Raw genomic sequence first — 56,388 nt, forward strand, 5'->3', positions numbered from 1 at the left:
CCGATGCCCGCGGTTGCGTTGATCTCCTCGGCGGCGATGAGGGCGATCACGCTGAGCGTCATGGACAGGCGCAGTCCGGCGAGGAGCGACGGCAGGGCGCCGGGCAGGACGACCTCCCGCACGACGGCGAGCCGGCTCATCCCGAAGCTGCGCATGGCCTCGACGAGCTTGGGATCGGTGTTGCGTACGCCGCTCGACGTGGACACGTACATCGGGAAAGTGGTGGCGACGGCGATGAGCAGGATCTTGGCGGTCTCGTTGATCCCGAACCAGACCATGAACAGCGGAACCAGTGCGAGGAAGGGGATGGTGCGCAGGGTCTGGAGCGAGGAGTCGAGGAGCTCGTCGCCGAGCCGGGTGAATCCGGTGGTGATGCCGAGAACCAGTCCGGCGGCGAGCCCGATGAGCAGGCCGATCCCGGACCGGGTCAGGGAGGTGGTGAGGGCGTCGGGCAGCTGCCCGTTCCCCCACAGCTCCCCCACGGCCCGCAGCACTTCCGCGGGCGACGCCAGCACGTCGGGGGTGAGCAGCCCGGTGGCCGAGGCCGCCCACCACAGGACGAGCAGGGCCACGGGTCCCAGCGCGCGGACGGTCAGGGCGAAGGAACGGCTGCGCGGGGTACGGAGCTGGGGCCGCGGGGTGACCAGGCCCTCGGTGGCCGCCTCGGAGACCGCGCTCATGTCAGCTTCTCGACGTCGAGGAGGTGCGCGGCGACATCGACCTGTTCCTTCGTGACCTTCTGCTCCGCGTAGAAGGCGGCGACGGCTTCGAAGCGTTCGATGTCCTCGGGGCCGATCGGGTCGACGGTGCCGCCCTTGGCGATGATCTCGGTCTGCACCTCCGCGGCCTTGCCGGTGACGGCGGTGGGGCCGACGTCGGTGAAGACGTTCAGATAGGCGGCGGGATTCTTCTTCTGGCGGGCGCTGGCGTCGTGGAGGTACGCGTAGAGCGCCTTGACGACCTCGGGGTGCTTCTCGGCGAAGCCCGTACGCACCGCGTTCAGGCTGTAGTTGTCGGAGCCGATGGCCGCGCCGTCGGCGACGAAGTGGGCCTTGCCGCTGCCGATCTCGGCCACCGCGTACGTGGCCCAGACGGCCCAGGCGTCGACCTTGCCCGCGTTGAAGACGGCGGCGGTCTGGTCGGGGCGCAGATAGACCCGGTCCACGTCGCCCGCCGGGATGCCGGCCTTGGCGAGTGCCTTGAGCAGCAGGTACTCCCCTGTGCCGCCCTGGTTGACGGCGACCTTCCTCCCCACGAGATCGGCGACGGAGTCGATGCCCGAGCCGTCGCGGACGAGGATTCCCTCGCCCGTCGCGTCCGGGTCGACGGCGGTGAAGAACTTGAAGCCGGGGCGCTGGGCGAGGGAGGTGACGCCCGAGGTGATGGAGCCGGTGGCGAAGTCGAGCTGGTCGGCGTTCATGGCCTGGGCGGCGGGGGCGAAGGGGCCCGCACTGCCGGTCCACTCCGCCTTGGCGCCGGCTTTGCCGAGGGCCTTGTCGAGGCTGCCGTCCCTCTTGCCGACGGCGAGGACTCCGGAGTTGCCGGGGTCGGGGATGCGTACGGTGACGGTGCTCGCGGCGCCGGATCCGCTGTCGGCCCCGGACGTTCCGCAGGCGGCGAGGGCCAGGAGCGCGGTGACCGTGAGGAGTGCGGGGGCGAGGGCGGTACGGCCCGGTCGGTGCGGGTTCATGGTGACTGTGGTCCTCGGGGTTCGGGGATGGACGTGGGGACGGGGTGGAGCCGGGCGAGAGCCGCGGCCCGGCGCAGCGGCTCGGGGTCGGCCCACGCCGCGATGTCCACGGGCTCCGGGAGGAAACCGTGGGCGCGCAGCGCGGTCTCCTGCGCGGCGAGCAGGCCGAGCCGCTCGGCCGACAGGTCGGGGTGCAGGCTGAGGTGGGTGCCGGGGCGGTAGGCGCCCACGACCCCCTCGGCCCCTGCTCCGGTCTCGGCGCCGAGGATGCGGTCGACCTCGGCGGGTTGTCCGGTGGCCCAGTCGGCCGCACGGAGCAGGACGGCGAGGAAGCGGTCGACGAGTCCGGGGTGGTCGTCGAGCAGCTGCTGGTGGACGGTGATGGGGCGGGGGGTTCCGTTGTTGACGCGGAACCGGCGGTCGGGCAGCTCGTCGAGTTCCACGGCGACCTCGGCCCCGGCCCGGCGGGCCGCCTCGACGGCGAGCGCGCCCTTGACGTACACCACGTCCACGTCGCCGCGCCGCAGTGCGTCGAGTTCGGCCGCCCACTGGCCGTCGTACGCGCCGGCGGGCACGTCGACGAGTGCGGCGTCGTCCAGGGTCAGTCCTGCGGAGCCGAGGACGCCCTCGAATCCGCGTAGCGCCATGGCCCGCCAGAAGTCGATGGCGAGGGGGTGCGAGGGCACGGCGAGCCGCAGTCCGCGCAGGGCTTCGGCGCCCCGGGTCCCGGATCCGGGGGCGACCAGCACGGCCTGGCGTTCCTCGATCCAGGTCAGACCGACCAACCGGGTCCGCCCGCCCCGCGAACGGGCCCACAGGGCAGGTACGTTGCCTCCCTCGCGGAACAGCCCCGGCAGGGCGTGGGTGTAGTGGGCGGCACGGTCGGCGTCGGGGCCGGCGTCCTGGAGGGAGCGCACGGCGATGCCGTCGGGGGCGAACTCCTCGCTGAGCCAGTGCCGGTCCGCGGCGATGCCGGTCGCGGTGGGTACGGGACAGCGGGTGAACCAGAGGGTGCTGGGCAGGACGGCGGAACGCGTCATGGATTCTTCCCGGGGATCGGCGAAGCGGGGGGTCGGCTGAGCAGGAAGGGCGGCCAGGCAGGAGGTTTCGGCGAGACGGGGGGTCGGCCAGGCAGGGGGTCGGCCAGGCGGGAGGGCTCGGCGCGCGGGCACCGCATCCGGTATCGGCACGGTCACCGTGCGCCGCGGGACACGCTCCGGAAGGAGCGGCGGGGCGGGTGAACGGCCGGCCCCGGTCCACGGGGAGCGTCGGCGAAGAGAGAACCGCGGAGCTTCGGGAGCTCAGCGACAGGCGGCGCTGGAGACGCGCGCCAGGTCGATGTGACGGCGCAGCGTGAGGGTGAGCGGGACCGGAGCGGTGGTGCCCTGGGTCGTGGCGCGGGGGCCTGCCATGGCACTGCTCCTTCCCGTTCGCCGGTGGTGAGGGCTGCAGCCTGCCACGGGGGCGCCCTCACTCACAACTGTCTTCCCATGATGTGGGATCGACTGTGAACAGAGTGTTTCACGAGTGCGCTCGACGCCTTTTCAGCTCCCGTAATGTGGCAACCATGGGGGCCTCTTCCCCCTCACGAGCGGAAAGCGGGTCACCATGACGGAGGCCGCGGCGGTGCGCGCACCCGGCGGAGCCCAGGCCGTGCTGCGCGCACTGGACGTCCTGCACTGCTTCCACGACAACGGCCCCGACCTGAGCGCCTCCGACCTCGCCCGCCGACTGGAGCTCTCGGTCTCCACGGCCCACCGGCTGGCCCGCACCCTCCTCGGGGCGGGCTTCCTGGAACAGGACGCGCGCACCTCGCGCTACCGGCTCGGGCCCGCGGTGACGGAGCTGGGCCGGCTCTCGTACCACCAGCGCGGGCTCCATCTGGCGGCCCCGGAGCTGACGGACCTGGCCGAGCGCACGGGGGCGACGGCCGACCTGGCGCTGCGCAGCGGCCCGCACGCGGTGATCGTCGCGGGCGGCTCGGTCACCCCGCGCACGGGACTGCGCCGACCGCTGCACTCGACGGCGCTGGGCAAGGTCCTGCTGGCCTGGGCACGGCCGGGCGAGGGCGGACCGGCCGCGCTCCCGCCCCTGCGCGCCTTCACCGACCGTACGATCGTCGAACCGGCCCTGTTGCAGGCCGAGTTGGCGCGTGTGCGGGCCGCGGCGTACGCGCTCAACGACGGCGAGTCGGCGCTCGGGGTGCGCACCCTGGCCGTCCCTGTGCTGGACGGTGCCGGCCACGCGCGCTTCGCGCTCGCCGTGCGCGCCACCCCGTCCGTGATCACCGACGAACGAACGGACTGGTTCCTCGACGAGGCCCGGTCCTGTGCGCGTGCCCTGGAGGTACTGCTGCTGACCCCGGCCGAGCGCAGGGCGCCCGCCCGGTGAGGGACCGCCACCCACGTGCCCGTGGCACGATGGGGCGCGCCCGGGAAGGCGGCGGGCGGCCGGTCACGGAGGGGCCGCGGGACAGAAGGACGTACATGACACAGGCAGGACCCACGGGCCCGGACGTGCCCTCGGGAAGAGCCGCCCGTGAGCTGCTCCAGGACGCGGACCGGCTCGTCACCACGGCCCGCGCGGTACTGGACGACCACGCGGGGGCGGTCGGTGCCGCGCGCACCGCGCTGGCGCCCCTCCTCGACGACCTGGTGGACCGGGAGCTGGCCGGCATCCCCCTCGCCCGGCTCGGGGACGTCACGGAGGGCCGGTTGCGCCTCGGCGCGCTGGAACAGGCCGGTTATCTGACGGTGGGCCGGGTGCACGGCACCGGGCGGTACGAGCTGCGGCAGATCCCCGGTGTCGGGGCGCGGACCGCGGACCGCGCGCTGGCGGCCGCCCGGCAGATCGCACACGCGGTCCGGGACACGGTCGCCGTGCGGATAGACGCGCAGACGCCGGACGCGGCCACGACCGCGCTGGTCATCGCCCTGCACCGGCTGGTCGACGCGGGTCCGGACGCGCCCCGGGCCGCGACCGCCGCCCGGCGTCTCCTCACCGGGCTGGAGCCGGGGCTCGCGGCGGCCGAGCCCGCCCGGAGACGGCTGCGGATGCTGTTCACGGGGCGGGGTGCCCGTGCGGAGGCGCTGGCCGCGGTCGCCTCCGTACGGGCGGCGGTGGCGGAGGCCGCCGCCCGCGAACTGCCCCTGCTGTTCGGGCAGGTGTCGGTGGACCTGCTGCGCGGGCCGGCGTCGGAGGCCGAGGCGTGGGTCGACTTCGAGCTGCGGTCCGCCGAGTACTACAGCCTGCTCGCCGAACTGTCCGGTGCCGGTCCGGACCGGGACGCCGCCGAGGGGTTCCTGCCCGCCGGGATCGCGGACCGGGTGCGCGGGCTGCGGCTCGACGACACGCATCTGCGGGTGTCACTGCGCGGGTACCAGTCCTTCGGCGCCCGCTTCGCGCTCGCCCAGAAGCGGGTGATCCTCGGGGACGAGATGGGGCTCGGCAAGACGGTGCAGGCCATCGCCGCCCTCGCTCATCTTTCCGCACGGGGGGAGACCCACTTCCTGGTGGTGTGCCCGGCGAGCGTACTGATCAACTGGGGGCGGGAGATCCGCGCCCGCTCCACCCTGCCGGCCGTGCCGGTGCACGGGCCGGAACGCGACGACGCCTTCGCACAGTGGCGGGCGAACGGCGGGGTGGCGGTGACCACCTTCGACGCGCTGGCCGCCCTGCCCGAGGGACCGGCCTGCGGGATTCGGCCCGGCATGGTCGTCGTGGACGAGGCCCACTTCGTGAAGAACCCCGCCACCCGGCGCTCCCGCGCGGTGACCGGCTGGACGCGGCACACCGACCGGGTGCTGTTCCTGACCGGCACCCCGATGGAGAACCGCGTGGAGGAGTTCCGCAGCCTGGTACGCCAGTTGCGCCCCGAGCTGGTTTTGTCCGTCACCGCCACGCACGGGGTCGCGGGATCGCACGCCTTCCGCAGGGCCGTCGCCCCCGCCTATCTGCGGCGCAACCAGGACGACGTCCTGGCGGAACTCCCCGCGCTCGTCCAGGCCGACGAGTGGGAGGAGTTCTCCGCCGCCGACCTGACGGTGTACCGCGAGGCGGTGGACGCCGGGCACTTCATGCGGATGCGCCGCGCCGCGTACGCCCGCCCCGAGACGTCCGCGAAGCTGAACCGGCTGCGCGAGCTGGTGACGGAGGCCGAGGAGAACGGGCTCAAGGTCGTCGTGTTCTCGTACTTCCGCGAGGTGCTCCGCACGGTCCGGGAGGCCCTGGGCGACGGGGTGTTCGGGCCGCTCTCGGGGAGCGTGCCGGCCGCGCGCCGGCAGGGGCTGGTCGACGCGTTCGGCGCGGCGGACGGGCACGCTGTGCTGCTGAGCCAGATCCAGGCGGGCGGTCTCGGGCTCAACATCCAGGCGGCCTCGGTGGTGATCCTGTGCGAGCCGCAGATCAAGCCCACGATGGAGCACCAGGCGGTGGCCCGTACCCACCGCATGGGGCAGATACGGACGGTCCAGGTGCACCGGCTGCTCGTGGCGGACAGCGTCGACCAACGGATGCTGGACATCCTGGCGCGCAAGGACCGGCTCTTCGACGCGTACGCCCGGCGCAGCGATGTCGCCGAGGCGACGCCCGACGCCGTCGACGTGTCGGACGGGGCGCTCGCCCGGCTCGTCGTCGAGGAGGAGCAGCGGCGGATGGCGGCCGGGGACTGACTCAGTGCTCGTGGGCCCCGTCCGCATCGTCCGCACCATCCGCATCGGACGCACCGGACGCACCGGACGCACCGGCGGCGTGGTGCGGCGGGTCGTAGCCGGGGACCGTGCCGTCCGGTTTGGCGACCAGTAGCAGCCCGGCCATCCCCATGTCGGAGTGGCTCTGGACGTGGCAGTGGTACATCCAGGCGCCCGCGCCCACGTGTTCACCCGCGATGATCTGGAAGCCGAACGAGTCGGCGGGCCCGCAGATCTTCGTGTCGACGACCCGGCTGGGATCGTCGGGGCCGGTGAGCAGCCCGGTCCTGTTGTCCGCCCAGCGGTGTCCGTGGATGTGGAACGTGTGGTAGTACTCCCCGTGCGTGATCATCACGACCTCGACCCGGTCGCCCACCGTGGCCTCGAAGTCGGGGCTCTCGTGCGCGGCCTTGTTGTTGATCGTCATGTCGTTGAAGACGATCGTGAGCGTCTTGTCGGGCAGGACGTCTCCCTTGCGCCGGACGACGAGGGGCCCGTAGAGCCCCTTGCGGATGCCGCCCGTGCCGTGGTCCGTGCCGACGACGTGGTCGTGGTAGTGCCAGTAGCCCGCGCTGCCCGCCCGCCAGGTGCCGTCCTTCCGGCGGCCCGGGGTGTGGGTGCGCCAGGTGTAGGTGCGGGTGCCGCCGGGTTCGACATGGCTCCGGTTCATCCGGGTGCCGTCGCTCGCGATGTCGTAGTCGACGCCGTGGACGTGGAGGCTGGCGTCGACGTCCGTGGTGTTCTCGAACTCGATGTGCAGGGTGTCGCCCTCGGTGATCTCGATGAGGGGCCCGGGGACCGACGCCTCGCCCTTCTCGAAGCCGTACCCCAGCTGACCGCCCGCCAGCTTCTCCGCGTACAGCTTGAGGTGCTTGACGGCGCCTCCCGCCGGGGCGGTCTTCGCCGGGTTCTCCGCCGAAGTCGCCTGGACCGCGCCGAGTGACATCGATGTCACCCCGGTCGCCGCCGCCACGCCGCCACCCACCAGCATCCGCCGGTTGAAGGTCCTACGGTCCATGCCGAACTCCCCACTGCGCTACGGAAACTGACGGGCCTCTCCCTCGGAACGGCCACACCGTAGCCGGGGGATCAGCGTTTATCCACACTCAGGACAAAGTTCGTTTGATTACTGCCACACCTATTGGCGATGCACGAAAAGAGGTCTAGCTTCGTGCGCTGTCGCAGTGACCACGCAGGTGCAGTGACCAGAGAAGTGACCAGAGAGGGGTGGGTGACCACATGCAGCGCACACCACATCACAGGTCCAGATCGCGACGGGGCCTCGCGGCGACGGTGGCAGTCGGCGCACTGACCGCGTCCCTGCTGGGCGGTAACGCCGCCAGTGCCAGTCCCTACCCGGATCCGGGGCTGAAGGAACGGATCGCGACAACGTTGTCCCTTCCTTCGCCTCCAGGCGGGGCGAACGTCAGGGTCCTGGTCTTCCACGCCTCGGCGGGCGAGGAGTCCCCGACCGTGGACGCGGGGATCGCCGCCATCGAGAAGATCGGGCTCAGCGGTCCGGAGGCCGGGCGCTTCAGGACCGTCGCCACCGACGACGCCGGGGTCTTCACCAACGGCAGGCAGCTCGGCAGGTACAACGCCGTCGTCTTCCTGACCGGCGGCGGCGACGTCCTCGACCCGGAGCAGGAGGCGGGTCTCGAGGCGTACATGGAGGCGGGGGGCGGTTTCCTCGGCATCCATGACGCGGCGCGCACCGAGCCGTACTCCGACTGGTTCACCGGCCTGGTCGGCGCCCGTCCGGCGGCCGGCGGCCCGGCGACCGTCCAGCGCGCCACGGTGGAGATCGGCGACCGGCAGCACCCGGCGACGAAGAACCTCCCGCCGGAGTGGAAGCGCCCCGACAAGTGGCTGAACTGGAAGGACAACCCCTCCGGGGACGTCCACACCGTGGCCCGCGTCCGGGAGATCACGTACGCGCCCGGCACGAGCGCCAACGGCTGGGACCACCCGGTCTCCTGGTGCCGCGACTACGACGGCGGACGGTCCTTCTACACCGGCATGGGCGGTACGGTGAGCAGCTTCGCCGAGACCGACTTCCGGGACCATCTGCGCGGCGCGCTGGCCTGGACGAGCCGGCTCTCGCAGGCCGACTGCAAGGCCACGATCGACTCCCACTACACCGCTGAGCGTCTCACCCAGCCCAACCAGCCGGGGCAGAACGACCAGATCGGTGAGCCGCACGGCCTGGTCACCGCGAAGGACGGCCGGGTCTTCTACATCGGGCGCGGCGGCGCCGACGGTGACCAGCCGGTCGTCACGGACTGGAACAACCCGGACATCGGCAAGGGCAACGGCGAGATCCACGTCTACGACCCGGCGACCGGGAAGGTCACCCTCGCGGGCCGACTGAGCGTCTTCGGCAACAAGGGCGGCGGCGACGAGCTGGTCAAGGTCGAGGAGGGCCTGCTCGGCATCGAGCTGGACCCGGACTTCGCGTCCAACGGCTGGGTGTACCTGCACTACACGCCGCACGCGAAGATCGACCGCGACAAGCGGATGGCGACCCGTCAGGTCTCGCGTTTCACCTTCGACAGTGCCACGGACAAGCTGGACCTGGCGTCCGAGAAGGTGCTGCTGAGCTGGCCGGTCCAAATCCACAGCTGCTGCCACGCGGGCGGCGGTCTGGCCTGGGACTCGAAGGACAACCTCTACATCGCCACCGGTGACAACAACTCCTCCGGTTTCAGCGGCGGTTACTCCGGCAACAACCCCCAGCCGAACTACAAGGGCGTCTCGTTCGCCGACGCCCGCCGCACCGCGGGCAACACCAACAACCTCAACGGGAAGATCCTGCGGATCCACCCTGAGGACGACGGCACGTACACCCTGCCCGCCGGCAACCTCTTCACCGGCGAGGAGCCGGACGAGGGCGGCGGCAAGACCCGTGGCGAGATCTATGTGATGGGCGTGCGCAACCCGGCCCGGATCTCCGTCGACACGGCGACCGACACCCTGTACGCGGGCTGGGTCGGCCCGGACGCAGGCGCCCCCAGCACCACCTGGGGTCCCGCCAAGTACGACACGTTCGCCGCGATCACCCAGGCCGGCAACCACGGCTGGCCGTACTGCATGGGCAACAATCAGCCCTACCGCGACCGTAATCTGCCGGACCCCACCAAGCCGCTGGGCTGGTACGACTGCGACCACCCGAAGAACGAGTCCCCGAACAACGACGGCCTGGTCAACCTGCCGCCGGTCACCTCGAACACCATCTGGTACTCGCCCCAGGGCGGCGGCGTGGACTACCCGCGCGACGCCGACGGTGTCCCGAGCTACGAGGTGGAGGATCAGAAGCAGCTCCTGCCCTGGCTCAAGGGCGGCGGCCAGGCCACCATGAACGGCCCGGTCTACCGCTACGACGCGTCGAGCACGAGCGAGGCCAAGTGGCCTTCGTACTGGGACGGCAAGTGGTTCGTCGGCGACTTCTACGACGACACCCAGCCCCGGCACGCGGTGATCACCGACCCGAAGACCGTCGGCAAGGGCGGCCTGCCCACGCACGCCGAGTCCCTGAAGAAGATCATTCCGGTCGGTGCCGACGGCATCCGCAACCTGATGGACTGGAAGTTCGCCCCGGACGGTTCGCTCTACGTCCTGGACTACGGGCGCGGCTTCTTCACCTCCGACTCGAAGTCCGCGCTGTGGCGCGTGACGTACAAGGGCGGCGGCCCGACCCCGGTCGCCGCGGACCTGGCCAGGAAGGCGGCAGCGCAGTGAGACACCGTTCACTCCTCGCGCGACAGCGGTACGGACCCGCACGGGTGTGGCTCGCCCTGCTCGGCTCGTTCCTGATGGTCCTCGGGCTGACGTCGACGGCCGCGTACGGCCGGGAGGACAACCGTCCGGCGACCGCCGCCGACCAGGTCCTCACCTGGACGGCGGGCGACCCCATCGACCACTACCTGTCGGCCCCCAGGACCGCGGTCGCGGGCCCGGCGACGATCGTCTTCGAGAACAGCACGGCCACCGGCAACACCACGGGCATGCCGCACACGCTGACCTTCAGCGTCTCGGACGTGGAGTTCAACAACGACGTCCCGCTGAACATCCTGGCCAACCCCAGTGACAGCGAGGGCGGTAAGCACAGCGTCGAGGTCACCCTCACGCCCGGCCGGTACTTCTACCACTGCACCATTCCCGGCCACGGGTCCATGCAGGGCATCCTCACCGTGACCGAGGGGGGCGGCGGCGAGGACACCACCGCCCCCGAGACCTCGGCGACGGTGGACGGCGACAGGAACACCGACGGCGCGTACATCGGCCAGGCCACCGTCACCGTGGCGGCGACCGACGCGGATTCGGGCGTGGACACCGTCGAGTACGCGGTCGGGGCCGACGGCGCCTGGCAGCCGTACACCACGCCCGTCGTGGTGAACGAGGTCGGCGCGCACACCGTGCGCTACCGCGCCACCGACAGGTCGGGCAACGTCGCGGCGGAGAAGTCGGTCGACTTCGCGGTCGCGGCACCGCCCTCGGACGACGGGACACCGCCGGAGACCTCGGCGACCGTCTCGGGCGAGAAGGACGAGGGCGGCGCCTACCTGGGCATGGCCACGGTCACCGTGACCGCGTCCGACACCGAATCCGGGGTCAACACCATCGAGTACGCGATCGGGGCCGACGGCGCCTGGCAGGCGTACACCGCTCCCGTGATGGTGCACGAGGTGGGCACCCACACCGTGCGCTACCGCGCCACCGACAGGTCCGGCAACGTCGCGGCGGAGAAGTCCGTCGACTTCACCGTCGTCGAACCGCCCTCGCAGGACAGGACGCCGCCGGAGACCTCCGTGGCGGTGACGGGCGACAAGAACTCGGACGGCGCCTTCATCACGAGCGCCAGGGCCACGGTGACCGCCACCGACGCCGACTCGGGCGTGGAGAGGACCGAGTACTCCCTGGACGGGGGCCCGTACCTCGCGTACACCGCGCCCGTCATCGTGGACCGCGTCGGCCACCACACGTTCGCCCACCGGGCGACGGACAAGGCCGGCAACACCTCGGAGGCGAAGCGGGTGTCGTTCACCGTCGCGGAGAGCGGCGGCGTCCCGGCGCCCAACTGCCCGGAGTTCGACGAGCGGCTCACCGTCATCGTCGGCACGGTCGACACCGGTGTCCCCAACCGGATCACCGGCAACCGCTGCACGATCAACGAGCTGATCGAGGACGAGAAGGACTGGTCCTCGCACGCGCTGTTCCTCAAGCACGTCGACAAGGTCCTCGACAAGCTGCTCACCGCCGGGGCGATCGACGCCCGGGAGCACAGGAAGATCTACCGGGCGGCCAAGCAGTCCGGCATCGGCAAGCCGGGTCAGGACGAGGGCTACCGCAAGCTCTTCGACGGCACGGCGGAGTCCCTCACCAAGTGGCAGCAGGTGGGCGGCGGACGGTTCGGGCTGAACGCCGAGGAAGGCTCGATCACCAGCTCCACCACCGTGGACGGCATGGGCATGCTGTGGTTCCCGGGCAGGCAGTACGGGGACTTCTCGCTGAAGCTCCAGTGGCGCGACGACGCCCCGGGCACGGGCAACGCCAACGCGGGAGTGTTCGTCCGCTTCCCCGACGTCCACGACCACCCGGAGGAGTCCCGTCCGGAGTGGGTCGCCATCAAGTACGGCCATGAGATCCAGATCAACGACCGTCCCGACGGCGACATGTACAAGACGGGGTCCGTCTACGGCTTCGACCGGGTGGGTCTCGGCGGCGCCGGGGTCACTCCCAAGGGCACCTGGAACGACTACGAGATCCGGGTCGTGGACCAGCACTACTCGGTCTACCGCAACGGTGTCCTGGTGAACGAGTTCGACAACAACGGCGGTCAGGCCTTCACACCGCCGCGCGGCGACGACCCGGGTACCGACGGCCGGCGGTTCGCCTCCGGTTACGTCGGCCTCCAGGTCCACGGCACCACGGACGTGGTCTCGTACCGCGACATCCGTATCAAGGAGCTGTAGCCGGCGGGAACCCTCAGGTGGCCGCGGCCGCATGCTCCGGCATGTGGTCGCGGCCTCCCGGGTGCCGGTGGCGCCACACCCAGAAGACCGTGCCGGCGACCAGCGACCAGACCGCCAGCACGAGGTACGGGAAGACGTACTGGTGGCCCTGGTAGTAGACCGCCGTGTGCTGGGCGTTGACCGAGGCTCCCGGCGGCAGCCAGCGGCCGATGTGCCCGAGCACCGAGGGCAGCAGCGGCCAGGACACCGCGCCGCCGGACGACGGATTGCCGAGCAGCACCATGACGCCCCAGGTGGGGATCATCGCCCAGCGCCCCATCAGGGTGTTGAACATGGTGAAGACCATGCCCGACGTGAACATCGTGAACGCCAGGATCAGCCAGGACTCGGCGAACGGCAGGTCCACCGCGCCGAGCAGCCAGTCCACGACGGCCGCGATGGCGAAGCCGCCGAGGAGGGCGTAGCCGACGGTGAAGACGATCCTCTCCATCGGGTTCAGCTCCTTGGCGTTCACGCTGAGCTGGATCGATCCGACGAAGCCGATGATGACGGCTGCGAGCGAGATGTAGAACAGCGCGAGGCCGCGCGGATCGCCCTTCTGCTGCGGCTTGACGTCCGTGACCGCGAGCGGGACGTCGACGCGCCGGGCGACCTCGACACCGGACTCGCCCAGCAGCTGGGCGACGGTGGCGCCGGACGCCGCCGCGACGTCCAGGGCCACCCCGCCCCGCCCGAGGGGCCGCACGATCGCGAAGACCTTCTGCTCCTCCAGCGCCTCACGGGCGTCGGCCCGGGTGGTGTACCGGTGGAGTTCGAGGGAGGCGTCGAGCGTCTCCTGCATCCCGTCGACGAACCGGTCGACGCCGGGGGCGGCGGGGCCCCCGGTGACCAGGGCGGCCGGGATGCGGTGCGGGGTCGGATTGGCGAGGGCGTAGGTGTACGAGCCGGCGAAGAGCCCGGCCGCCGCCGCGATGATGAGGGTCAGCACCACCGCCGGGAAGTACGGCGACCGCTTGTACTGCTGCCACTTCTCACGCCGGGTCAGGGTCCTGCCGTGCGCTCCGTGCGCTCCGTGCGCACCGCGCGCTCCCTGCGTTCCGTGCTCCGCGGAGCTGCCCGGGCCGCTGGGGCTGTCGGGGCTGCGGGAGCTGTCCGGGCCGCTGGGGCTGTCGGGGCTGTCGGGGCTGCGGGGGCTCACTCCTTGCCGTCCTCGCCGTGCCGGGCGCGGCTGGGCTGGACCCGTTTCGGTTCGCCGGGCATCTTCGGGTACTCCGGCGGGTAGGGCAGGTCGCCGAGCTCGTGCTCGTGCTCGTCCCGGTGCGCGAGCTCCAGCAGCCGGTCGAGCCGGAAGGCGTGGTCGTCCATGTCCGCGTGCAGATCGCCCACCTCCGCGTACCGCACGGGCATGGTCCGGATGTCGAAGTCGCGGGGTTCGGCGTCGTCGATCTCCTCCCAGCGCAGCGGTGCGGAGACCGGGGCGTGCGGGAACGGGCGTACGGAGTAGGCGGAGGCGATGGTGCGGTCACGGGCCGTCTGGTTGTAGTCGACGAAGATCCGTTCGCCGCGTTCCTCCTTCCACCACGCGGTGGTCACCCGGCCCGGCATGCGGCGTTCGAGTTCCCGGCCCACCGCGATGGCGGAACGCCTGACCTGGGTGAAGGTCCACTCGGGCACGATGGGTACGAAGACGTGGATGCCGCGCCCGCCGGAGGTCTTGGGCCAGCCGCGCAGCCCGTGGTCGTCCAGCACGGACCGCAGCTCGTGGGCGGCCCTCACCGCGTCGGAGTAGTCGGTGCCCGGCTGCGGGTCGAGGTCGATGCGCAGCTCGTCGGGGTGGTCGGTGTCGGCCCTGCGCACCGGCCACGGGTGGAAGGTGAGGGTGCCGAGATTGGCCGCCCAGAGGACGGCGCCGAGCTCGGTGGGGCACATCTCGTCGGCGTGCCGGCCGCTGGGGAATTCGATCCGGGCGGTGGGCGTCCAGTCGGGGAGGTTCTTCGGGGCGCGCTTCTGGTAGAAGAAGTCACCCTCGACGCCGTCCACGAAGCGCTGGAGGGTGGTCGGCCGCTCACGCAGGGCGCGGAGGATCCCCGGCCCCACGGCCAGGAAGTACTCGGCCACGTCCCTCTTCGTGTAGCCCTTCCCGGGGAAGTACACCTTGTCCGGGTTGGACAGCCGCACGGGCCGCCCGTCCGCGTCCAGCTCCACCGCTGCTCCCATGTCGGCCACCGTAGACCGGGCCCACATATGCCGCATATCGGGAGACATGCTCTCCGGGGCGGTCCAGAATCGGGCCATGGACCTGCCGGTGATGCCCCCTGTGAAACCCATGCTCGCCAAGTCCGTGTCCGCGATCCCGCCGGGTATGCAGTACGAGGCGAAGTGGGACGGCTTCCGCGTGATCGTGCACCGGGACGGCGACGAGGTGGTCCTCGGCAGCCGGACCGGGAAGCCGCTCACCCGCTACTTCCCCGAGGTGGTCACGGCGGTGCGGGAGAATCTGCCGCCGCGCTGTGTGATCGACGGGGAGATCGTGGTCGCCCACGAGGGGCGGCTGGACTTCGACCGGCTGAGCGAGCGCATCCACCCGGCCGACTCGCGGGTGCGGCTGCTGGCCGAGCGGACGCCTGCCGGGCTGGTGGCCTTCGACATTCTCGCGCTGGACGACGAGTCCCTGCTCGACGCCCCGCTGACCGAGCGGCGGACGGCGCTGGAGCGGGCCCTGACCGCCGCGTCGGCGCCCGTCCACCTCGCCCCGGCCACCACGGACCTGGCCCTCGCCCAGGAGTGGTTCGAGCGGTACGAGGGGGCGGGGCTCGACGGGGTCGTCGCCAAACCGCTCGCTCTGCCGTACCGGCCGGACGTACGCGCGATGTACAAGATCAAGCACGAGCGGACCGCGGACTGCGTGGTGGCGGGCTACCGGTTCCACAAGAGCGGACCGGTGGTCGGCTCGCTGCTGCTCGGCCTGTACGACGCCGAGGGCGCGCTCCAGCACGTCGGGGTGTGCGCGGCCTTCACCATGAAGCGGCGCGCCGAGCTGGTCGAGGAGCTGGACCCGCTGCGGATCGAGCCCGCCGCACACCCGTGGGCCGCGTGGGCCGACGCGGCGGCACACGAGGGTGCGCGGCTGCCGGGCGCGCCGAGCCGCTGGTCGGGCAAGAAGGACCTGTCCTGGGTGGCGATCGGCCCCGAGCGGGTCTGCGAGGTGGCGTACGACCACATGGAGGGTGACCGCTTCCGCCACACCACCCGGTTCCGGCGGTGGAGGCCGGACCGCACCCCCACCGGCTGCACCTACGCGCAGCTGGAGGAAGTGGTGCGGTACGACCTGTCCGAGGTGCTGCGTCCGGGATGACGGTCAGGCGGGCGGCGCACAGGGGTCCTCCGTCACCGCGTCCGTGGTGGACGGGTCGGGGTCCGGCGAGCCGGTGGGGCAGCCCGGGTCGGAGGTGCTGGGCTCCGGGTCGGGCGTGGCCGTGGGGTCGGGCGTCGTGGTCGGGTCCGGCGAGGTGGTGGGGTCGGGGGTCGTCGTCGGGTCCGGGGAGCCGGTGTCGGTCGGGTCGGGGCCCGGGCCGGTCGGGCTCGGGGATCCGGTGGGGTCCGGGCTGCCGGAATCCGTGGGCGAGGGCGTCGGTGTGGCGGTGGGCGACGTGGAGGGGCGGGGCGTGCTGCTGGGCTGCGGACCGACGACGATGCCGCCGCCGTTGCCCTTGCCCGGGCTTCCGGGGCCGCCGACCGGGGCCTTCGGCTCGGTGGGGCCGCCCGCACCGGGGCTCTGCGGGATCACGCCCCTGCCGTCGGTGACGGGGTGGGCTCCCTCGCGGTAGAACTCCAGCCAGGACAGCACCGTACGCAGGTAGGTGTCCGAGTGGTTGTAGCTGAGGATCGCCCGGTCGAGGTCGCCGCGCAGGGACAGGTCGCGGGTCCCGGCGCAGAGGTAGTGGCCCGCCGCGAGGGCCGCGTCGACGATGTTGTTGGGGTCCTCGCGTCCGTCGCCGTTGCCGTCCTGCCCCCAGTGAGCCCAGGTGGAGGGGATGAACTGCATGGGGCCGACGGCCCGGTCGTAGCGGGTGTCCCCGTCGTACGCCCCGTCGTCGGTGTCAGGAATGTTGGCGAATCCGGCGCCGTTGAGGACCGGGCCGAGGATCGGGGTGAGGGTGGTGCCCGCCGCGTTGACGCGTCCCCCGCGCGCGTGGCCCGACTCCACCTTGCCGATCGCCGCGAGTAACTGCCACGGCAGTCGGCAGCCCGGGTCGGTGCGCCCGAGGGCCGTCTGTGCCTTCCGGTAGGCGGCGAGGACGGTGGTGGGGATGCCGGCCTCGGCCCAGGCCCGGGTGACGGCCGCGCCGGGCTTCGTCACGTCCTTCTTCGGCGGCTCGGGCGACTTCAGCGGTGGCAGCTCCGTGTGGTAGCTGTCGTCGTTGGGCGCCTGGGTCCAGACGACGTCGTCGGCCGCGACGTTCTTCATGTCGTCCGCGGCACCGATGTCGGTGAGCCCGGGGGCCTGGGACGCGGTGAGCGCCGCCATGGCGGCGACCGCGGTGGCCGTGCCGCTGAGTCCGCGGCGCATGGTGCCGTTGAACCTCATGTGTCTCCCTCTCCCCGGGTCATCGGGTGAACGTGTCGATGGCCGCGATCCGCCAGGTGTCCCCGCGGTGGACGGCGTCCACAGCGAACATGGCCGCCGCGTAGGTGGTCTCCTCCCCCTTGCCCGTACGGGTGTTGCTCTGGTCGGCGTAGATCAGCAGCCGGGCGCGGTCGCCGTCCAGGAACTCGACGCCGCTCTCGGTGACGGTCGTGGTGAGCACGAGTTTCTGCTTCGGTGCCTGCGCGCGGACCTCGGCGAGCATGTCCTCGTGCTGCTGCACCGCGGCGCCGACCAGATGGCGTTCGGCCGCCCGGTCGGACTTCTCGGGCGAGGCGTAGGTGTACGAGAACACGGCACCCACGGCCTCGGTGATCTGGCCCTTCACCTCGCTGGTCCGGCTGATGTCGGTGAGCGCGGTGTTCTGCCGGACGGGGTCGTCGCGCAGGGTCGCGGCGGAGGTGAACGACCAGACGGCGAAGGCGCCGAGGAGCACGGTCGCCGCGCAGAGGACGGCGGGCAGCCGGACGCGGAGGCGGGGCAGTCGCCTGCGGGGCGGCCCGGGCGGGTCGTCCGCGCTCTCCTCCGCTCTCTCTGCTTCCCTGGTCCTCTCCGTTTTCTCGCCTTCCTCGGTCTCCTCGACAACGGCCGCGCCGTCGGCGGGCGTGTCCTCCTGGGCCGTGGCGTGCGGGGCGGGTTCGTCGGCGGGGCGGGTGCGTTCCGGTGCGGTCGTCGCGGCGACGGTGGCCAGCCGTCGGCGGCGGTTCACGAGGTGTCGGGTGGTCGACATGGCGGAGGTCCTCTCGGAAGGGGGTGAGGGCGGCGGGTCAGCCGGCGGCGTTGCCGACGGGTGCCTGGCCGAGGGCGCTGAGCTTCCACCCTTCGGAGGTGCGGGTGAGCTGCCCGAGCATCCGGCTCTCCTTCACCGCGGGCTTCCCCTCCGGCGCGGTCACGGTGACCCGCAGCGCCACCATCACCCCGGCCCGGCCCGCCCGGTCGTCCAGTTCGGTCACCGCTCCCGACAGGACCTCGGCCGTGCTGACCGTCCTGGCCGCCTCGATCTGCTCGACGAACGCGTCGCGCCCGTCGACGAGTTGCTTGTGCAGATCACCGGTGGTCGAGTCCTCCCAGCTGTCGAGTCCCTCGTCGAGCTCGTGGTGGTCGAGCGTGTTCATGTTCTGCACGGCCTGCTCCCCCGCGGCCAGCGCGTCGTCGCGGGCCTGCGCGTAGGCCGCCGAGTCGTCGTGCGCGGCGTCGTAGCGGGACCAGCCGCCCCAGCCCGCCGCGCCGGCCGCCGCGACCGTCAGCACGATCGCTGCCGCCACCAGCGGATTCCTCGTCGTCCGTACCCGTGCCATCGGTGCCTCTTCCCTACCTGGAGGTGATGTCGACGATTCTCCAGCGTCCGTCCCGCAGCCGGGCGGTGACGGACAGCTGGGCCGCCGCCGTGGTGGCGGCCTTCCCCTCGCGCTCGTACACCTGGTCGAGGAAGACGAGCAGGTGGGCGTTGTCGCCGCTGAGCCGGGTGACTCCGGCGCGTACGACGTGCGTGGTGAGCGTCAGCTTCTGGTCCGCGGCCTGCTTCTCGACCTGGCCGAACAGGGCCGCGTACTGCTGGAGCGCCTTGCCCGCCAGGAGTTGCTTCGCCGACTCCTTGGTGACGGCGGTGGCCTGCGGGCTGTACGAGAAGACCTTGCCCAACGCGTTGCTGACATCGCCCGCGACCCGGGTGGTCGCCTCGCTGTCGGTCAGCGCGCGGTTCGACGTGGCGGGGGTGTCGCGGAGCTGCCGGCCCTCGACGAAGAGGGCGCCGCCGGTGACCAGGAGGGCCACGGCCAGGACGGCGGCGACGGTACGGGGCCACCGCACGCGGCCGGGCGCGGGGTCCTCGGTGGCCTCTGCCACCGTCTCCGTGTCCGCCTCCTGGACGGGTCCGCTGCCGGTGCCTGGTCCCGTGCCGGTGCCAGGTCCGGTGCCTGGTCCGGTGCCGGTGCCCGGTCCGGTGCTCACGGTCGTGGTCCCTCCGGTGTGCTTCATGTGCCGCTCCCGACCGGTATCGCGTCAAGTGCCTTGATCTTCCAGCCCTCCCCGGTCCGCGCGAGGGTCGCCTCGAAGCGCTTGCGCTCGGTACCGGCCTTGCCGGTGCGCGGGGTGACGGCGACGTCGACGGTCGCGATCAGCGCCGCCGTCCCGGCCCGGTCGTCGAGTGCGGTGAGCGCCGCGTCGGTGACCTTGCCGTGCGCCGTGGCGCCCGCCTCGACCAGTTCGCCCGCGTCCTGCTTCCGGGTGCTCCGCAGCCGGTCCCGCAGGGGCCCGGTCGAGGCGGCCAGCCAGGCCTCCAGTCCCGCCTCGACGCTCGTGGCGTTCTTGCCGTCCATGGTGGTGAGCCGGGCCAGGTGCCGTTTCCCGTCGGCGAGTGCGGCGTCGCGGCTCTTGGCGTACGCCAGGGTCTCGTCGCCCCGCGCCTCGGTGTACGACCAGCCGCCGAGTGCGCAGACCAGGACGGCGGCGAGCAGGGCGGCCCAGCCGCTGAGACTCCTCGTACGGGCCGTCACGCGCCGCCTCCCAGGCCCAGCAGCCCGGCGATGCCGGCGGCCGGCCTGCCGGTGTCGCCCGTGGTGCCGAGCGCGCCCGGGAGTGCGGATCCGCCGTTGCCCAGGAGCAGCGAGCCGGGCCGGGCCGGTTCGGGCACGGGGCCGCCCCTGGGTGCGTTCGCGCTGCCCCGGACGTTGATCCCGGTGCCGGGCGGGGAGGTGCAGCGGGCCTTGCTGTTGACTGCGGGGGCGGGTGAGAGGTCGGTGCCGGGGCGGTAGGTGGTCGAGCCGTATCCGGCGGTGCAGGGCAGGGGTTCGAAGAAGGTGACCGACAGTCCGAACCGCGCCCCGTCCTCGTCGACGACGCTGGCGCCGGCCGCCGCGACCGCGGGTATCTTCACCAGGAGTTCCTCCAGTCCGCGCTGCCGGGTGACGGCGATCTCGGACGTGGTGAGGAGGTTGGCGACGACGACTCCGAAGCTGGGATCGAGGTCGCGGAGCAGGCCGCTGATCTGTTCGGTGGCGTCGGGGGCGGCGGCGATCAGCCTGCGCAGGTCGGTGTCGGATCCCTTGAGTTCAGCGGCCAGTTCCTTGGCCCCGGAGGCGAATCCCCTGAGCGCGTCGCCCTGTTCGGCCTGCGTGCGCAGCACGGTCTCGCCGTCGGCCATCAGTTTGGTGGTGGTCGGCAGGGACTCGTCGGCCGCCTGGACGAACTCGCTGCTGGTGTCCAGGAGTACCTGGAGGTCGTCGCCACGCCCGTCGAACGCGGCCCCGAATTCGTCGACGACGGTGCGCAGGGCCTCCGCGTCGACGGAGGCGGTCAGGTCGTTGACGCTGGTGAGGACGTCGGTGACGGGTGCGGGGATGGTGGTGTCGGCCTGGTCGATGACCGAGCCGTTCTCCAGGAAGGGGCCGTCCGGGCGGGTGGGCCGCAGGTCGATGTACTGCTCGCCGACCGCGGAGAGGTTGGCGACGACGGCCCGCAGGCTGTCCGGGATGCGTGGTGCGTCGTTCTCGATGCGCAGCTCTGCCTCGACGCCGTCGTCGGTGAGCTCGATCGGCCCGACCGTGCCGACGGACACGCCCCGGTAGGTCACGTCGGAGTGGGTGTAGAGGCCGCCGGTCTGCGGCAGTTGGACCTTGACGGAGTAGTAGCTGCGCACGCCGACGTAGTGGCCGAGGTCGGCGTACCGCACGCCGAGGTAGCCGAGCACGAGCACGGCGACGACGAGGAAGGCCACGTTCTTGAGGCGGACGCCTGGTGTGATCATCGGCGGGTGCCCTCCGGTTCCGGAGCGGTGGCGGACGTGTCGCCCGGAGCGGTGGCGGACGTGTCGCCCGGTGTGGCTCCGGACGTCGCCGGGGTCGTCCCGCCGCCGGGTGTCGCGCTCGGGGCCGTACCGGATGTGGTGACCGAGGGCAGGGGCAGCGGGAGGGCCGAGGTCCTGCCGGCGGGCGTGGCCGGAGGGGCGTCGGGGTCGAGGGCGGGGATGAGCTGGGTGCCCGGCATGGCCGTCACGTCCAGGTAGACGTTGAGGTAGTCGCCTTTCACCCCGCGCAGGACCTCGTCCGTGAACGGGTAGGTGAGCAGCACCTGGAGGGAGTCCGGCAGGTCGTCGCCGGAGTCGGCGAGCGCCCTGAGGGTGGGGGCGAGGGCCTTGAGGTCGGCGATCATGTCGGCCTTGCTCCGGTTGATCGTGTCGACGGCGACGGTGGAGAGCGTGTCGAGCGCGCGCAGCATGGTCAGGAGCGAACCGCGCTGTTTCTCCAGGACCTTCAGGCCGGGGCTGAGCCCGGTGAGGACCCTGCCGACGTCCTGTTTGCGGGTGGCGAGGGTGGCGGCGAGGCGGTTGACGCCGTCGAGTGCGTCGGTGATGTCCTCCTTGTGGTCGTCCAGATCGGTGACCAGCGTGTCGACGCGGCTCAGCATCGAGCGGATCTGGGGTTCCTGTCCCGCGAGTGCCTTGTTGAGTTCGGTGGTGATGGTCTTCAGCTGGGCGACGCCGCCGCCGTTGAGGAGCATCGACAGGGCGCCGAAGACCTCTTCGACCTCGGGGTTGCGGTTGGTGCGGGCGAGGGGGATCCGGTCGCCGTCCGCGAGGGCGCCGCGGGCGGTGCCGGCCGCGGGCGGCGAGAGCTGGACGTACTTCTCGCCGAGGAGGCTGGACTGTTCGAGGTGGGCGTAGGCGTTGGCGGGCATCTTGATGTTCCCGTTGACGCGCATGGTGACCTTGGCGGTCCAGCTGCCGGGGGTGAGGGAGATCTTGGTGACCCGTCCGACAGCGACGTCGTTGACCTTCACGGAGGACTGCGGGGCGAGGCTGAGGACGTCCCCGAATTCGGCGGTGATCTCGTACGGATGGTCGCCGAGGTCCGCGCCCCCGGGCAGCGGCACCTGGTCGATGCCGGTGAACGTCGGCATGTCGACACTGCTGACGACGAGTGCGCAGCCGACGCCGACGGCGAGCAGGGCGGCGAGGCCCGTGGTCGCGCGGGGACCCGGTCTGCGCAGGGCGCGGCTCATCGGTTCGCCCCTCTCTCCTTCGCTGCGGTCTTCTCCGGGGTGCCGTAGACGGTGCCGACGGCGGGGAGCGGAAGTGCGGGCAGCGACTTCTGCCGGGTGGCGTCGACCGGTGACAGCCCGTTCAGGCCGGGGGCCTCGGCCTCGGTGAGCGGCCCTCCCATGGACAGTTCGTTGAGGTTCGTACGTCCGTTGAGCGTGCGGTTCACCGGGTCGTAGGCGTTGAGTACGTTGCCCGCGGCGAGCGGCAGGGTGTCGAGGGACTCGGCGAGCGAGGCGCGCTGGTCGACGAGTGTCTGGGTGAGCGGCACCAGGAGGTCCACGTTCTCCTTGAGGGCGCCGCGGTTCTTCTGGATGAAGCCCTTGACCTTCCCGAGCGCGGTGCCGAGTTCCTTCAGGGCGGCGCTGAGGTTCTCCTTGTCGTCGGCGAGGAAGCCGGTGACGGAGTTGAGTTGCTGTTCGGCCGCGCGTACGTCGCCGTCGTTCTCCTTCAGCATCGTGGTGAAGGTCTGCAGGTAGGCCAGCGTGTCGAAGAGGTTGCCGCTGCTCCTGTCGAGGGTCTTCGTCGCCTTGCCGAACTGCTCGATGGAGTCCCCGATGGCCTTTCCGTTCCCGTCGAGGTTCTTCGCCCCGGTGTCGAGGAGTTCCGCGAGCGCCCCGTCCGCGTTGGCCCCGTCCGGGCCGAGTGCCGTGGAGAGTTCGGTGATCGAGGCGTACAGCTGGTCGACCTCGACGGGGGTGGCGTTCCGCGCGGCGGGCAGGACCGCCTCGTCCTGGATCAGTGCTCCGCCGGTGTAGGCGGGGGCGAGCTGGATGTACCGGTCGGCGACGAGGCTGGGCGCGACGACGACGGCGTGTGCCTCCTCGGGGACCTTGACCCCCTTGTCGAGGCGCAGGGTGACCCTGACCTCCTCGCCGCGCGGGTTCACGGACTCGACGGTGCCGACCTTCACGCCGAGGACGCGCAGGTCCGAACCGGCGTACACGCCGGTGGCCTGGTCGAAGTAGGCGGTGATCGTCGTCGTTCCCTCCTCGTCCATGGCCATCACGCCCGAGGTGGCGGCGACGGCCACGACGGCGAGTCCGGCGCCGATGCCGATGATGCGGGTGCGTCTCATGTCAGCGGCCCCCTTGTTCCGGCGGCATGCAGTCGTCCTGGGGGGGCGTTCCGGCGGGCAGGTAGCTCTTCGGGACGACTCCGCAGACGTAGTTGTCGAACCAGCGGCCGTTGCCCAGGGTGTTGCCGACGAGCCGGTTGTAGGAGCCGGCCAGCGAGAGGACCTTGTCGAGGCTCTTGCGGTTCTTCACCAGGACGGCGGTGACCCGGCCGAGCGAGTCGAGGGTGGGTTTCAGCTGCTTGTCGTTGTCCGTGACGAGTCCGGTGAGCTGGGTGCCGAGGTTCCGGGTCCCGGTGAGCAGCAGGTGGATGGAGTCGCGGCGGGCCTGGATCTCGCCGAGCAGCAGGTTGCCGTCCTCCAGCAGCGTTTCGAAGCTGCTCTTCTTGCCGGCGAGGGTCTTGGTGAGCTGCTTGCTGCCCTTGAGGAGGGTGGCGAGCTGGGCGTCGCGCTCGGAGACGGTCTTCGACAGCGCGGAGAGTCCGTTCGCGGCGCTGCGTACGTCGGGCGGGGAGTCCTTGAAGGTCTCGGAGATCGTCTCGAAGCTCTTGGCGAGCTGGGCGGTGTCGATCTCCCCGATGGTCTCGCCGAGCCCGTTGAACGCCTGGGTGACGTCGTACGGGGAGGTGGTGCGGTTCGTGGTGATGCGGGAGCCGGGCTTCTGCGGTGCGTCGCCCAGCGGGTCGACGGCGAGGTACTTGTCGCCCAGGAGGGTCTTGACGGCGATGCCGACGGTGGAGGAGTCGCCGATCCAGGCGTCCTTCACCTTGAAGTCGACCTTCACCTTGGCGCCGTCGAGCGAGACTCCGGTGACCTCGCCGACCTTCACACCGGCGATGCGCACCTCGTCGCCGTCGCCGAGTCCGGCGGATTCGGTGAAGTCCGCGGTGTAGGTGGTGCCGCCGCCGACGAAGGGCAGCGCGTCGGCGCGGTAGGCGGCGAGGCCGAGCAGGGACAGGACGAGGAGGCCGATGATGCCGACGGCGACGGGGTTGCGTTCCCGTACGGGCTTGATCCTCATGACAGGCACCTCGGCTGGGTGATCGCGATGCCGGTGGGCGGGGCGCTGCCGTCCTGGTTCGTCACGCCGCTGACCTTCGCTTCGCAGAGGTAGAGGTTGAGCCATGAGCCGTACGAGGTGAGGCGGGTGATGGCCGCCATCTTGGCCGGCGTCTTCTGCAGGAAGCTCTCGATCTTCGGCGCGTTCGCGTCGAGCTGGCCGGTGAGGCGTCCGAGCTGGGCGATGTCGTCCTTGAGCGGCTTGCGTCCGTCCTGGAGGAGGTCGGCGGTGACGGTGGTGAGCGCGCCCATCGCCGTCACCGCCTCGCCGAGCGGTCTGCGGTCGCCGGAGAAGCCCGTGACGAGCTTCTGGAGGGTGACGACGAGGTCGTCGAAGCCCGCCTCCCGGTCGTTGACGGTCTTCAGGACCGTGTTGAGGTTCTTGATCACCTCGCCGATCACCTTGTCCTTGGCCGCGACTGTGCCGGTCAGTGATCCGACGTGGGAGAGGATGCTGTCGACGGTGCCGCCCTCGCCCTGGAGCACCTGCACGATGGAGCCGGCGAGCTGGTTGACGTCCGGCGGGGACAGCCCTTCGAACAGTGGCTGGAAGCCGTTGAAGAGCTGCGTCAGGTCGAGCGCGGGCGTGGTGCGGGAGAGCGGGATGGTGGCGCCCGCGGCGAAGCTCCGGCCGACGGGTCCCGCGCCCTGGTCGAGGTCGATGTAGCGCTGGCCGACCATATTGAGGTACTTGATCGACGCGGTCACCGACGCGGGCAGCTTGCGGCCCTTGCGTACGGCGAATCCGACCTCGGCGAGGCGTCTGTCGGCGACCTCGACGGACTCGACCTGCCCGACCTTGACCCCGGCGATCCTGACGCTGTCTCCGACGACGAGTCCGGTGGCGTCGGTGAACCGCGCCTTGTACGTCGTGGTGTCACCGACGCCCGTGTTGGCGATGGACAGGCCGAGGACGGTGGTGGCCAGGGCCGTCACCACGATGAAGACGATCGACTTCGCGAGGGGTCCCGCGAGGGAGCGGCGCTTCACTTGAGCTTCACCTCCGCGCCGCGGAAGGCCGGACCGATGAGCACGCTGCTCCAGTCGGGCAGGGTCTGCGGCTGGACTTCGAGTGAGGGGGCGACGAGTTCGTTGACGAGCCGGCTCTCCTGGGGGGAGTTGGGCATGCCCAGGGCGCCGGTGGTGGTGGCGGGTTGCCGTGGCTCCTCGCCGGCGGTGTCGTCCGTGGCGGGGGCGGTACGGGTGTCGGCGGTGGGTGCCGCCTCGCCGACGTACGGCACCGAGTAGCAGTGCGGGCCGCCGGTGGCGTCGTAGACCGGGGTGTCCCGGCCGGCCACGTATCTGCCCTTCGACTTCACGGACTTGACGGTGACGTGCAGTCCGGGCTCGTCGGTGCCCTTGCCGAGCGCCTTGTCCATGGCGGGGACGAAGCCCGCCATGGTGCGCAGGGTGCAGGGGAAGGCGTCCGAGTACTCCGCGAGGAGTTCCAGCGTCGGCCGCCCCGATGCGGAGAGCCGGATGAGGTTGTCCTTGTTCTCCTGGAGGAAGGACGTGACGTCCCGGGCGGAGGTGGTGGTGGAGCCGTACAGGTCGGCGAGTTCCGCCTGCTGTTCGGCGAGGGTGCCGCTGGTGGTGGTGAAGTCGGTGAGTGCGTCGAGGACGTCGGGGGCGGCGTCCGCGTAGAGCGTGCTCACCTTGACGAGTTCCTTGATGTCCGCGTTGAGCGTGGGCAGATGCGGGTTGAACTCCTTGAGGTGGGCGTCGAGGGTGACCAGGGTGTCGCCGAGCTTGTCGCCGCGTCCCTGCAGTGCCTGCGAGACGGCGTTGAGGGTGGCGGCGAGCTTCTGCGGCTGCACGGCGGTCAGCATCGGCAGGACGTTGCTCAGGACTTCCTCGAGCTCGATGGCGTTGCTGGAGCGGTCCTGCGGGATGACGTCGCCCGCCCGCAGGGTCCGCACGGAGGGGACGGGCGGCGGGACGAGGGCGACGAACCGTTCCCCGAAGAGGGTGGTGGGCAGCATCTGGGCGGTGACGTCGGCCGGGATACGGCCGAGCCGGTCGGGGCGGATGGCGAGGGTCAGCCGTGCTCCGTCGGCGTCGGCCGCGATGTCGCGCACCTGGCCGATGACGACCCCGCGCAGCTTCACGTCGGCGTTGTCGTGCATCTCGTTGCCGACGCTCCCGGTGCGTACGGTCACGGTGACGTCGTCGGAGAACTCCTTCTCGTACACCGCCACCGACAGCCATACGAGGAGGGCGGGCACGAGCACGAAGGCCACGCCGGCGAGTCTGCGGCGCACCGTCTGCGCCGTGGAGGAATGCATCAGCCGGCCACCTTCACCGTTGTCGTCGCGCCCCAGATGGCGAGCGAGAGGAAGAAGTCGGTGACGCTGATCAGCACGATGGCGTTGCGCACCGACCGGCCCACGGCCACGCCCACCCCGGCGGGGCCGCCGGTGGCGTGGAAGCCGTAGTAGCAGTGGGCGAGGATCACCAGCACGCTGAAGATCAGCACTTTGAGCACCGACAGGAGCACGTCGTCCGGGGAGAGGAAGAGGTTGAAGTAGTGGTCGTACGTGCCCGCGGACTGTCCGTTGAACAGGACCGTGACGTAGCGGGACGCGACGTACGAGGAGAGCAGCCCGATCGCGTACAGCGGGATGATCGCGACGACGCCGGCGATGATCCGCGTGGTGACGAGGTAGGGCATGGACCGGACGCCCATCGCCTCCAGGGCGTCGACCTCCTCGTTGATCCGCATGGCGCCGAGCTGGGCGGTGAAGCCCGCGCCGACGGTCGCGGAGAGGGCGAGACCGGCGACGAGCGGGGCGATCTCGCGGGTGTTGAAGTAGGCGGAGATGAAGCCGGTGAAGGCGGAGGTGCCGATCTGGTTGAGAGCCGCGTACCCCTGGAGGCCGACGACCGTCCCGGTGGCGAGGGTCATCGCGATCATCACGCCGATGGTGCCGCCGATGACCCCGAGGCCTCCGCTGCCGAAGGCGACCTCGGCGAGGAGCCGCTGGACCTCCTTGAGGTAGCGGCGCAGGGTCCGCGGGATCCAGATCAGTGCCCGTACGTAGAAGGTGAGTTGCTCGCCCGATCGGTCGAGTCTGCTGAGCAGCGACATGGGTCAGCTCCCCTTCGCGGGGACGATCTGGAGGTAGATCGCCGTGAGGACCATGTTCACGAAGAACAGGAGCATGAAGGTGATGACGACGGACTGGTTGACCGCGTCGCCGACGCCCTTGGGTCCGCCGCGCGGGTTCAGTCCGCGGTAGGCCGCGACGATGCCGGCGATGAACCCGAAGATCAGCGCCTTTAGTTCGCCGATGTACAGGTCGGGCAGCTGGGCCAGGGCGGAGAAGCTGGCGAGGTAGGCGCCCGGGGTCCCGCCCTGCATGATCACGTTGAAGAAGTAGCCGCCGAGCGTGCCGACGACCGAGACCAGTCCGTTGAGCAGGACGGCGACGAGCATCGTGGCGAGGACCCGTGGGACGACGAGGCGCTGGATCGGCGAGACACCCATGACCTCCATCGCGTCGAGCTCCTCGCGGATCTTCCGTGAGCCGAGGTCGGCGCAGATGGCCGAGCCCGCGGCTCCGGAGATCAGGAGCGCCACGATGAGCGGGCTGGCCTGCTGGATGACGGCGAGGACGCTGGCACCGCCGGTGAACGACTGGGCGCCGAGCTGTTCGGTGAGCGAGCCGACCTGGAGGGCGATGACCGCGCCGAACGGGATGGAGACGAGGGCCGCGGGCAGGATGGTGACGCTGGCGACGAACCAGAACTGCTCGATGAACTCCCGTACCTGGAAGGGCCGGCGGAAGACGGCCCGGGTCACCGCCGCGGCGAGCGCGAACAGCTTTCCGGTCTCGCGCAGCGGGGTGAGCAGCCGGGACGGCGCCTTCCGGGGCGGCGGCGGGCCCAGGGGGATGCGGCGCGCCGGCTCGACGGGCGGCGGGGCCGTCATGGGCGCCCACCGCCCGGGGTCGGCGTGTAGCTGTTCATGATGGCCGTACGGGCGGCGTCCGGCAGCTGGCCCATCATCGACATGACCCGCTCCCGGCGGCGCAGCGCGCCCTGCCGCACGGGCATGCCGGGCGAGGGCTCCAGCTGCGGTACGACGGTGCGCGGTGCGGCGCCGCGGTGGAGGCCGTTGCCGTTCATCTGCTCGGCGGCGAGGGTGGCCGCGTCCTTCTCCTCGGACATCCCGATGGGGCCTTCGCGGCGCCCGGAGAGGAACTGGGCGACGACGGGGGTGTCGCTGGTGAGCAGGACCTCGCGCGGTCCGAAGGTGACGAGGTTGCGGCAGAACAGCATGCCCATGTTGTCGGGGACGGTGGCCGCGATGTCGAGGTTGTGGGTGACGATCAGCATCGTCGCGTCGATCTGCGCGTTGAGGTCGATGAGGAGCTGCGAGAGGTACGCGGTGCGGACCGGGTCGAGTCCGGAGTCCGGCTCGTCGCAGAGGATGATCTGCGGGTCCAGCACGAGGGCGCGGGCGAGACCGGCGCGCTTGCGCATTCCGCCGGATATCTCGCCGGGCAGTTTCTCCTCGGCGCCGAGGAGACCGACGATGTCGATGCGCTCCATGACGATGCGGCGGATTTCCGACTCCTTCTTGCGGGTGTGTTCACGCAAGGGAAAGGCGATGTTGTCGAAGAGCGACATCGAGCCGAAGAGGGCGCCGTCCTGGAACATGAGACCGAACAGCTTCCGGGTCTCCATGATCTCCCGCTCGGGGCTGTTGACCATGTCGACGCCGTTGATGAGGACACGGCCCTGTTCCGGCTTCAGCAGACCGATGATGGATTTGAGGAAGACCGTCTTCCCGGTGCCGGAAGGGCCGAGCATCACACTCACCTCACCGGCCGGCAGCGTGAGGCTGACGTCCTGCCAGATGTTCTGCTTGCCGAAGGACTTCGTCAGGCCTTCGACGACTACTTCGATTCCCATCGGCCCTCCTTCGAAGGGGTGATGAACGACGTCATCTGTCAGCGCTCCGGCTCTGAGAAATCCAATGGCGACTCGTCACGCATGCACCAGGAGGCGCACGTTATGTCCGCCGAAACCGCCAGGACAAGCCGTTGAACAGCGGAAATCGGTGAACCCAGCACTCGATGTGGATCACTTGTCACCGAGTGACAAACCCACGCGGCGGCTTTGTCGAAATCTGCGCAGGATCTCCGGTGTGCGAGGAGGGGTTCCGCGGCCCAGGGGGGCCTGAGCCGCGGAACCCCGACCACGGTGCACCACCGTCCGGATGGAGGGTTCGGGCCGGCGGTGACTCCCGTGGAGTCCAGGTCAGAGGGATGCGACCAGGACTCCACGCACATCGGACAAGCAGCGAAGGACACACGTTTCCGAGCTGCTCAACTGGACGCTACGGGTGAGTAACCTGAATTTGCAATACTGGGTGCGCTTTTTCCTGCACTCCTGTTCCGGAGGGGCGGATACTTGTCCGTGGGTGAGTGTTCGGTGCGCGAAACCTGTAATAAATTGAGGAGTGCATACCCTCGGACCGGCTCCGAACAGGGAAAAGGGTGAGCTCTCCCGGTCCGTGACCGGGAGAGCTCAGGTGTACGGCGCGGTTTTCGGCACGCGTCCGCCGTACGGGAAAGGTAATGCCTCGCCGAGCCCTTATCTTTCGGGCACCGGAATCTTCGGCGGGCAGTCAGGCCCCTCGGGGTTCGTCGCCACGCACAGCGGCGCCTGCGTCATCTTGGTGAAGTTGTCGGCCTTCTTGCCCGCCGTGGAGATCGCGGCGGTGAAGACCGCGTCGAGGTCCTCGTCGACACCGCACCCCTCGAAGGGCGGGATGTGCGCGTAGCCGGTCAGGCTCCCGCCGAAGGCCACGAGGTATCCGGACTGCGGATAGCTCTGGCCGTATCCCCTGAGGACCTGCTCGAAGGGCCGCGCCGTACGGCAGTTCGGGCCCACGTCCATCGGGACGCCGTTCACCTCGACGTCGGACAGTCGCATGGAGAGCTGGGCCGTGACCGTCGTCTCCTCGGGGTAGGACGGCGTGTTCGTGACCGTGTGGGTCTGCACGGCGGCCGGCGGCCCCACCTGTTCCAGGACCATGGTGGCGCTCGTCGGCATGAACCCGTAGGTGAGGAAGGTGGCTCTGGACGGCGGGAGTTGCCTGCGGCCCTCGTACTCGAACTCCACCTCGGAGGTCACGTCGACCGTCGCGGCGCAGGAGTCGTTGATGTAACGCTTGTTCAGGACCACCTTCATGAACGCGGGCCCCAGGGCCGCCGCACCGTCCAGCTTGACGGCGTTGGCGTATCCCGCCGCGTAGGTCTCCGCGGTGGTCATCACCCACTCGGGCGGGATCTCGATCGGGCAGCTGTCGGGTTCCTCCCCGTCCAGGGCCTCGGCCCCGTCGGTGAGTGCCTCGATCCGCTGTTGCACCGAGGGTGAGAGGCCACCCCCCGGAGCGGTCGGTTCCGGGGACGGTCCGGGGCTGCTCGGCCCGGGGTCGGGCACCTCCGCGCCGGTGTCCCCGCGGACCGTGATCCCGGCGAGCGTGGACTCCTCGCCCTCGGCCGGTTCGCAGCTGACGTCGAGGCCGGGGGGTGTGGTCGGGGCGCCCTCCGCCGTGAGCGCGGACAGGGCGAGATCGAGACCGGCCGGCGCGAGTGCGGCCTGTCCGGGACTGCCGAACGAGACCGTGGGCACGTCCCCGGTGGCGGTGAGGACCACGCCTCCTGCGGTGGGGACGGCCACGGCGGGTGCGGCCAGCCCCTGCCAGGGGGCGTCGGCGGACTCGTCGCCCTGGGTGGCGCGGACCGTCAGCCCGGCGACGGCGGAGAGGGTGGAGGCCTCCGTGTCGGTGAACTGCGTGAGCGCCGACTGCGGCAGGCGCACCTCGACCGACACCCGGTCGGGCTGTACCGGCTCGCCCGCCCGTACCGACACGGGGAGCACCGCCGAGACCAGGATGTCCACCTCCTCGGTACCGGAGGGGAAGGGGCAGGAGTAGGTGAGCTCCGTCTGGGACTCCTGCTGGGCTGCCGCCGATTCGGCACTCGGGATGAGTGCGGTGGCGACGACGAGCGCCCCGCCCACAGCCAGGTGGAGCGGCCGTCTCGCTGCGGCCCGTACGTCGACGGTCATGCGGATGTGTCCTTCCGGCGCGCGTGGACGGGGTCGGGGTGTCGAGGCGGCAGCCGCGCGACCGGGCCCACTGTCGGTATCGGCCCTGCCGGCAGACCCGGGACGGTCCCTACCGGCCGGTACGCTACGCACGCCGGTGACCCTTGGGAAGGGCCAGGTCATCGATCCGCGCACCGGCCCGCGGCCTTTGGCAGGGGATGACAAAGCGAGGCCGGCGACTTGTCGGACGATGCGTGATTTCCTGGCTCCGTGCGGGTGCCCGGCCACCGGGTGCGTGGCCGGGCACCGTTCTCACTTACGGACCTTCGGCGGAATCGTTCAGCTTCCGACGATGACCGGGGACTTGCCCGTGGCCGTGCTCACGATGGTGTAGAGCCCCGCGAAGCTGGCCGACGTGCCGACGATGCCGCAGCCGCCGCCGACCTTGTTGGTGATGGTCAGCGTGAGCCCGCCGCCGGCGGTGTTCAGGGTGCCGTTCGCTCCTCCGCTGGTCGGGTTGTTGTACTTGGCCGCGACCTTTCCGGATGCCTTGAAGCTGCAGGGACCGAGGATGCTGCTCCCGGCCACCGTCGCGTTGATGGCCCTGACCTCACCGGTCGTCTGGCCGGTGGAGTTGGTGCCGGCGCCCGCCGCGTAGTCGAGGCCCCAGATCTCCCACGACGGCGTGGTGGTCACGGTCCAGGTCGAGCTGAACGGCCCGGTGCACGGCGAGTTGAAGGAGATCGACGTGATGGACGCGAGCTTGGCGGGGCTCCCGCTGACCGGGGACGTCGGTGCCGTTCCCCCTGCGGCGGAGGTCGCACACTGGATCTTGTTGCCGTTGTTGTCGGTCAGGGCGGTCACTCCCGCTTTCCCGGTGAAGGCTCCGGTCGGCGTGATGGACCAGCTGGTCGGCGCCGCGACGGCCGACGGGGCGGCCAGGGCGACGGCCGCCGCGGCGGCACCGACGGCGGTCAGGACGCTGGTTCGCTTGAACATGGAATTACTCCCTTTTGTTGTCCCGCTGGGGATACTGAACGTGAGCACCGGAAGGCCGGCGTCACGGTTCGAACTGGACCGGGAGGCGTTTCCGCTGTTTCTTCGATGCGGATTGCCGTGAGGGTTTTCGTCACTGGTGATCACCCGGAAGAGGCGGCTCATTCCGGCGATCTCCTGCCGTGGTGCACAGATACGCCCGAGGGCGGGAGGAGTCTTTGCGCCGATCCTGCGTCCCGCACCCTACTCAGCAGTACGGTAGCCGAGCCGGGTGTCGGCGGGAAGAGTAATTTCTACGTATTCTCGCCGACTTCCCAACGGCCTCGGATTCGACCACGAATGGGCAGCCGAATTCACGGACCGTCGACCAGGTGGAGTGAATCGCGGGCGTGGCGCAGAAAGGCGCACGAGCCACGACCGGAGAATGGACCCCGCACCGGCCGGCGGCGCGGGGAGGGAACGGTGGGCCTGCCGTGCGACGGGCCTACCGCACGGCGGAGTGCCAGAACTGCGACAGCTTCTTGCCCTCGTCAGGTGCCAGGGAGACCGGGTCGTACGGGCTGGCGAAGTAGGTCGACGTGTCGTTCAGCGTCACGTCGTTGTTCCCGGCGGCGGAGGGCAGCCCGGTCTTCAGGTTGACCGCCCAGTCCAGGAGGCCGGCACCGCATCCGGTGGCTCCCGGAACGGCGAACGCGGCGTCGTTCTGGTCGGCGCCGGCGAAGGTGTAGCGCCCCATCTCGCCGGTATCGCTGGGGGTCCCGTTGCCCTCGAACTGCTGGAGGGAGAGCGAGGGTGCCGTCACGTTCGCCGGCTTCAGAAGCACCGGGTTGGACGTGGATCCGATGTAGCACTTGTCGCCGAGCAGCGAGTTCCGCAGATGAATGCGTACGGGAATCGTGAGAATCGGCTCGCCGGTGGAGAAGGCGGCGGACATGTGGAACTCCCGGGGCGCCCCGGCGGGTTCGATGGTGGCCGTCACCCGGTTGAGGTCGTTGTCCGCGAGTCCCCGGCAGATCGGGGACACGACGGGGACACCGCTGGGGCACATCAGACCGAGCAGACCGCCGGGGATCTGCGCGGAGTCGGCGACCAGCGCGCCTCCGGCGGGGGCCACCAGGCTCGTCGTGCCGTCGCTGCGCTGGATCACCCCGAGCTGGAGGTCCGTACGGCCGGTGGTCACCTCGGTGTTGCCCAGCTTGATGGAACCGCTGGACGAGGTGGAGGAGATGCACGTCGCGATGGTGTTGATGCCGTCCGCCGCCAGCATGGCGGGGGCGTCGACCGGACAGCGGTCGAACGGCGCCCAGTGGCCGTTCAATTGACTCGCCGCGGTGGCCGAGCCCATCGAGAACACCACTGCGGACGCGGTGAAGGCTGCCAGCGCCCCCACACGGGTTCTGGTCGAAACGGATCTCATGTCGTCCCCTCTTGACTGTCGCCGAAAAAGACGGCCCGGTGCGCGAAGTTGATTGGTCCATCGATACGTGCCGGCGCGAGGGATGGCGTGCGCAGACAGCCGATGTGGCAGTGCGTCGTGAGTGGCGCGGAACGCGGAAGAGCTGAGGTGACTAATTCGGGCGGATTCCATGCTCGAATTGGCCGAGCCGTGATGTTACTCGCCGGAAACACAGGGGCACAATCCTGTCGCTCTAAGATCTTTTCGAGCCACGGAATTTGATCCGGAAATGAGCACGGGCATGGGTGTCACTTGTCAACGGATGCGCAGATACGGGAAAGAAGGAGGTCCGAACGGGTTCGCCCCATGATCGCGATGACGCTTTCCGTCAGGCGCGGCCGGCGTCCCGGTCAGGCAGCCCTGCCCCGCAAGCCGCAGTTACCGAGGGTTACTTACCGGCTCGACGGGCGGACGGACGGCCGAAAATATTGTCCGGAAGTGAGTACTCCCGCCCCACCTGCACAGGAGCACCGCAACGAGGCCCCGATGCGTGGCCCTTGCACTTCCGCTGTGTGCAAGTGATGGGCACACTCCCCGAGTTGGTCTATCTTCGTCGCCGAAGTTGGTATACACCTGTCGGTCCGTGAGAGCGCTTCCCCCACCGCCTCACCCGCGCCGGGCACCGGAGAGCAAAGGGGACAGATATGCGAAGACTCATAGAGCCGCTGGATACCGGTGACCCCCTGGGGCCTCTCCCCCAGGAATTCGCCGCCATCATGCGACCCGAACTGCCCAGTCTCATCAAAGAGATCGGCATGGAAGTCACCCGCGCCTATCCCGAATACGCGCGCCTCCTGAACGGGCCCAACGAGCAGGCCATCCGGGTGGGCGTGGAGCAGAGCCTCTCCTCGTTCGTCGACCTGGTCGCCGAACCGTCCACCTCCACCGGGCTGCGCGACGACATGTGCCGCAGGTTCGGGCGCTTCGAGGCCTACGAGGGCCGCGGCATGGACGCCCTCCAGGGGGCCTACCGGCTGGGCGCGCGGATCGCCCTGCGGAGGGCGAAGAAGGTCGGCCGGAGCTACAACTTCTCGCCGACGTTGATGCTGAGCTTCGCGGACGCGCTCTTCGCCTACGTCGACGAGCTGGAGTCGCTGTCCCGCGAGGGCTACCTGGAGGTGCAGGCCCAGTCGGACCAGCAGGGTGAGGCCATGCGCCGGCGGCTCCTGCACCTGATCCTGGCCGGGCGGCCGACGCCCCGTACCGCCATCGCCGAACTGTGCGAGCAGACCGGCTGGGCGCTGCCCGAGCAGGTCACGCTCGTCGCCGTGCGCACCCCGGTGGGCGTGGACCCCGCCGACCTGCCCCGTGACGTCCTGGTCGACCTGGGCGATCCGCAGCCGCACCTGCTCGTCCCGGGCCCGCTCGACGAGGCCCGGCGGGACATGCTGGACCGCGCTCTGACCGGCACCCGTGCCGCGATCGGGCTGACCGTACCGACCGCCGACGCCTCCGACTCGATCAGATGGGCCCGGCGGGTCGTCGAGCTCATCGACTCGGGCGTCGTGGACGACACACCCGTCGTCCGGTGCGAGGACCACCTCATCACGCTGTGGCTCCTCTCGGACCCCGCCCTCCTCGACCAGCTCGCCGAACGCGAACTGGCCCCGGTCTCCGGCATCAGCGCCAACCGGCGCGAGCGGCTGATCGAGACGCTCCGGATCTGGCTCGACACCCGGGGTACCGCGGCCCAGATGGGAGAGCTGCTGAACGTCCACCCCCAGACGGTCCGCTACCGGATGCGCAGCCTTGAGTCCATCTTCGGCGAGCAACTGGTCGACCCGGAGAGCCGGTTCTCCACCGAGGCCGTACTGCGCGCTCTGCGGTTACGCGCCCGGAGCGAGGACTCCACGAATTGACGCCGCATCACAAGTATTCGTAAAGAGTCAACTTACTACTGAGTATCGCGAAATAGACGGTCAGTCCCAAACGGTTGCGACACGGAGACGTTCTCAACGAGAAACCCGGAACTGCGTCCCGTACACATGGAGGAAGAGATGGCCCACCGGCCGTCACGCGACACCGCCTCCTGGCCGACCACCCGAGAGGGAAACCCATGACCGCCTCGCACCTCCTCGTCCCCGTGCCGATCCCGGACCGGGTCGCGGCGCTGATCGGGTCCTGCATGCCGCAGCACATCCTGGCGGCGGAGCTCGACGCCCACTGCGCCGCCCGCGAGGTCCGCAGGTTCCGCGGACCGCGGCTCGGGGTCGAGGACCAGGCCGACCGCGAACAGGCGCTGTCCGAGCTGGCACGGGCCAACAAGGTGCTGTCCGCCCACCACCCCCTGCTCGCCGTGCGCCCGGGCGGAGTCTGGTGACGCTTGCGAAGACACGGCGGCCCGCTTACCTTACTCTGAAGTAAGTTGACTCTGGAGTAAGGATTTCCGTGGCCGACAACAGCAACGGTGACCTCACCGACGAACTGGCCGGGCTCGACTTCGCGGCCGTCTCCCCCGAGGAGTTCGCGCGGATCGTCAAGGGCCTGTCCCCGAAGCAGCTCACCGAGTTCATGCGGGGAGAGCTGCGCACCCGGGTGCTCGGCGAGGTGTTCGGGCGCATGCGGCAGCAGTTCCGCCCCGAGGCGGCCGGGCAGCTCAAGGCACTGATCCGCTGGAAGATCACCGGCGAGAGCGACGAGGTCTACGAGACCGCGATAGCCGCCGGCGCGTGCGCCGTGAGCGCGGGCCGCTCCGGCGCGGAGCCCCGCACGACGCTGGTGATGGGCGACGCTGACTTCCTCAGGCTGGTCTCCGGCAACGCCAACCCCGTGACCATGTTCATGATGCGCAAGCTGAAGGTCGCCGGCGACGTCGGCCTCGCCTCCGGGCTCACCCGCTACTTCGACATCCCGAAGGCCTGAGCCATGAGCCACTTCTCCCTCGCTCTCACCGAGGAACAGCAGGACCTGCGCACCTGGGTGCACGGCTTCGCCACCCAGGTGGTGCGCCCCGCGGCGGCCGAATGGGACGAGCGGGAAGAGACCCCGTGGCCCGTCATCCAGGAGGCCGCCCGGATCGGCCTGTACGGATTCGAGTCGCTCGCCGACATGTACGGGGACCCGAGCGGGCTCTCCCTCCAGATCGCCAACGAGGAGCTGTTCTGGGGCGACGCCGGGATCGGCATGGCGCTCTTCGGCACCTCGCTCGCGGTCGCCGGCATCTTCGCCTCCGGCACGCCCGACCAGCTCGCCGAGTGGGTGCCGCAGTGCTTCGGCGACGAGGACGACCCGAAGGTGGCGGCCTTCTGCGTCTCCGAGCCGCAGGCCGGCTCCGACGTCTCCGCGATGACGACGAAGGCCCGCTACGACGGGGTCAAGGACGAGTGGGTGCTGTCCGGGCAGAAGGCGTGGATCACCAACGGCGGGATCGCGGAGATCCACGTGGTCGTCGCCTCGGTCGACCCGTCCCTCGGTGCCCGCGGCCAGGCCGCGTTCATCGTGCCACCCGGCACCAGGGGCCTCGAAGCGAGCCGGACCATCAAGAAGCTCGGGCTGCGCGCCTCGCACACGGCGGACGTCTTCCTCGACGACGTACGCGTGCCCGGCCACTGCCTGCTCGGCGGCAAGGAGAAACTGGACGCCCGGCTCGCCCGCGCCCGGGAGCGCGGCACCGCGAAGGGCCAGGCGGCGATGGCGACCTTCGAGGTCAGCCGCCCCACCGTCGGCGCCCAGGCGCTCGGCATCGCGCGGGCCGCGTACGAGTACGCGCTGGAGTACGCCGGACAGCGGGAGGCGTTCGGACGGCCGATCATCGAGAACCAGTCGATCGCCTTCGCCCTCGCCGACATCCGCACCGAGATCGAGGCCGTACGCCTGCTGATCTGGCAGGCCGCGTGGATGGCCCGCAACGACCGGACCTTCGACGCGGGCCAGGGCTCCATGTCGAAGCTGCGCGCGGGTGAACTCGCCGTGTCCGCCACGGAGAAGGCCGTCCAGATCCTCGGTGGTGCCGGGTACAGCAGGGAGCACCCGGTGGAGCGCATGTACCGCGACGCCAAGATCTACACGATCTTCGAGGGGACGAGCGAGATCCAGCGCCTCGTCATCGCACGGGCCATCTCCGGCCGTCACATCCGCTGAGCACATCGCGACGGACGCCGCTGAGCACACCACGCCGCCGGGCACCCTCACACGGTGCCCGGCGGCATCCGTCGCACGCGGCCCCTGCACGACACGGCTCGCACAGGGCCCACGCCGCCGCCGACCACGTGTGCGCGCACCTCGACCGAGCCGCCTCCCGCCTCAGGCCGCGGCGGGGGTGAACCGGACCGGGAGCGAGGCCGGGCCACGGGTGAAGACACCCTGTTCGACGGGGGTGAAGCCGTCGGCGAGCCGTAGGTCCGGCATGGCGTCCAGGAGTTGGTTCACCCCGGTCTCGACCTCCGCCCTGGCCAGCAGCGCGCCCACGCAGAAGTGCCGGCCGAGCGCGAACGCCAGGTGGTCGGCCGCCGCGGAGAACGCGCTGGTGCTGGTGAGGTCCGTACGGAAGAGGTCGAAGCGGTCCGGCTCGTCGTAGCGGTCCGGGTCACGGTTGGCCGATCCGATGAGACAGGTGACGGTGGCACCGGCCGGTACGGTGCCACCCGTCAGCTCCACCTCCTTCGCCGTCCTGCGCATGATCATGTGGACCGGCGGGGTGTGGCGCAGGGTCTCGGCGAAGGCCCGGTCGATCAGGGACCGGTCCTCCCGCACGGCGGCGAGCTGCTCGGGGTGGGCCAGCAGGTTGGCGAAGACGGAGGCGATGGCCTTGTCGGTGGTCTCCCCGCCGGCCGCGAGGAGCAGGCTGCAGAAGGCCTTGACGTCCTCGTCGCTCATGCGTACGCCGTCGACCTCGGCGGTGCAGAGGGCGGAGAGCAGGTCGTCGCCGGGGTCCGCCCGTCGCCGCCGGATGACCGGGATCATGTACTCGGCGAACTCCTGGCGGGTCCGTTCGCCCGCGGCCGTCACGGCGGGGTCGCCCGCGAGGTTGCCGAGGAAGGCGATGACCGTGGTGTACCAGCCGTGGAAGCGCTGGTGGTCCGCCCGGTCGAGACCGAGCATGTCCGCGATGACCAGGACCGGGAAGCGGGTCGCGAACGCTTCGACGAGGTCGGCCTCGCCGGTGTGCCGGAAGGCGTCGATCAGCTCGCGGGCGTTGCGTTCGATGACGGGCAGGAACTTCTCCTCAAGGTCCGCGCCGCGGAAGGCGGGCGCGACCAGTGCCCTGCGCACGGCGTGCTCCCGGCCGCTGAGCTGCAGGATCGTCCTGCCGTGCACGGGTTCCAGCTGCCAGTCGTAGTTCTCGGTGGTGAACTCCTGGGCCTTGTCCTTGAAGACGCGCTCGACGTCCGCGTACCGCGAGACGAGATAGCTGTCCGTCGCCTCGTGCCTGATCAGAGGGGCGTGCTCACGCATGATCCGGTAGGCCCCGTAGGGGTCGGCGGCGAAGGCGGGCGAGAGAATGTCGGGCAGGGCCGATGCTTGTGACACGTGTGACTCCTGTGGGGCAGACGTCTGGATGCTCCGGGGTCGTGAACGAGCAGCGCCCACAAGGTTATTGATCGGCTGCCCCGTCCCGCACCCCCTGGGAGAACGTCATGAACCCCGCGTCCGGCAGATCCCGCCCCGCCCTCCTCTTCGTCACCGACCTCGCCTACGAGGCGCGCGGCCGCCGTTACTGCGACGAGGACATCCTCCTGACCTCCCGGCTGCGCGAGGAGTTCGACGTCGCGCTCTGTCACCCTCGGGACGCCGCGGCGCTGCTGGACGGCTTCGACGCCGTGGTCATGCGCAACAGCGGACCGGTGCTGCACTACCAGGAGGCGTACGACGCCTTCCGGGCCCGCGCGCGGGAGCTGGGCCTGTCCGCCTTCAACGCGCTCGACGGGCGCGGGGACATGGCGGGCAAGCAGTACCTGGTCGATCTGAGCCGGGCCGGATATCCGGTCATCCCCACCGTGGACCGGACGGCGGACCTCGGTCTGCTCCCCCGGGCACACGAGTACGTGGTCAAGCCGAAGCTCGGCGCGGACTCGGTGGGGCTGCGGTTCACCCCGGACGCGGTGCTGCCGGAGGGCGGCGACGGCGCACTGCTCGTGCAGCCGAGGATCGACTTCCGCTACGAGGTGTCCTTCTACTTCATCGACCAGGACTTCCAGTACGCCCTGTACGCACCGGATCCGGAGCGCCGCTGGGTGCTGGAGCCGTACGGGCCCGGCCCCGCCGATCTGGACTTCGCCCGCCGCTTCGTCGAGTGGAACACCCTCACCCACGGCATCCAGCGGGTGGACGCCTGCCGGACGGCGGAGGGCGGGCTGCTGCTCGTCGAGCTGGAGGACCTCAATCCGTATCTCTCGCTCGACCGTGTCCCGGCCGGGGTCCGCGAGGCGTTCGTGGCCCGGATGAAGGTCTCCCTGCGGAGGCTGACGGCCTGACCCGTCCGGCCTTCCACCACGTGCGGGGGTCCGTGGCCGGTGTGAGGGTGCAAGCGTGACCACTGCCAGCGAGACCTCATCCGCCGCGCAGAGTGCCGCCGCGCCACCCGTGCTCGACCCCCGCCGCAGGAACATCGTCTTCGCGACGATCGTGCTCGGAATCCTGCTGGCGGCCCTGGACCAGACGATCGTGGGAACGGCACTGCCCACGATCGTCTCGGAGCTCGGCGGTGCCGAGCACATGTCATGGGTCGTCACCGCCTATCTGCTGGCGGAGACGGTGGCGACCGTCCTGGTCGGCAAGTTCGGCGACCTGTTCGGCCGGAAGCTCATCTTCCAGATCTCGGCGGTCATCTTCATCACCGGCTCGTTCCTCTGCGGTCTCGCGTCGAACATGCTGCTGCTGATCATCTGGCGGGGTCTGCAGGGCATCGGCGCGGGCGGTCTCATGGTCACGTCGATGGCGCTGATCGCGGATGTCATCCCGTTGCGCGAGCGCGGAAAGTACCAGGGGGCGATCGGCGCGGTCTTCGGTATCGCCACGGTCGTCGGACCGCTGCTGGGCGGGCTGTTCACCGACCATCTGACCTGGCGCTGGGCGTTCTACGTCAACGTGCCGATCGCGATCGTCGTGGTCATCGCGGCCGCCCGCAACATCCCGGCGGTGAAGGCGGCCGGACGGCCGGTCATCGACTACCTGGGCATCGCGCTGGTCGCGATCGGCGCCAGCGCCCTGATCCTGGCGACGAGCTGGGGCGGCAACGAGTACGCCTGGGGCTCCCCCGTCATCATCGGTCTGTTCGTCGGCGGACTCGTCTCCCTGGCACTGTTCTGCGTGGTCGAGGTACGGGCGAAGGAACCGATGCTGCCGATGCGGCTGTTCCGGAACCCGGTGTTCACGGTCTGCTCCGTCCTCAGCTTCGTCGTGGGCTTCGCGATGCTCGGCGCGATGATCTTCCTGCCGACGTACCTGCAGTACGTGGACGGGGACTCGGCCACGCTGTCGGGGGTGCGGACGCTGCCCATGGTGGTCGGGCTGCTCGCCGCCTCGATCTTCAGCGGCAACGTGGTCAGCAGGACGGGCCACTACCGGATCTTCCCCGTCGTGGGTTCGCTGGTCATGGCGGTCGGCCTCTTCCTGCTGTCCCGCATGGGGCCGGACAGCGGGGTCTGGCTGGAGTCGCTGTACATGCTGATCCTGGGCATGGGCATCGGCCTGTCGATGCAGGTGCTGATCATCGCCGTGCAGAACACCGTCGACTACTCGGACCTGGGCACGGCGACATCGGGCGTGACGTTCTTCCGCACCCTGGGCAGCGCGTTCGGTACGGCGGTGTTCGGCACCATCTACGCGAACGCGCTGCGGCCGAATCTGACGGAGGGCGTCGAACAGGCGGCCCGGGCGGGCGGCGACCCCGCGACGCTGGTGAAGGCCGCGGAGAGCCCTCAGGCCGTGCACGCGCTCCCGGCCGAGCAGACCGCTCCGCTGGCGCAGGCGTACGCGGACACGCTGCACACGGTCTTCCTGTGGACGGTCCCGGTCGCCCTGATCGGGTTCGTCGTGGCGCTGTTCCTGAAACAGGTGAAGCTGCGCGACACCGCGCGCGGTGATTCGACCGACATGGGCGAGGGCTTCGCCCAGCCGGGCACCGGCGACTCCGCGAAGCTGCTCGAATTCTCCGTGGCCGGGGTCCTGGGGGCCGCCGGTCCCGACACGGCCAGGCGGATCGTCGCGGAGTCCGACACCCGCCTCGACATGGCGGGGGCGTGGGCGGTGATGCAGGTGGACCTGTTCACCCGGATGGTCGGCCACGCCGGCCTCAAGCTGATCGCGGCCAGGCACCGGATCCCGCCCGAGGTGCTGGTGCCGGTCTTCGACCGGATGATCGAGGAGGGCTATCTGACCGGGGACGGCCGCCTCTTCACCCACACCGCGGCGGGCCGGCGGGAAGCGGCCACGATCTCCGACGCGTGGGGGCGCTGGCTCCACGAGCGGCTGGCCGAGGACGGTGCCCGGCCCGACGACCGGCAGCTGCACGCCGCGGTCGACGTCATCGCCAAGCGGCTGCTCGCGGAGGACCTGGCGCACGAGCTGGCACCGGCGGAGCGCACGGGCTCCACGGTCTGAGATCCGGGGGCGGGGACCTGTCGTCCCTCAGTCGACGAAGACCGCCGTCGAGTAGACCCACGCCCCCTCGTGACGGACGAAGCGGCTCTTCTCGTGGAGCGAGTCGGGGCGGCCGTCGTCGGTGTAGTGGGCGCGGAAGGTGACCGTGCCGGTGGTGTGGAAGGCGCTGCCCTCGGTGGTGTCCAGGATCTCCAGGCCCGTCCAGCGCATGGACGGGTCGAAGTCGACGGACGCGGGACGGGTCTCCGGGTGCCAGGTGCGCAGCAGATAGGCGGCGTCCCGGACCACGAAGGCCGCGTACCGCGAGCGCATCAGAGCCTCGCACGTCGGGGCGGCGGCGGTGCCGGTGTGGAACCGGCCGCAGCAGTCCCCGTACGCGGCCGGCCCGCAGCAGGGGCAGGGCGAGGCGGGGGTGATCTCCCGGGAGCCCGCTCCGGTGGCGGCGGGGCCGCCCGGCCGGCGCGGGCGTGAGGTGCGTCGTGACATGCGTCCATTGTGACCCGCGGGCCGGGGTGCCCGTCGGCCCGGGGCGGCCGGGACCTGACGACTTTCGGCCCGGGGCGTTCGGGACCGACGGTCGGACCTGGCCGCCGGGGCCGGCGGTCAGGGCTTGCGGGCCACTCCCGCGTAACCGGGAATCGGGTCGTCGCCGGGGACGTCGATGACCTCGCCGAGCTCCGGCCGCCAGTCGGCGGAGAGCGAGACGCCCGGCTCGACGAGTTCGAGCCCGTCGAAGAACGCGGTGAGCTCGGCGCGTGAGCGGGGCCGCAGGGTCATGCCGCGCGCCTTGTACAGCGCACGTGCCTGGGCGGCGCCCTCGGGGTCGAAGTCGCCCGTGGTGTGCGAGAGGACCAGGTAGCTGCCGGAGGGCAGCCGGTCCAGGAGCCGGCCGACGAGGTCGGCGGCACCGTCCTCGTCGTCGATGAAGTGCAGCAGGGCCAGGAGCGACAGCGCGACGGGCCGGCTGAAGTCGAGGACCTTGCCGGCCGCTTCGAGGATGGCGTCGGGCCGGCGGGCGTCGGCCTGGATGTACTCGGTGGCGCCCTCGGGGGCGGAGCGCAGCAGGGCCGCCGCGTGGGCGAGCACGATCGGGTCGTTGTCGCAGTAGACGACGCGCGCGTCCGGGGCGGCCTGCTGGGCGATCTGGTGGAGGTTCGGCTCGGTGGGTATGCCCGTGCCGATGTCGAGGAACTGGCGTACGCCGTGCTCGGCGAGCCAGCGGGTGGCCCGGTGCATGAAGGCCCGGTTGACCCGGGCCATGTCACCGCCCCGGGCGTCCAGGGTCAGCAGCTGGCGGGCCATCTCTTCGTCGACCGGGTAGTTGTCCTTGCCGCCGAGGAACCAGTCGTACATCCGTGCGGGATGCGGCTTGCTCGTGTCGATCTCGACTGCGTGGTTCTCTTGCCCGGTCATGTCGCGCTCCGTTGGTCGGCGGTCACTCGGCGAACAGCGTGTGGGGCGAGAATATGTGGCTGTGTGTCAGGTGTCAGGTGAGAAGGAAGTCTGCCTGACCGGCCTTGGCGCCTTGGATGAAGGCGGCGATCTCGCCGTTGGAGTAGATGAGAGCGGGGCCCTCGGGGTCCGCGGACTGGCGGACGGCCACTCTGCCGTCTGCCAGCTTCATGGCCTCGATGCAGTTGCCCCCGTTACCGCCGCTCCACGGCTTGTACCAGCCTTCCGTGCCGAGCTCGGCGGCCGGCATGCCGTTGTATATGTGGTTCATCACAGCTCCTTGCGGAAGTCCCCGAGGATTTCCTTCGTTCGTTGCGCAGTCGCGGCCTGGGCCGCCATGCGGTCCATGACCTCGAGGTAGGAGGCCACCTCGGGGCGCGCGTCGAAGTAGACGGCGCCGGTCAGGTACTCGCTGTAGACCATGTCGGGCAGTTCGGGCACGGCGAAGCGGAAGAGGACGAACGGGCCGTAGGTGCCGGGGTGGTGGCCGGTGGCGAACTCCGCGATCTGCAACGTCACATGGGGCAGCTCGGTCGCTTCCAGCAGCCGGTCGACCTGCCCGCGCATGGCCTCGGGGCTGCCCACGGGACGGCGCAGGACGGTCTCGTCCATGACCACCCACAGCTTCGGCGCGTCGTCCTTCGTGAGCAGGGACTGCCGCTCCATCCGCAGCGCCACATGGCGCTCGATGTCCTCGGGCCTGGTCTGGCCCACGGCCCCGGTGCGAAGGACGGAGCGCGCGTAGTCCTCGGTCTGCAGGAGGCCGGGGACGAAGTGCGGTTCGTAGGTGCGCAGGAGGCTCGCGGCTCCCTCCAGGCTGACGTACATGCTGAACCAGTCGGGCAGCACATCGTGGAAGCGCTGCCACCAGCCCGGCTTGTTGGCCTCTTCGGTGAGGTCGACGAAGGCCTCGGCCTCGTCGTCGGCGATCCCGTAGGCCTTCAGGAGGAGCTGGACGTAGGGGACCTTCAGCCCGACCTCGGCGGTCTCCATCCTGCGTATCGTCCCGGGGGCGACACGGAGCACCTTGGCGGCCTGATCGCGGCTCAGGCCGACACGCTCCCGCAGATCCTGCAGACGCTTGCCGAGAACGACCTGGCCCACGGTCGGGGCGGACCGCGGTTCGCTCACTTCAGACCTCCCGATGCGCTGTTTGCCAGCAGTGTGCCATGCGCCCGCTCCGAGGAACACTTCCACTCTGGAAATTTCAGAGTGCCTCTTGCCAAGTGTTCTTGTCAGGGGGAGAGTTGGTGCGTGAACGAGTTCACGTAGTCGTGTCCGGCCCCATTTCCGTACGGTGCGAAGCGTGACGCAGCCCCCACTGTGAGGAATCTGTCGTGGCACCTGGCAGTGCGCTCATCCCCCGGCTCATGGATCTCAGTCCCGGGACGGAAGCGCTCCGTTACTGCTTCGCGCTGCCCGCGCACCCCGAGTCGGTGGCCGGTGCGCGGCGCCTCACGAGAGACCGGCTCGACGAGTGGCGGCTGGGCGGGGACACGTACGACGCCGCGGTCCTGATCGTCTCCGAGCTCGTCACCAACGCCGTGGTGCACACCGCGAGCGCGCGGGTCGTCTGCGAGCTCCGGTGCTCCGACGGGCGGTTGCGCGTGTCGGTGCAGGACCAGGGCCACCAGCCCGGCGGTCCACGGCTGCAGCTCGGCGCGGACGACGAACACGGGCGCGGGCTGCTGCTCGTGGACTCCATGTGCGCGGCGTGGGGGTCCCACGACGCGGGGAACCGCTCGGGGCGCATCGTGTGGGCGGAGCTGGCCTACGGCACGGAGCGCGCATGCTGAAGAAGGCCCTGTCCCAGCTGTTCGGCGCACGTGTCGGCCGTCCCCAGGAGGACGTCGGCGTGCCGGGCCGTGTCCGGCTGCCGCTGCCGCCCGCGCTGTCGGCGAGCCTGGGCTGCGACGCGGTCGGCGTGCCCGCCCGATACGGATTCCGGTTGATGTCCCACCTGCCACGCGCCGGGTGCGTGTTCGCCGACGCGGACCGGTGGTGGTGGATCGTCCCGTCGGGCTCGGATCTCGATCTGGACTGGCCGGAGCAGGCTTCGTACGCCACGGGGGCGTATGTCCCGGCCGGGCGCCCCCGGCTGATCCACGCGCCGGACAGCCGTACGCCCTATACGCCGCCCATTCCGCTTTTCCTCATGGTGTGCCAGGTCACCGGGGTCACACCGTCCTGGGCTCCGTCCGGCCGGCCGGACGCCGTGCCCGCTCCCTGACCCCTCGTCGCGGTCGCCTCCCGAGGGCGGCCCTGCGGGCGGACGACCCGGACCCCCGGCCGCCGGGCCGGGAGCTGAGCCTGGCGGGCGGCGTAGCGGTTCGTGATCGGTGACGGGGCCACGGGGGTCAGCCGTGATTCGTCGTCAATCCCTCGTCGGCCGACCGAGGTGGAGCGTGTCGGTTACGACGCCGTCGAGCAGCGGCTGGAAGCCGTCGTGCGCGACGAGACGGGCAATGCGCGCTGGTGAGTTCCAGCCGGACGGCTGGAGGCACGGCCGCACCTCCTGGTCAGCAGCGAACTCCTGGCCGGGAAAGACGCCTGACCTCGTTCATGAGGTGAGGTAGGCGAGCCCGGGGTGGACCCTCGTGTACCCCTCGACCAGCCGGCGGGCCACGGAGACGGAGTCGACCAGCGGGTGCAGGGCGAAGGCGCGCACGGCCGCGGCACGCGAGCCGGTCTCCGCCGCCTCCAGCACCGCGCGTTCCACGCCCTTGACCGCGGTGACCAGGCCGACCGCGTGGTACGGGAGCGGATCGACGGTCACGGGGTGGGCGCCGTTGGCGTCGACCATGCAGGGCACCTCGATGACGGCGTCCTCGTCGAGCACCGAGAGGGTGCCCCGGTTGCGCACGTTCAGGATCAGGGAGGTCCGCTCGTTGCGGGCGACGGCCCGCATCAGGGCGAGCGCCACCTGTTCGTAGCCGCCGGAGTCCAGATCGCTCTCCTCGCGCTCGCCGGCCCCGGCCACGTCCCGGTTCTCCGCCATGTACGTGGCCTCGCGTTCGGCGCGCGTACGGTCCCAGGTGGTGAGCGCCGGGGCGTCCGGGTCCTTCATCCGGGCGTAGAAACCCTCCTGCTGGTCGCGGAGGAAGGCACCGCGGGTCTGTTCGGCCTGCTGGTAGGCACGGACCGCTTCACGGTTGAAGTAGTAGTAGTGCAGGTACTCGTTGGGGATCGAGCCGAGGGACCGCAGCCAGTCCGCGCCGAAGAGCCTGCCCTCCTCGAAGGAGCCGAGCAGGGCGGGGTCGGCGAGCAGGCGCGGGAGCTCGTCGCGGCCGTCGACCTCCAGACCGCGCACCCAGCCGAGGTGGTTGAGCCCGACGTAGTCGACCCGGGCCCGGTCCGGGTCCGCGCCCAGGACCCGGGCGATCCGTCGGCCGAGTCCCACCGGTGAGTCGCAGATCCCGATGACCCGGTCACCGAGGTGACGGGACATGGCCTCGGTGACCAGACCCGCCGGGTTGGTGAAGTTGATGACCCAGGCGTGCGGGGCGACCCGGGCGACGCGCCGGGCCAGGGCGACCGCGACGGGCACGGTGCGCAGCCCGTACGCGATACCGCCCGCGCCGACCGTCTCCTGGCCCAGGACGCCTTCGTCGAGTGCGACGCGTTCGTCCGCCGCGCGGCCCGCGAGGCCGCCGACGCGGATCGCGGAGAAGACGAAGTCGGCGCCGCGCAGGGCCTCGTCGAGGTCGTCCGTGGCGACGACGGCGGGCGCGTCATGGACGTCCCGCGCCTGTTCGGCGAGGACCCGGGCGACGGCCGTGAGCCGGTCCGCGTCCGTGTCGTACAGGGTCACCCGTGAGACGCGGCCCTCGGCGTGATCGCCGAGCAGTGCCCCGTACACGAGAGGGACCCGGAATCCGCCACCGCCAAGAATTGTCAGCTTCACGCTGCTCGATGGTACGGGGCCGTCACCCGGGGCCGCGGCACCCCGGACCCGTGGGGTCCGGGGCCACCTGCCCCACGGCTGCCGTCAGTGGCCGTTCCACCAGCGGGCGACGGCCTGCCAGATCTTGCCCGGCCCGGTCCGCTGGGCGGGAACGACGGCGCTCTCGTCGGGCGCGGCCACCGGATCGGCGGTGCGTACGCCGACCGGGGCGTGTCCCGTCGGGACGGCCTTGGTGTCCCTGGGCGCGGCGGGGGACGACACCTCCCAGTCGCTGCCGGGCCGCCGCCGGGGGGCGATCGGCGGGTCGGCCTCGACCTCCTGCTGCGGGCTCGGGGCGAACCGTGCGGGAAGCTCCACCAGGTGCCGTGAGACGAAGTTGCCGACCCAGCTCAACTGGCTTTCTTCGATGCTGAGTTCCAGGTCGGGAAGCCGCATGAGCAGGGCGTCGACACCGACGTCGGCGATGGCGCGCCCGATGTCCTGGCCGGGGCACTCGTGGGGCCCGCTGCTGAAGGCCAGGTGGGCGCGGTTTCCCTCCATGTTGGCGTTGAGGTCGGGCCGTACGACGGGGTCCGTGTTGGCGGGTGCGATGCCGACGATGAGGGCGTCGCCGGCCTTGATCTGCTGCCCGCCGAGCTCGGTGTCGCCGACCGCCCAGCGGCCCAGGACGGAGGTGAACGGCGGCTCGTCCCACAGGGTCTGCTCGACCGCCTCGGGCACCGTCATGTGGCCCCCGCTGAGCCTGGCCCGGAAGCGGGGGTCCGTGAGCACCATGCGCAGCACGTTGGCAATGAGGTTGGCGGTCGTCTCGTACGCGACGACGAGGACCACCCGCAGGTGCTCGGCGACCTCCTTGTCGGTGAGCCCGGCGGGGTGTTCGACGAGCCAGGTGGCGAAGTCCTCGGCCGGGGCGGCCCTGCGGCGTTCGACCAGCCGGTTCAGCGCGCCGATGATGTAGGCGTTGCTCGCGACGGCGGTCTCGGTGCCCCGTGTCATGTCGCGGGCGGCCTGCACCAGGCGGTCGTCGTACTCGTCGGGCATGCCGATGATCGCGCACATCACCATCATCGGCAGCCGCTCGGCGAACTGGGTGACCAGCTCGGCCCGGCCGCCCTGGCAGAAGTCGTTGACGAGCCGGTTGCTGTACCGGTTGATGTGGCGGCGGACCCCGCGGGTGTCGATGCGGGCCATGCTGTCGGTGACCGCGCCGCGCAGCCGCTCATGGGCGTCGCCCTCGGCGAAGGAACAGACGGGCTGCCAGGTGAAGACCGGGGCGAGCGGGTGGTCCGGGGCCACGCTGCCGTCCTGCAGGGCCCGCCAGCGCCGGGAGTCGCGGGAGAACTGCGAGGGCGTCCGGGTCATGTGCAGGTTCTCGCTGTGACCGAGCACCAGCCAGGCGGGGACGTCTCCGTGCATCAGTACGGGTGCCACGGTGCCGTGTTCGGCGCGCAGCTTGTCGTACAGGGCTGCGGGGTCCTCCTCGGCCTCGGGGCCGAACAGCCGTCGCAGACCGCCGGGACCGATTCCGCCGACGAGGCCGTGTGCCGGGCATTCGGGGGGCGGAACGGGCCCCGTGGCCGCTCCGGGTTCGTGCTGGAAAGGGGAGTTCACAGATGCTCCAGGGATAGGGCATTCCAGGGTTCGGGCAGGGGGACGCTCGGGAGGGGGTGTGCGCGGAGGGGGACGCGCGCGCCACCGTCAGCCGAGCGGGACGGCCAGGCTGTGCAGGTAGCGCATCAGCGCCATCAGCACGTCTCGGCTGGAGGTGCGCAGCCGGGCGTCGCAGTCGATTATCGGGACCTCTTCCGGCAGGTCGAGGGCGTTGCGCAGGGCCTCGACGGGGTGGTTCGGCGCGTCGGGGAAGGTGTTGACGGCGACGACGAACGGCACGCCGCGCTCCTCCAGCCGGCCGATGACGTCGAAGCTGACCTGGAGCCGCCGGGTGTCGAGGAGGACGACGGCTCCGAGGGCGCCTTCGAACAGTCCGTTCCACAGGAACCAGAAGCGTTCCTGGCCGGGGGTGCCGAACAGGTAGAGGATCAGCTCCTCGCTGAGGCTGATCCTGCCGAAGTCCATGGCCACGGTGGTGGAGGTCTTGCTCTCCACCCCCGCGTTGTCGTCCACGCCGACGCCGGCCTGGGTCATGGTCTCTTCGGTCGTCAGGGGCCGGATCTCGCTCACCGATCCGACCATGGTCGTCTTGCCGACCCCGAACCCTCCGACGATGACGACCTTCACCGCGGCCGTGGCCGTGGTGGGAAGGACGTCCTCGGTGCGGGGGCCCGTGATCGTGTCAGAGTTTCTGAAGTCCATGCATCACCGCTTCGAGGAGGGACCGGTCCGGGAGCGCGGCGCGGACGATGGGCGCACGCGATTCGATCAGCTCGGTCGCCAGTAGTTCTGTCAGGAGCGAGGTGACCACGCTGAAGGGCAGGCTCAGATAGGCCGAGATCTCGGCGACGGACAACGGTGCCCTGCAGAGCCGCAGGATCGCGGCCTGCTCGGGCTGGACCGTCGGCGACGGTTCGGCCTGTGCGACGACCATGGTGACGAGGTCGAGCGCGGCCCTCTCACCGTCGGTGTCACCGGTGATCACGTACAGCCGTTCCGGGTCGCTCAGCGCCGGGTCGGCCTTTCGGCGTTCTCGCCGGGGAGCACTCATCCGGCCTGCCCGTCATGTCGGGGAGGGCTCGTCAGGTGCGCGCCGATACGGACGACCATGTCGCGCATGCGGGCGCCGACCAGTCCGGCGTCGACGGTCTCCCCGGCGAGGACAGCGAGGTAGGCACCGGTCCCGGCGGCCATCAGGTAGAAGAACCCTCCGGTGACCTCGATGACGACGAGTTTCATCAGGCCGTCGCTGTACGGGATCTCGGTGGCGACGGCGGCGGCCAGGCTCTGCAGTCCGGCGCAGGCCGCCGCGAGCCGGTCGGCGACGTCGGGGTCGCCGCCGTGCCGGGCGATGCGCAGGCCGTCCGAGGAGAGCACCACGATCTGGTGGATGCTCGGTACGTCGTCGGCCAGTTCCTTGAGCATCCAGTCCATGTTTCCCCGCTGCTGGATCACTTCAGATCTCCCTTGTCCCACGCGTCGTCGGAGTCTTCGCCGTTCTTCGGTTCCTGCGGCACACCGTTGACGGCCTGGGTGAAGGCCTCCAGCCAGAGTCCGGGCGGGGGTTCGTCGCCGCCCGGCCGTCCGCCGTTGCTGCCGTGGTGTCCGTTGTGGTGCGCTCCGGGAGCGAGCTCGGCGGCCGGGGCCGTGTGCTGCTGCGGAAGGTTGTGCGAACCGAGAGGCGCGCGGCCGCGGCTGCGACGCTGCGGAAGTCCGCCGGCCGTCCACTCGGTGACCACGATCTCGTCGTCGTCCATCGCGACGGGGACGGCGGGCCGGGCCGCGAGGGCGGCCTCGGGAGCCGGCACGGATCCGGCCGGGGGTGCCGTGACCGACGGGACGGGTCCGGTCGCGGCGGGGCGGGCCTTGCGCTTGCCGCGCGGCGGTACGACGTGCTGCAGCTGCGACATGTCGAGCGAGCTCTGCGGGCGCGAGGTGGCACCGATGCCGTGCGCGATACCGGGAGCCGGCCCGGTGGTGACCATGTCGCGGGGGATGATGAGCACGGCACGGACACCGCCGTACGCGGACTGCCGCAGGGAGACCTGGAGCTGGTACATCCGGGAGAGGCGGCCGACGACGGCCATGCCGAGCCGGGGCGACTCTCCGAGGTCGTTCATGTTGATGCCGGCCTGGGCCTGGGCGAGCATGTTCTCGGCCCGTGCCCGGGCCTCTTCGCTGAGGCTGACCCCGCCGTCCTCGATCTCGATGGCGATGCCGGTCTGCACCTCGACCGCTGTGACGTGCACCCGGGTCTGCGGCGGGGAGTAGCGGGTGGCGTTGTCGAGGAGTTCGGCGCAGGCGTGGATGAGCGGTTCGACCGCGGTGCCGACGATGGCGATCTTGGCGATCGAGTGCAGGTCGACGCGCTGGTACTCGAGGATCCGGGACATGGCACCGCGCAGAACGCTGAACAGCGGTACGGCCTTGGGCCATTGACGGCTGGGCCGGGCGCCGCCGAGTACCGCGATGGAGTCGGCGAGCCGTCCGATCAGTGCCGTGCCGTGGTCGATGCGGAGCAGGTCGTCGAAGACCTCGGGGTTGCGCCCGTGGTGGTCCTCCATCTCCCTGAGCTCACTGGCCTGTCGGTGGACGATGGCCTGGACACGGCGGGCGACGCTGACGAAGGCGCGCTGCGCGGAGTCACGCATCGCCTCCTCGTTGTCGATGATGTCGAGGACCTGGAGGACCAGGGCGCGCTGCGCCTTGGGGAGGTTGCGATACGACTCGTCCGCGTCGACGATGTCGCGCATCACCTCCTGCGGCGAGTTGCTGGCACGCAGCCGCCGGATCGCGGCGGGCAGGAGTTCCTTGGTGAGCCGTACGGTCTCCTGGTCGTGCGCGGCGACGCGGTGTTCCAGGTAGGCGATGCGCTGTTCGTACTCGGCGCGCTGGACGCGCGCCGCCCGCTTGCGGCGGTTGAGCGCGACGGCGAGCGTGGCGACCACGACTGTGGCGATCGCACCGCACCAGACGACTGCCGCCCGGGTGGCCCCGGTGAGCGGTGCCGCGCCGGCCGCCGTGGCACCGGCCATCAGTACGACGGGCAACAGCGCGGCGCGGACCACGGGGATGTCTCTGCTTGTCGGCGGTGATTCAACACGAACCATCTGAACCCTCTGGCGGTTGATTCGGGAGGTAGACGCACTTGTACGGACAGTTATGAACAAGTGCTCGAATTCATATCAACTCGACTTCACTGCGCGTGAGCCTAGCCAGATCAGAACAGTGCTTCGGCATATTCGCCCAACCCCCTGCGCGAGCACTCCGGCGGTAATACACTCACCAGTTTTTGCACACACTGCCGCCAGGCGTGCGCGGGGAGTGACGGCCGGAGGGAATGGGTGGAAAGCAGACCCGTGCGTACCGCCCTGCGGGACAATGCGCGGGGCGCTCACCCCTGCTTCCTCGGGCAGGTTTCCAGCAAGGAGCCGAAATTGCGCGAACGTTGAGGCGAAGACTCCACGCGTGTACGAATTCGAATGCACCGCACAACGGGACAAGGGCACATGCGATCGAATCGGATCGAAAGGAGCAGATTCATGATCGACGGACGGGTGTACGGAGGGTCTACGGCGGAAATGCCCGCCGGGGCCTACACCATCGAGTCCCTGGACACCGGTCTCCGGCTGATGCAGTTGTTCCTCACCGCGGAGACACTCACCGTGAGCGAGGCCGCCCGGCGGCTGGGTATCGGCCGGTCCACCGCGCACCGGGTCCTGAGCACCCTGGAGGGCCGCGGTTTCGCGGCGCGTGACCCCTCGGGCCGTGGTTACGAGGCGGGGCCCGAGCTGTTGGTGCTCGGTCGTCCGGCGGGCTTCGGCGCGGAACTGCGTGTGCGGCTCGGTGCGGTCCTGGACGACGCGGTACGGCGGACCGGGGAGACCGTACAGAGCGCGGCGCTGATCGGCGGTCAGGTCGTCCTCACCGACGGCCGCGAGTCGGCGCACCCGGTGCGGGTGATGCCGGACACCGGCCGGTCCCTGCCCGCCCACGCGACCGCGGCCGGCAAGATCCTCCTCGCCCGGCTGACGGCCGATCAGGTCTGTGCTCTCTATCCGCAGGAGCGGCTGACCGCGGTCACCTCCCGCACCCTCGTCTCCCGGACCGGGCTGCTGGCCGAGCTCGCGGAGGTCCGCGAGCTCGGCCGGGCCTTCAGCAGGGGCGAGTGCGTACCGGGGCTGCACGCCGTGGCGGTGACTCTGGTGGGGGCGAGCCGGCGCGACCGGCTGGCCCTGAGCGCGGCCTCCCCGGCCGACCGCGGCGACGACGCGGCCCTGGCCGAACGGGCGGAGCAACTACGCCGGTCGGCGGCCCTGTTGCCCGCCGCCCTTCCCTGAGGACGGCGGGGCCCGCCACCGAGGGCCCCCGGCCTCCCGTGCTCCCCGGGCCGGGCTCCTCATCGGCGGGCCCCGCCGAGGCGGCCCTCCAGGTGCACGAGGAGTTCGCTGAGCTGTCCGCCGAGCCCGTCGCGGGTCCGCTCGTCGAGGCCGGACAGCACGGAGCGTTCGTAGGCGAGCTGTTCGGGCAGCAGCCGGTCCACCAGTGCGCGGCCCTCGTCGGTCAGCCCGACATACGCGACCCTGCGGTCCCGCACGTCGCCGCGGCGGCCGATCAGACCGTTCTCCTGGAGGGCGCGGAGCCGTTTCGTGACGGCGGCACCCGACGAGAAGGTCTCGCGGGCCAGCTCACCGGGGGTGAGTTCGCGGTCGTTGCGCCGCATCGCGCCGAGCAGGTCGAATTCGGCGCGGGTCAGTCCGGCGGCGCGCAGCGGGGCGTCCTCCGCCTGCTGGAGAAGGGCCGCGCAGCGGTTGATGCGGCCGATGAGCTCCATCGGTCCGGTGTCCAGCTCCGGGTTGACGGCATGCCACTGCCGTACCACCGAGGCCACGATGTCGTCGGTCACACCGCTCCGTTCGCAGGGGGCAGGGTGATCGGCCCCTGCCGTTGTGCTGTCGCCGCGAGCGTACGGTGTCCTGCCTGTTCGGCCGCGAGCATCTCCTCCTCGGGCAGGGCGCGCTGCCACCATTCGCCCGCGGCGATGTCGCCGGCGTCACGCAGCTCGACGAGGGCCCAGGTCAGCCTCCTGCGGGCCGTTCCGAGGGTGAGGGCGTCGGCGGCCGGGTCGGCGAGGACCCGTTCGGCGCGGGCGCGGGCGTCCTCCGTGGCGGCGAGGGCCCGTTCGACACGGCCGCCCGCCCGGCGGTCGGGTACGGCGACGGCGGCGAGCAGTCCGACCGCGGCGCCGACGAGGGTGTCCAGGGCGCGGTCGCTGATCAGCACCCCGGCCGGCTGGACTCCGGCGAATTCCACGATCAGCAGGGCCATCGGGGTGACGGCGACGGAGCCGAGCCAGTAGTTACGGGTGATCAGGGCCTCGGCGGCGAAGTTGAAGAACAGGACGCACAGGATCAGGGCCAGCGGGTCGAGCCGGGCGACCGGGATGACGGCGGCGAAGACCACCACACCGATGAGGTTGCCGAAGACGCGCTGGAGGGCCCGGCTCCAGGAGAGGGCGAGGTTGGGCTGGTACACGGAGGCCGCGGTGACGACGGCCCAGTAGGGGTGGCCCACCCCGAGGGCCGAGGACACGTATCCGGCGAGGGCGCAGCCGACAAGGGTGCGCAGTGCGGTGGTCAGCACCGGGGAGCCTGGCGCGAGGGCGCGCAGGATCCTGTGCCGTGCCTCGCGGCGCCCGCGTCTGATCCGCTGCCCGGACCGCCCGGCGTCGATGCCGAAGAGCTGCTCGACGGTGCCGGGTGCGGGCGGCGGGCCGGGTACGGGTCCGCGGGCCCGGGTCTGGGCCGCCCACGCGGTCAGCTGCTGGGCGTCGGCGCCGCTGACGCGGCCGCCGGAGGAGGCTGTGGCGAGGGCCCGTTCCGCGTGGACCACGAGTCGTTCGAGTTCCTGGCGTACGGCGGTGGGCTTCCCGGCCGCGAGCAGCGACTGCCAGGCTGCCTGGACGGCGGCGGCCGCCGCGTGCCTGGTCCGTGGGCCGGGGTCGGCCAGGACGGCGGCGGCGGCGTCGAGGGCGCGGGCGGTGGCCCGGCGCTCGGGCCCCTCCCTGCGCCCCAGGGCGGGGCCGACGGTGACCAGCCAGGAGAAGGCGCCCGCGGCCAGCGCCGGCGCGAGGTGTCCGGGCACCTGGCCGGGCTCCTGCGGGGAGAAGAGCGCGGCCGAGGTGACGAAGGTGAAGATGACGTTGCCAGGCGGGCCGATGCGGGTGGCGTCGCAGAGTGTCCTCTGCACGGCCGCGAGAACGGCGCCCACGGCGATCAGGACGGCGGTCGAGTCGGTGGCGGACGCGGTGAGCAGGGCGACGGCGAGGCCCGCGGCCATGCCGAGGACGACGCCGACGACGGTGCGGGCGCGCCGGGCGTACGGCAGGTCGTGTCCGTAGAGCGCGCAGAGCGAACCCGCCATCGTGTACATCACGAGGTCGAGGCGGTCGAGGGAGTACAACAGCAGATTCGGCACCGCGGAGGCGACGACGACGCTCAGCGCGGGCTTGAACCAGATCTCCGCAGGACTCTTCAGCCGCAGGATGCCGGTCACCGGCAGCTTGTGGACGGATGGCTTCCGGGATCGCACGGCTGTATCACTCACCCAATTACGTTAGCAGGTATTACACTCGTAAAACATTTTGGAGGCGGTGGGAGCCCGGCCGTTTCCGGTCGCCGACGTCCTCGCACGGTCATAGCGTCTCCACGACAGCGTAGGAACGCGCCGCGCGGCGCGCCTCGGGAGGGCAGCGGCATGAAGCTCACGGAACCGGTACCCGGCGGCCCCTGCTGGGTCGAGCTGAGCACGTCGGACGTGCCCGGCGCCAAGGCGTTCTACGCCGCGCTCTTCGGGTGGCGGCCCGAGACCGACCCGCGGCCCGAGGCGGGCGGCTACACGGTGGAACGTATCGGCGAGGACGCGGTCGCCGCCCTGAGTCCCCTCTACCGTCCGGAGCAGCAGCCCGCGTGGACGGTCTCCTTCGCCACGAAGGACGCGGACGCGGCGGTGGACGCGGTCACCTCGGCGGGCGGCACGCTGCTGATGGGGCCGATGGACGTCTTCGACCAGGGCAGGTTCGCGGTGGCCGCCGACCCCTCCGGTGCGGCGTTCTCGCTCTGGCAGGCCCGCGCCTTCGCGGGCGCGGGGCGCCTCAACGATCCGGGAACCCTGGGCTGGACCGAGCTCCGGACCCCTGATCC

At 70.8% G+C, this 56,388-nt stretch carries 52 protein-coding genes (2 of these 52 only partly in view); 15 read left to right on the forward strand and 37 right to left on the reverse strand.

The window, feature by feature from the left end:
* From ACFWVP_RS15615 to ACFWVP_RS15630, 4 genes are all read right to left on the reverse strand, one after another.
* Positions 1 to 680, reverse strand: partial view of an ABC transporter permease gene (locus tag ACFWVP_RS15615; RefSeq protein WP_384496940.1) — the 5' portion only. The gene continues 157 nt to the left of window position 1, outside the view; 680 of the gene's 837 nt are visible here — the first part of the coding sequence; it begins with the start codon at positions 678 to 680; the stop codon falls past the left edge of the window.
* Complete coding sequence (locus ACFWVP_RS15620) at positions 677 to 1,690, reverse strand: NrtA/SsuA/CpmA family ABC transporter substrate-binding protein (RefSeq protein WP_384496942.1); 1,014 nt, start codon at positions 1,688 to 1,690, stop codon at positions 677 to 679. The genes ACFWVP_RS15615 and ACFWVP_RS15620 overlap by 4 nt, the downstream gene beginning before the upstream one ends.
* Positions 1,687 to 2,730 carry an ABC transporter substrate-binding protein gene (locus tag ACFWVP_RS15625; protein WP_384496944.1) on the reverse strand — a complete coding sequence of 348 codons (1,044 nt, stop codon included), beginning with the start codon at positions 2,728 to 2,730 and terminating at the stop codon, positions 1,687 to 1,689. The genes ACFWVP_RS15620 and ACFWVP_RS15625 overlap by 4 nt, the downstream gene beginning before the upstream one ends.
* Before the next feature lie 261 nt (positions 2,731 to 2,991).
* Positions 2,992 to 3,102 carry a putative leader peptide gene (locus tag ACFWVP_RS15630; protein WP_384496946.1) on the reverse strand — a complete coding sequence of 37 codons (111 nt, stop codon included), beginning with the start codon at positions 3,100 to 3,102 and terminating at the stop codon, positions 2,992 to 2,994.
* 196 nt (positions 3,103 to 3,298) lie between these two features.
* Here ACFWVP_RS15630 and ACFWVP_RS15635 point away from each other — a divergent pair, with 196 nt between their 5' ends.
* Together ACFWVP_RS15635 and ACFWVP_RS15640 are read left to right on the forward strand one after the other, a co-directional pair.
* Entirely contained in the window at positions 3,299 to 4,081 is a 783-nt protein-coding gene (locus ACFWVP_RS15635; RefSeq protein ID WP_384496948.1) for an IclR family transcriptional regulator, read from the forward strand.
* 95 nt (positions 4,082 to 4,176) lie between these two features.
* On the forward strand, positions 4,177 to 6,360 hold the full coding sequence (locus tag ACFWVP_RS15640; RefSeq protein ID WP_384496950.1) for a DEAD/DEAH box helicase: 2,184 nt from the start codon (positions 4,177 to 4,179) through the stop codon (positions 6,358 to 6,360).
* A 1-nt stretch (position 6,361) separates the two neighbouring features.
* Here the strand turns inward: ACFWVP_RS15640 and ACFWVP_RS15645 are convergent, their stop codons facing one another.
* A complete protein-coding gene (locus ACFWVP_RS15645; protein ID WP_384496952.1) occupies positions 6,362 to 7,396 on the reverse strand; it encodes a multicopper oxidase domain-containing protein in 1,035 nt (344 codons plus the stop codon).
* A gap of 275 nt (positions 7,397 to 7,671) precedes the next feature.
* Between ACFWVP_RS15645 and ACFWVP_RS15650 the strand changes: the two genes are divergently transcribed.
* The gene (locus tag ACFWVP_RS15650) at positions 7,672 to 10,116 is read left to right on the forward strand and encodes a ThuA domain-containing protein (protein ID WP_384496954.1); all 2,445 of its coding nucleotides are present in this window, start codon (positions 7,672 to 7,674) and stop codon (positions 10,114 to 10,116) included.
* Positions 10,113 to 12,350 (forward strand): OmpL47-type beta-barrel domain-containing protein, encoded by a 2,238-nt coding sequence (locus tag ACFWVP_RS15655; RefSeq protein ID WP_384496956.1) that lies wholly within the window; start codon positions 10,113 to 10,115, stop codon positions 12,348 to 12,350. Before ACFWVP_RS15650 ends, ACFWVP_RS15655 begins: the two co-directional genes overlap by 4 nt.
* 13 nt (positions 12,351 to 12,363) lie before the next feature.
* Here the strand turns inward: ACFWVP_RS15655 and ACFWVP_RS15660 are convergent, their stop codons facing one another.
* The gene (locus ACFWVP_RS15660) at positions 12,364 to 13,395 is read right to left on the reverse strand and encodes an ABC transporter permease (protein WP_384497147.1); all 1,032 of its coding nucleotides are present in this window, start codon (positions 13,393 to 13,395) and stop codon (positions 12,364 to 12,366) included.
* A gap of 149 nt (positions 13,396 to 13,544) precedes the next feature.
* Positions 13,545 to 14,555, reverse strand: a complete 1,011-nt coding sequence (ligD, locus tag ACFWVP_RS15665; protein WP_384497149.1) for a non-homologous end-joining DNA ligase — start codon at positions 14,553 to 14,555, stop codon at positions 13,545 to 13,547.
* Positions 14,556 to 14,643: 88 nt separating this feature from the next.
* Here ligD and ACFWVP_RS15670 point away from each other — a divergent pair, with 88 nt between their 5' ends.
* The gene (locus tag ACFWVP_RS15670; RefSeq protein WP_384496958.1) at positions 14,644 to 15,705 is read left to right on the forward strand and encodes an ATP-dependent DNA ligase; all 1,062 of its coding nucleotides are present in this window, start codon (positions 14,644 to 14,646) and stop codon (positions 15,703 to 15,705) included.
* 3 nt (positions 15,706 to 15,708) lie between these two features.
* On the opposite strand, the gene ACFWVP_RS15675 is transcribed toward ACFWVP_RS15670, so the two are convergent.
* From ACFWVP_RS15675 to ACFWVP_RS15755, 17 genes are all read right to left on the reverse strand, one after another.
* Positions 15,709 to 16,938 carry a lytic transglycosylase domain-containing protein gene (locus tag ACFWVP_RS15675; RefSeq protein ID WP_384496960.1) on the reverse strand — a complete coding sequence of 410 codons (1,230 nt, stop codon included), beginning with the start codon at positions 16,936 to 16,938 and terminating at the stop codon, positions 15,709 to 15,711.
* A 19-nt stretch (positions 16,939 to 16,957) separates the two neighbouring features.
* Complete coding sequence (locus ACFWVP_RS15680) at positions 16,958 to 17,725, reverse strand: hypothetical protein (RefSeq protein ID WP_384496962.1); 768 nt, start codon at positions 17,723 to 17,725, stop codon at positions 16,958 to 16,960.
* Between the two features lie 37 nt (positions 17,726 to 17,762).
* Positions 17,763 to 18,260 (reverse strand): nuclear transport factor 2 family protein, encoded by a 498-nt coding sequence (locus tag ACFWVP_RS15685; RefSeq protein ID WP_384496964.1) that lies wholly within the window; start codon positions 18,258 to 18,260, stop codon positions 17,763 to 17,765.
* 46 nt (positions 18,261 to 18,306) lie between these two features.
* Positions 18,307 to 18,972: a hypothetical protein gene (locus ACFWVP_RS15690; RefSeq protein WP_384496966.1), complete on the reverse strand. Its 666-nt coding sequence runs from the start codon at positions 18,970 to 18,972 to the stop codon at positions 18,307 to 18,309.
* On the reverse strand, positions 18,969 to 19,490 hold the full coding sequence (locus ACFWVP_RS15695) for a hypothetical protein (RefSeq protein WP_384496968.1): 522 nt from the start codon (positions 19,488 to 19,490) through the stop codon (positions 18,969 to 18,971). Before ACFWVP_RS15695 ends, ACFWVP_RS15690 begins: the two co-directional genes overlap by 4 nt.
* A complete protein-coding gene (locus ACFWVP_RS15700; RefSeq protein WP_384496969.1) occupies positions 19,487 to 20,740 on the reverse strand; it encodes an MCE family protein in 1,254 nt (417 codons plus the stop codon). The genes ACFWVP_RS15695 and ACFWVP_RS15700 overlap by 4 nt, the downstream gene beginning before the upstream one ends.
* Positions 20,737 to 21,993, reverse strand: a complete 1,257-nt coding sequence (locus ACFWVP_RS15705) for an MCE family protein (protein ID WP_384496971.1) — start codon at positions 21,991 to 21,993, stop codon at positions 20,737 to 20,739. The genes ACFWVP_RS15700 and ACFWVP_RS15705 overlap by 4 nt, the downstream gene beginning before the upstream one ends.
* Positions 21,990 to 23,108, reverse strand: a complete 1,119-nt coding sequence (locus ACFWVP_RS15710; protein ID WP_384496973.1) for an MCE family protein — start codon at positions 23,106 to 23,108, stop codon at positions 21,990 to 21,992. Before ACFWVP_RS15710 ends, ACFWVP_RS15705 begins: the two co-directional genes overlap by 4 nt.
* A gap of 1 nt (position 23,109) precedes the next feature.
* Positions 23,110 to 24,126 (reverse strand): MCE family protein, encoded by a 1,017-nt coding sequence (locus tag ACFWVP_RS15715; protein ID WP_384496975.1) that lies wholly within the window; start codon positions 24,124 to 24,126, stop codon positions 23,110 to 23,112.
* Positions 24,123 to 25,154 (reverse strand): MCE family protein, encoded by a 1,032-nt coding sequence (locus ACFWVP_RS15720; RefSeq protein WP_384496977.1) that lies wholly within the window; start codon positions 25,152 to 25,154, stop codon positions 24,123 to 24,125. The genes ACFWVP_RS15715 and ACFWVP_RS15720 overlap by 4 nt, the downstream gene beginning before the upstream one ends.
* A complete protein-coding gene (locus ACFWVP_RS15725; protein WP_384496979.1) occupies positions 25,151 to 26,449 on the reverse strand; it encodes an MCE family protein in 1,299 nt (432 codons plus the stop codon). Before ACFWVP_RS15725 ends, ACFWVP_RS15720 begins: the two co-directional genes overlap by 4 nt.
* Entirely contained in the window at positions 26,449 to 27,252 is an 804-nt protein-coding gene (locus ACFWVP_RS15730) for an MlaE family ABC transporter permease (RefSeq protein ID WP_384496981.1), read from the reverse strand. Before ACFWVP_RS15730 ends, ACFWVP_RS15725 begins: the two co-directional genes overlap by 1 nt.
* A gap of 3 nt (positions 27,253 to 27,255) precedes the next feature.
* Positions 27,256 to 28,095 (reverse strand): MlaE family ABC transporter permease, encoded by an 840-nt coding sequence (locus ACFWVP_RS15735; RefSeq protein WP_384496983.1) that lies wholly within the window; start codon positions 28,093 to 28,095, stop codon positions 27,256 to 27,258.
* A complete protein-coding gene (locus ACFWVP_RS15740) occupies positions 28,092 to 29,081 on the reverse strand; it encodes an ABC transporter ATP-binding protein (RefSeq protein ID WP_384496985.1) in 990 nt (329 codons plus the stop codon). The genes ACFWVP_RS15735 and ACFWVP_RS15740 overlap by 4 nt, the downstream gene beginning before the upstream one ends.
* A gap of 684 nt (positions 29,082 to 29,765) precedes the next feature.
* Complete coding sequence (locus tag ACFWVP_RS15745; RefSeq protein ID WP_384496987.1) at positions 29,766 to 31,247, reverse strand: DUF6801 domain-containing protein; 1,482 nt, start codon at positions 31,245 to 31,247, stop codon at positions 29,766 to 29,768.
* 318 nt (positions 31,248 to 31,565) lie between these two features.
* Complete coding sequence (locus ACFWVP_RS15750) at positions 31,566 to 32,225, reverse strand: hypothetical protein (protein WP_384496989.1); 660 nt, start codon at positions 32,223 to 32,225, stop codon at positions 31,566 to 31,568.
* Between the two features lie 481 nt (positions 32,226 to 32,706).
* Complete coding sequence (locus tag ACFWVP_RS15755; RefSeq protein WP_384496990.1) at positions 32,707 to 33,639, reverse strand: hypothetical protein; 933 nt, start codon at positions 33,637 to 33,639, stop codon at positions 32,707 to 32,709.
* A gap of 683 nt (positions 33,640 to 34,322) precedes the next feature.
* On the opposite strand from ACFWVP_RS15755, the gene ACFWVP_RS15760 reads away from it, so the two are divergent.
* From ACFWVP_RS15760 to ACFWVP_RS15775, 4 genes are all read left to right on the forward strand, one after another.
* The gene (locus ACFWVP_RS15760; protein WP_384496992.1) at positions 34,323 to 35,537 is read left to right on the forward strand and encodes a PucR family transcriptional regulator; all 1,215 of its coding nucleotides are present in this window, start codon (positions 34,323 to 34,325) and stop codon (positions 35,535 to 35,537) included.
* A gap of 197 nt (positions 35,538 to 35,734) precedes the next feature.
* The gene (locus tag ACFWVP_RS15765; protein WP_384496994.1) at positions 35,735 to 35,998 is read left to right on the forward strand and encodes a hypothetical protein; all 264 of its coding nucleotides are present in this window, start codon (positions 35,735 to 35,737) and stop codon (positions 35,996 to 35,998) included.
* A gap of 68 nt (positions 35,999 to 36,066) precedes the next feature.
* Complete coding sequence (locus ACFWVP_RS15770) at positions 36,067 to 36,540, forward strand: SCP2 sterol-binding domain-containing protein (protein WP_384496996.1); 474 nt, start codon at positions 36,067 to 36,069, stop codon at positions 36,538 to 36,540.
* A gap of 3 nt (positions 36,541 to 36,543) precedes the next feature.
* Positions 36,544 to 37,758 (forward strand): acyl-CoA dehydrogenase family protein, encoded by a 1,215-nt coding sequence (locus tag ACFWVP_RS15775; protein WP_384496997.1) that lies wholly within the window; start codon positions 36,544 to 36,546, stop codon positions 37,756 to 37,758.
* A gap of 162 nt (positions 37,759 to 37,920) precedes the next feature.
* On the opposite strand, the gene ACFWVP_RS15780 is transcribed toward ACFWVP_RS15775, so the two are convergent.
* Entirely contained in the window at positions 37,921 to 39,147 is a 1,227-nt protein-coding gene (locus ACFWVP_RS15780; RefSeq protein WP_384496999.1) for a cytochrome P450, read from the reverse strand.
* Positions 39,148 to 39,254: 107 nt separating this feature from the next.
* On the opposite strand from ACFWVP_RS15780, the gene ACFWVP_RS15785 reads away from it, so the two are divergent.
* Positions 39,255 to 40,091, forward strand: a complete 837-nt coding sequence (locus tag ACFWVP_RS15785) for a hypothetical protein (RefSeq protein WP_384497001.1) — start codon at positions 39,255 to 39,257, stop codon at positions 40,089 to 40,091.
* 55 nt (positions 40,092 to 40,146) lie between these two features.
* A complete protein-coding gene (locus tag ACFWVP_RS15790) occupies positions 40,147 to 42,219 on the forward strand; it encodes an MDR family MFS transporter (protein WP_384497003.1) in 2,073 nt (690 codons plus the stop codon).
* A 27-nt stretch (positions 42,220 to 42,246) separates the two neighbouring features.
* On the opposite strand, the gene ACFWVP_RS15795 is transcribed toward ACFWVP_RS15790, so the two are convergent.
* The 4 genes from ACFWVP_RS15795 to ACFWVP_RS15810 form a co-directional block, all read right to left on the reverse strand.
* Positions 42,247 to 42,705, reverse strand: coding sequence for a YchJ family protein (locus ACFWVP_RS15795; RefSeq protein WP_384497005.1), 459 nt, complete (start codon positions 42,703 to 42,705; stop codon positions 42,247 to 42,249).
* Positions 42,706 to 42,822: 117 nt separating this feature from the next.
* Positions 42,823 to 43,632 carry an SAM-dependent methyltransferase gene (locus tag ACFWVP_RS15800; RefSeq protein WP_384497007.1) on the reverse strand — a complete coding sequence of 270 codons (810 nt, stop codon included), beginning with the start codon at positions 43,630 to 43,632 and terminating at the stop codon, positions 42,823 to 42,825.
* 73 nt (positions 43,633 to 43,705) lie between these two features.
* Positions 43,706 to 43,942, reverse strand: coding sequence for a DUF397 domain-containing protein (locus ACFWVP_RS15805; protein WP_384497008.1), 237 nt, complete (start codon positions 43,940 to 43,942; stop codon positions 43,706 to 43,708).
* Entirely contained in the window at positions 43,942 to 44,802 is an 861-nt protein-coding gene (locus ACFWVP_RS15810) for a helix-turn-helix domain-containing protein (RefSeq protein WP_384497010.1), read from the reverse strand. The genes ACFWVP_RS15805 and ACFWVP_RS15810 overlap by 1 nt, the downstream gene beginning before the upstream one ends.
* 206 nt (positions 44,803 to 45,008) lie before the next feature.
* Here ACFWVP_RS15810 and ACFWVP_RS15815 point away from each other — a divergent pair, with 206 nt between their 5' ends.
* On the forward strand, positions 45,009 to 45,467 hold the full coding sequence (locus tag ACFWVP_RS15815; protein ID WP_384497012.1) for an ATP-binding protein: 459 nt from the start codon (positions 45,009 to 45,011) through the stop codon (positions 45,465 to 45,467).
* Positions 45,461 to 45,901 carry a hypothetical protein gene (locus ACFWVP_RS15820; protein WP_384497014.1) on the forward strand — a complete coding sequence of 147 codons (441 nt, stop codon included), beginning with the start codon at positions 45,461 to 45,463 and terminating at the stop codon, positions 45,899 to 45,901. The genes ACFWVP_RS15815 and ACFWVP_RS15820 overlap by 7 nt, the downstream gene beginning before the upstream one ends.
* A 330-nt stretch (positions 45,902 to 46,231) precedes the next feature.
* Here the strand turns inward: ACFWVP_RS15820 and ACFWVP_RS15825 are convergent, their stop codons facing one another.
* The 6 genes from ACFWVP_RS15825 to ACFWVP_RS15850 all read right to left on the reverse strand — a co-directional run bounded on the left by ACFWVP_RS15825 (position 46,232) and on the right by ACFWVP_RS15850 (position 52,296).
* Positions 46,232 to 47,575 (reverse strand): 6-phospho-beta-glucosidase, encoded by a 1,344-nt coding sequence (locus ACFWVP_RS15825; protein ID WP_384497015.1) that lies wholly within the window; start codon positions 47,573 to 47,575, stop codon positions 46,232 to 46,234.
* A gap of 84 nt (positions 47,576 to 47,659) precedes the next feature.
* Complete coding sequence (locus ACFWVP_RS15830) at positions 47,660 to 49,186, reverse strand: cytochrome P450 (RefSeq protein ID WP_384497017.1); 1,527 nt, start codon at positions 49,184 to 49,186, stop codon at positions 47,660 to 47,662.
* 87 nt (positions 49,187 to 49,273) lie between these two features.
* Positions 49,274 to 49,888, reverse strand: a complete 615-nt coding sequence (locus ACFWVP_RS15835) for an ATP/GTP-binding protein (RefSeq protein ID WP_384497018.1) — start codon at positions 49,886 to 49,888, stop codon at positions 49,274 to 49,276.
* Positions 49,869 to 50,237, reverse strand: a complete 369-nt coding sequence (locus ACFWVP_RS15840; RefSeq protein ID WP_056792383.1) for a DUF742 domain-containing protein — start codon at positions 50,235 to 50,237, stop codon at positions 49,869 to 49,871. The genes ACFWVP_RS15835 and ACFWVP_RS15840 overlap by 20 nt, the downstream gene beginning before the upstream one ends.
* A complete protein-coding gene (locus ACFWVP_RS15845; protein WP_329205480.1) occupies positions 50,234 to 50,641 on the reverse strand; it encodes a roadblock/LC7 domain-containing protein in 408 nt (135 codons plus the stop codon). The genes ACFWVP_RS15840 and ACFWVP_RS15845 overlap by 4 nt, the downstream gene beginning before the upstream one ends.
* Positions 50,638 to 52,296, reverse strand: a complete 1,659-nt coding sequence (locus ACFWVP_RS15850) for a sensor histidine kinase (RefSeq protein ID WP_384497021.1) — start codon at positions 52,294 to 52,296, stop codon at positions 50,638 to 50,640. Before ACFWVP_RS15850 ends, ACFWVP_RS15845 begins: the two co-directional genes overlap by 4 nt.
* 432 nt (positions 52,297 to 52,728) lie before the next feature.
* On the opposite strand from ACFWVP_RS15850, the gene ACFWVP_RS15855 reads away from it, so the two are divergent.
* Positions 52,729 to 53,526, forward strand: coding sequence for an IclR family transcriptional regulator (locus ACFWVP_RS15855; RefSeq protein ID WP_384497023.1), 798 nt, complete (start codon positions 52,729 to 52,731; stop codon positions 53,524 to 53,526).
* A 59-nt stretch (positions 53,527 to 53,585) separates the two neighbouring features.
* Here the strand turns inward: ACFWVP_RS15855 and ACFWVP_RS15860 are convergent, their stop codons facing one another.
* Together ACFWVP_RS15860 and ACFWVP_RS15865 are read right to left on the reverse strand one after the other, a co-directional pair.
* A complete protein-coding gene (locus ACFWVP_RS15860; RefSeq protein WP_384497025.1) occupies positions 53,586 to 54,092 on the reverse strand; it encodes a MarR family winged helix-turn-helix transcriptional regulator in 507 nt (168 codons plus the stop codon).
* Positions 54,089 to 55,792, reverse strand: a complete 1,704-nt coding sequence (locus tag ACFWVP_RS15865; RefSeq protein ID WP_384497027.1) for an FUSC family protein — start codon at positions 55,790 to 55,792, stop codon at positions 54,089 to 54,091. Before ACFWVP_RS15865 ends, ACFWVP_RS15860 begins: the two co-directional genes overlap by 4 nt.
* A 150-nt stretch (positions 55,793 to 55,942) precedes the next feature.
* On the opposite strand from ACFWVP_RS15865, the gene ACFWVP_RS15870 reads away from it, so the two are divergent.
* A protein-coding gene (locus ACFWVP_RS15870; protein ID WP_384497029.1) for a VOC family protein crosses the window boundary here: on the forward strand, positions 55,943 to 56,388 show its 5' portion. 307 nt of this gene lie beyond the right edge of the window; the window shows 446 of its 753 coding nt (coding positions 1–446); it begins with the start codon at positions 55,943 to 55,945; its stop codon lies beyond the right edge, outside the window.

This window comes from Streptomyces sp. NPDC058637, from assembly GCF_042717325.1.
In the GTDB taxonomy this organism is placed as follows: Bacteria; Actinomycetota; Actinomycetes; order Streptomycetales; family Streptomycetaceae; genus Streptomyces.

Bases quoted from the DNA above. Each gene is read 5' to 3' on its own strand.
- ACFWVP_RS15620 (WP_384496942.1), bottom strand. From the start codon at position 1,690: ATGAACCCGCACCGACCGGGCCGTACCGCCCTCGCCCCCGCACTCCTC.
- ACFWVP_RS15625 (WP_384496944.1), bottom strand. From the start codon at position 2,730: ATGACGCGTTCCGCCGTCCTGCCCAGCACCCTCTGGTTCACCCGCTGT.
- ACFWVP_RS15630 (WP_384496946.1), bottom strand. From the start codon at position 3,102: ATGGCAGGCCCCCGCGCCACGACCCAGGGCACCACCGCTCCGGTCCCG.
- ACFWVP_RS15635 (WP_384496948.1), top strand. From the start codon at position 3,299: ATGACGGAGGCCGCGGCGGTGCGCGCACCCGGCGGAGCCCAGGCCGTG.
- ACFWVP_RS15640 (WP_384496950.1), top strand. From the start codon at position 4,177: ATGACACAGGCAGGACCCACGGGCCCGGACGTGCCCTCGGGAAGAGCC.
- ACFWVP_RS15645 (WP_384496952.1), bottom strand. From the start codon at position 7,396: ATGGACCGTAGGACCTTCAACCGGCGGATGCTGGTGGGTGGCGGCGTG.
- ACFWVP_RS15670 (WP_384496958.1), top strand. From the start codon at position 14,644: ATGGACCTGCCGGTGATGCCCCCTGTGAAACCCATGCTCGCCAAGTCC.
- ACFWVP_RS15675 (WP_384496960.1), bottom strand. From the start codon at position 16,938: ATGAGGTTCAACGGCACCATGCGCCGCGGACTCAGCGGCACGGCCACC.
- ACFWVP_RS15680 (WP_384496962.1), bottom strand. From the start codon at position 17,725: ATGTCGACCACCCGACACCTCGTGAACCGCCGCCGACGGCTGGCCACC.
- ACFWVP_RS15690 (WP_384496966.1), bottom strand. From the start codon at position 18,972: ATGAAGCACACCGGAGGGACCACGACCGTGAGCACCGGACCGGGCACC.
- ACFWVP_RS15700 (WP_384496969.1), bottom strand. From the start codon at position 20,740: ATGATCACACCAGGCGTCCGCCTCAAGAACGTGGCCTTCCTCGTCGTC.
- ACFWVP_RS15705 (WP_384496971.1), bottom strand. From the start codon at position 21,993: ATGAGCCGCGCCCTGCGCAGACCGGGTCCCCGCGCGACCACGGGCCTC.
- ACFWVP_RS15710 (WP_384496973.1), bottom strand. From the start codon at position 23,108: ATGAGACGCACCCGCATCATCGGCATCGGCGCCGGACTCGCCGTCGTG.
- ACFWVP_RS15715 (WP_384496975.1), bottom strand. From the start codon at position 24,126: ATGAGGATCAAGCCCGTACGGGAACGCAACCCCGTCGCCGTCGGCATC.
- ACFWVP_RS15725 (WP_384496979.1), bottom strand. From the start codon at position 26,449: ATGCATTCCTCCACGGCGCAGACGGTGCGCCGCAGACTCGCCGGCGTG.
- ACFWVP_RS15730 (WP_384496981.1), bottom strand. From the start codon at position 27,252: ATGTCGCTGCTCAGCAGACTCGACCGATCGGGCGAGCAACTCACCTTC.
- ACFWVP_RS15735 (WP_384496983.1), bottom strand. From the start codon at position 28,095: ATGACGGCCCCGCCGCCCGTCGAGCCGGCGCGCCGCATCCCCCTGGGC.
- ACFWVP_RS15740 (WP_384496985.1), bottom strand. From the start codon at position 29,081: ATGGGAATCGAAGTAGTCGTCGAAGGCCTGACGAAGTCCTTCGGCAAG.
- ACFWVP_RS15745 (WP_384496987.1), bottom strand. From the start codon at position 31,247: ATGACCGTCGACGTACGGGCCGCAGCGAGACGGCCGCTCCACCTGGCT.
- ACFWVP_RS15750 (WP_384496989.1), bottom strand. From the start codon at position 32,225: ATGTTCAAGCGAACCAGCGTCCTGACCGCCGTCGGTGCCGCCGCGGCG.
- ACFWVP_RS15755 (WP_384496990.1), bottom strand. From the start codon at position 33,639: ATGAGATCCGTTTCGACCAGAACCCGTGTGGGGGCGCTGGCAGCCTTC.
- ACFWVP_RS15760 (WP_384496992.1), top strand. From the start codon at position 34,323: ATGCGAAGACTCATAGAGCCGCTGGATACCGGTGACCCCCTGGGGCCT.
- ACFWVP_RS15765 (WP_384496994.1), top strand. From the start codon at position 35,735: ATGACCGCCTCGCACCTCCTCGTCCCCGTGCCGATCCCGGACCGGGTC.
- ACFWVP_RS15775 (WP_384496997.1), top strand. From the start codon at position 36,544: ATGAGCCACTTCTCCCTCGCTCTCACCGAGGAACAGCAGGACCTGCGC.
- ACFWVP_RS15785 (WP_384497001.1), top strand. From the start codon at position 39,255: ATGAACCCCGCGTCCGGCAGATCCCGCCCCGCCCTCCTCTTCGTCACC.
- ACFWVP_RS15795 (WP_384497005.1), bottom strand. From the start codon at position 42,705: ATGTCACGACGCACCTCACGCCCGCGCCGGCCGGGCGGCCCCGCCGCC.
- ACFWVP_RS15800 (WP_384497007.1), bottom strand. From the start codon at position 43,632: ATGACCGGGCAAGAGAACCACGCAGTCGAGATCGACACGAGCAAGCCG.
- ACFWVP_RS15805 (WP_384497008.1), bottom strand. From the start codon at position 43,942: ATGAACCACATATACAACGGCATGCCGGCCGCCGAGCTCGGCACGGAA.
- ACFWVP_RS15820 (WP_384497014.1), top strand. From the start codon at position 45,461: ATGCTGAAGAAGGCCCTGTCCCAGCTGTTCGGCGCACGTGTCGGCCGT.
- ACFWVP_RS15835 (WP_384497018.1), bottom strand. From the start codon at position 49,888: ATGGACTTCAGAAACTCTGACACGATCACGGGCCCCCGCACCGAGGAC.
- ACFWVP_RS15840 (WP_056792383.1), bottom strand. From the start codon at position 50,237: ATGAGTGCTCCCCGGCGAGAACGCCGAAAGGCCGACCCGGCGCTGAGC.
- ACFWVP_RS15850 (WP_384497021.1), bottom strand. From the start codon at position 52,296: ATGGTTCGTGTTGAATCACCGCCGACAAGCAGAGACATCCCCGTGGTC.
- ACFWVP_RS15855 (WP_384497023.1), top strand. From the start codon at position 52,729: ATGATCGACGGACGGGTGTACGGAGGGTCTACGGCGGAAATGCCCGCC.